Annotated in this window: 55 protein-coding genes (2 of these 55 running past the window's edge); 29 read left to right on the forward strand and 26 right to left on the reverse strand. The window is 54.3% G+C overall.

Annotated elements, in window-relative coordinates; genetic code table 11:
- Window positions 1-80 carry the 3' end of a hypothetical protein gene (locus RT197_RS05085; protein ID WP_312947981.1) on the forward strand. The gene continues 952 nt to the left of window position 1, outside the view, so only the last 80 of its 1,032 coding nucleotides appear in the window; its start codon lies off the left edge, out of view; its stop codon occupies window positions 78-80.
- A 7-nt stretch (window positions 81-87) separates the two neighbouring features.
- Here the strand turns inward: RT197_RS05085 and RT197_RS05090 are convergent, their stop codons facing one another.
- Together RT197_RS05090 and RT197_RS05095 are read right to left on the reverse strand one after the other, a co-directional pair.
- Window positions 88-477: a VOC family protein gene (locus RT197_RS05090; protein WP_312947982.1), complete on the reverse strand. Its 390-nt coding sequence runs from the start codon at window positions 475-477 to the stop codon at window positions 88-90.
- A 561-nt stretch (window positions 478-1,038) separates the two neighbouring features.
- On the reverse strand, window positions 1,039-1,818 hold the full coding sequence (locus RT197_RS05095; protein WP_312947984.1) for an NAD(P)H-dependent oxidoreductase: 780 nt from the start codon (window positions 1,816-1,818) through the stop codon (window positions 1,039-1,041).
- 87 nt (window positions 1,819-1,905) lie between these two features.
- Between RT197_RS05095 and RT197_RS05100 the strand changes: the two genes are divergently transcribed.
- From RT197_RS05100 to RT197_RS05110, 3 genes are all read left to right on the forward strand, one after another.
- Window positions 1,906-2,802, forward strand: coding sequence for a LysR family transcriptional regulator (locus RT197_RS05100; protein ID WP_312947985.1), 897 nt, complete (start codon window positions 1,906-1,908; stop codon window positions 2,800-2,802).
- Window positions 2,803-2,856: 54 nt separating this feature from the next.
- On the forward strand, window positions 2,857-4,080 hold the full coding sequence (locus tag RT197_RS05105; protein ID WP_312947986.1) for a TerD family protein: 1,224 nt from the start codon (window positions 2,857-2,859) through the stop codon (window positions 4,078-4,080).
- Between the two features lie 227 nt (window positions 4,081-4,307).
- On the forward strand, window positions 4,308-4,919 hold the full coding sequence (locus tag RT197_RS05110; RefSeq protein ID WP_312947988.1) for a methylthioribulose 1-phosphate dehydratase: 612 nt from the start codon (window positions 4,308-4,310) through the stop codon (window positions 4,917-4,919).
- Window positions 4,920-4,925: 6 nt separating this feature from the next.
- Here RT197_RS05110 and RT197_RS05115 read toward each other — a convergent pair whose 3' ends face one another.
- The 3 genes from RT197_RS05115 to RT197_RS05125 form a co-directional block, all read right to left on the reverse strand.
- Complete coding sequence (locus tag RT197_RS05115; protein ID WP_312947990.1) at window positions 4,926-5,753, reverse strand: ABC transporter permease subunit; 828 nt, start codon at window positions 5,751-5,753, stop codon at window positions 4,926-4,928.
- Window positions 5,754-5,765: 12 nt separating this feature from the next.
- The gene (locus RT197_RS05120; protein WP_312947992.1) at window positions 5,766-6,602 is read right to left on the reverse strand and encodes an ATP-binding cassette domain-containing protein; all 837 of its coding nucleotides are present in this window, start codon (window positions 6,600-6,602) and stop codon (window positions 5,766-5,768) included.
- A gap of 111 nt (window positions 6,603-6,713) precedes the next feature.
- On the reverse strand, window positions 6,714-7,637 hold the full coding sequence (locus tag RT197_RS05125; RefSeq protein ID WP_312947994.1) for a LysR substrate-binding domain-containing protein: 924 nt from the start codon (window positions 7,635-7,637) through the stop codon (window positions 6,714-6,716).
- Between the two features lie 105 nt (window positions 7,638-7,742).
- On the opposite strand from RT197_RS05125, the gene betC reads away from it, so the two are divergent.
- Window positions 7,743-9,287, forward strand: a complete 1,545-nt coding sequence (gene betC / locus RT197_RS05130) for a choline-sulfatase (protein ID WP_312947996.1) — start codon at window positions 7,743-7,745, stop codon at window positions 9,285-9,287.
- Window positions 9,284-10,234, forward strand: a complete 951-nt coding sequence (choX, locus tag RT197_RS05135; RefSeq protein WP_312947998.1) for a choline ABC transporter substrate-binding protein — start codon at window positions 9,284-9,286, stop codon at window positions 10,232-10,234. The genes betC and choX overlap by 4 nt, the downstream gene beginning before the upstream one ends.
- A gap of 122 nt (window positions 10,235-10,356) precedes the next feature.
- Here the strand turns inward: choX and RT197_RS05140 are convergent, their stop codons facing one another.
- The 3 genes from RT197_RS05140 to RT197_RS05150 all read right to left on the reverse strand — a co-directional run bounded on the left by RT197_RS05140 (window position 10,357) and on the right by RT197_RS05150 (window position 13,218).
- Window positions 10,357-11,322 (reverse strand): TerC family protein, encoded by a 966-nt coding sequence (locus RT197_RS05140; RefSeq protein ID WP_312948000.1) that lies wholly within the window; start codon window positions 11,320-11,322, stop codon window positions 10,357-10,359.
- Between the two features lie 278 nt (window positions 11,323-11,600).
- Window positions 11,601-12,599: a Gfo/Idh/MocA family oxidoreductase gene (locus tag RT197_RS05145; protein ID WP_312948002.1), complete on the reverse strand. Its 999-nt coding sequence runs from the start codon at window positions 12,597-12,599 to the stop codon at window positions 11,601-11,603.
- Window positions 12,600-12,705: 106 nt separating this feature from the next.
- Window positions 12,706-13,218, reverse strand: coding sequence for a M48 family metallopeptidase (locus tag RT197_RS05150; protein WP_312948004.1), 513 nt, complete (start codon window positions 13,216-13,218; stop codon window positions 12,706-12,708).
- Between the two features lie 84 nt (window positions 13,219-13,302).
- Between RT197_RS05150 and rlmG the strand changes: the two genes are divergently transcribed.
- Complete coding sequence (gene rlmG, locus RT197_RS05155) at window positions 13,303-14,439, forward strand: 23S rRNA (guanine(1835)-N(2))-methyltransferase RlmG (protein WP_312948005.1); 1,137 nt, start codon at window positions 13,303-13,305, stop codon at window positions 14,437-14,439.
- Here the strand turns inward: rlmG and RT197_RS05160 are convergent.
- The 4 genes from RT197_RS05160 to RT197_RS05175 form a co-directional block, all read right to left on the reverse strand.
- A complete protein-coding gene (locus RT197_RS05160; protein ID WP_312948007.1) occupies window positions 14,436-16,454 on the reverse strand; it encodes an NADPH-dependent 2,4-dienoyl-CoA reductase in 2,019 nt (672 codons plus the stop codon). The two genes, rlmG and RT197_RS05160, sit on opposite strands and share 4 nt — an antisense overlap.
- 148 nt (window positions 16,455-16,602) lie before the next feature.
- Complete coding sequence (locus RT197_RS05165) at window positions 16,603-17,667, reverse strand: sn-glycerol-3-phosphate ABC transporter ATP-binding protein UgpC (RefSeq protein WP_312948008.1); 1,065 nt, start codon at window positions 17,665-17,667, stop codon at window positions 16,603-16,605.
- Window positions 17,664-19,055 carry a phosphomannomutase CpsG gene (locus RT197_RS05170; protein ID WP_312948009.1) on the reverse strand — a complete coding sequence of 464 codons (1,392 nt, stop codon included), beginning with the start codon at window positions 19,053-19,055 and terminating at the stop codon, window positions 17,664-17,666. The genes RT197_RS05165 and RT197_RS05170 overlap by 4 nt, the downstream gene beginning before the upstream one ends.
- A 27-nt stretch (window positions 19,056-19,082) precedes the next feature.
- Complete coding sequence (locus RT197_RS05175) at window positions 19,083-20,138, reverse strand: LacI family DNA-binding transcriptional regulator (RefSeq protein ID WP_312948011.1); 1,056 nt, start codon at window positions 20,136-20,138, stop codon at window positions 19,083-19,085.
- 173 nt (window positions 20,139-20,311) lie between these two features.
- On the opposite strand from RT197_RS05175, the gene RT197_RS05180 reads away from it, so the two are divergent.
- From RT197_RS05180 to RT197_RS05205, 6 genes are read left to right on the forward strand one after another with little or no spacing between them, the layout of a single operon-like run.
- Entirely contained in the window at window positions 20,312-21,601 is a 1,290-nt protein-coding gene (locus RT197_RS05180) for an ABC transporter substrate-binding protein (RefSeq protein WP_312948013.1), read from the forward strand.
- Between the two features lie 9 nt (window positions 21,602-21,610).
- Entirely contained in the window at window positions 21,611-22,477 is an 867-nt protein-coding gene (locus RT197_RS05185) for a sugar ABC transporter permease (protein ID WP_312948015.1), read from the forward strand.
- Complete coding sequence (locus RT197_RS05190) at window positions 22,478-23,305, forward strand: carbohydrate ABC transporter permease (RefSeq protein ID WP_312948017.1); 828 nt, start codon at window positions 22,478-22,480, stop codon at window positions 23,303-23,305.
- Window positions 23,306-23,315: 10 nt separating this feature from the next.
- On the forward strand, window positions 23,316-24,902 hold the full coding sequence (locus RT197_RS05195; protein WP_312948019.1) for an alpha-glucosidase: 1,587 nt from the start codon (window positions 23,316-23,318) through the stop codon (window positions 24,900-24,902).
- Window positions 24,886-25,944 (forward strand): glycoside hydrolase family 130 protein, encoded by a 1,059-nt coding sequence (locus RT197_RS05200; protein ID WP_312948021.1) that lies wholly within the window; start codon window positions 24,886-24,888, stop codon window positions 25,942-25,944. Before RT197_RS05195 ends, RT197_RS05200 begins: the two co-directional genes overlap by 17 nt.
- Window positions 25,945-26,850 (forward strand): DUF1861 family protein, encoded by a 906-nt coding sequence (locus tag RT197_RS05205; protein WP_312948023.1) that lies wholly within the window; start codon window positions 25,945-25,947, stop codon window positions 26,848-26,850.
- Between the two features lie 465 nt (window positions 26,851-27,315).
- Here the strand turns inward: RT197_RS05205 and ygjG are convergent, their stop codons facing one another.
- Window positions 27,316-28,707, reverse strand: a complete 1,392-nt coding sequence (gene ygjG / locus RT197_RS05210) for a putrescine aminotransferase (protein WP_312948025.1) — start codon at window positions 28,705-28,707, stop codon at window positions 27,316-27,318.
- 420 nt (window positions 28,708-29,127) lie between these two features.
- On the opposite strand from ygjG, the gene RT197_RS05215 reads away from it, so the two are divergent.
- The gene (locus RT197_RS05215) at window positions 29,128-30,648 is read left to right on the forward strand and encodes a methyl-accepting chemotaxis protein (RefSeq protein ID WP_312948027.1); all 1,521 of its coding nucleotides are present in this window, start codon (window positions 29,128-29,130) and stop codon (window positions 30,646-30,648) included.
- On the opposite strand, the gene RT197_RS05220 is transcribed toward RT197_RS05215, so the two are convergent.
- Entirely contained in the window at window positions 30,645-31,190 is a 546-nt protein-coding gene (locus tag RT197_RS05220; RefSeq protein ID WP_312948029.1) for a PadR family transcriptional regulator, read from the reverse strand. The genes RT197_RS05215 and RT197_RS05220 overlap by 4 nt on opposite strands.
- Before the next feature lie 226 nt (window positions 31,191-31,416).
- Here RT197_RS05220 and RT197_RS05225 point away from each other — a divergent pair, with 226 nt between their 5' ends.
- Entirely contained in the window at window positions 31,417-32,187 is a 771-nt protein-coding gene (locus tag RT197_RS05225; RefSeq protein WP_312948032.1) for a siderophore-interacting protein, read from the forward strand.
- Between the two features lie 5 nt (window positions 32,188-32,192).
- On the opposite strand, the gene RT197_RS05230 is transcribed toward RT197_RS05225, so the two are convergent.
- Window positions 32,193-32,948, reverse strand: coding sequence for an IclR family transcriptional regulator (locus tag RT197_RS05230; RefSeq protein WP_312948035.1), 756 nt, complete (start codon window positions 32,946-32,948; stop codon window positions 32,193-32,195).
- A gap of 279 nt (window positions 32,949-33,227) precedes the next feature.
- Between RT197_RS05230 and RT197_RS05235 the strand changes: the two genes are divergently transcribed.
- Together RT197_RS05235 and RT197_RS05240 are read left to right on the forward strand one after the other, a co-directional pair.
- Entirely contained in the window at window positions 33,228-34,328 is a 1,101-nt protein-coding gene (locus RT197_RS05235; RefSeq protein ID WP_312948037.1) for a glycerol dehydrogenase, read from the forward strand.
- Between the two features lie 217 nt (window positions 34,329-34,545).
- Window positions 34,546-35,862, forward strand: coding sequence for a diguanylate cyclase (locus tag RT197_RS05240; RefSeq protein WP_312948039.1), 1,317 nt, complete (start codon window positions 34,546-34,548; stop codon window positions 35,860-35,862).
- Window positions 35,863-35,868: 6 nt separating this feature from the next.
- On the opposite strand, the gene RT197_RS05245 is transcribed toward RT197_RS05240, so the two are convergent.
- Window positions 35,869-36,078, reverse strand: coding sequence for a 4-oxalocrotonate tautomerase family protein (locus RT197_RS05245; RefSeq protein ID WP_312948042.1), 210 nt, complete (start codon window positions 36,076-36,078; stop codon window positions 35,869-35,871).
- A gap of 24 nt (window positions 36,079-36,102) precedes the next feature.
- Window positions 36,103-36,837: an SDR family oxidoreductase gene (locus RT197_RS05250; RefSeq protein WP_312948043.1), complete on the reverse strand. Its 735-nt coding sequence runs from the start codon at window positions 36,835-36,837 to the stop codon at window positions 36,103-36,105.
- A 132-nt stretch (window positions 36,838-36,969) separates the two neighbouring features.
- Between RT197_RS05250 and RT197_RS05255 the strand changes: the two genes are divergently transcribed.
- A complete protein-coding gene (locus tag RT197_RS05255; RefSeq protein ID WP_312948045.1) occupies window positions 36,970-37,860 on the forward strand; it encodes a LysR substrate-binding domain-containing protein in 891 nt (296 codons plus the stop codon).
- On the opposite strand, the gene RT197_RS05260 is transcribed toward RT197_RS05255, so the two are convergent.
- Window positions 37,861-38,286, reverse strand: a complete 426-nt coding sequence (locus RT197_RS05260) for a GFA family protein (RefSeq protein ID WP_312948047.1) — start codon at window positions 38,284-38,286, stop codon at window positions 37,861-37,863.
- 34 nt (window positions 38,287-38,320) lie between these two features.
- Window positions 38,321-39,067 (reverse strand): sulfite exporter TauE/SafE family protein, encoded by a 747-nt coding sequence (locus tag RT197_RS05265; protein ID WP_312948600.1) that lies wholly within the window; start codon window positions 39,065-39,067, stop codon window positions 38,321-38,323.
- Between the two features lie 113 nt (window positions 39,068-39,180).
- On the opposite strand from RT197_RS05265, the gene RT197_RS05270 reads away from it, so the two are divergent.
- Entirely contained in the window at window positions 39,181-40,098 is a 918-nt protein-coding gene (locus RT197_RS05270; RefSeq protein WP_312948049.1) for a LysR family transcriptional regulator, read from the forward strand.
- Here RT197_RS05270 and RT197_RS05275 read toward each other — a convergent pair.
- The 5 genes from RT197_RS05275 to RT197_RS05295 form a co-directional block, all read right to left on the reverse strand.
- Entirely contained in the window at window positions 40,073-40,987 is a 915-nt protein-coding gene (locus RT197_RS05275) for a hypothetical protein (protein ID WP_312948052.1), read from the reverse strand. The two genes, RT197_RS05270 and RT197_RS05275, sit on opposite strands and share 26 nt — an antisense overlap.
- A gap of 118 nt (window positions 40,988-41,105) precedes the next feature.
- Complete coding sequence (locus tag RT197_RS05280) at window positions 41,106-44,066, reverse strand: type III restriction-modification system endonuclease (protein ID WP_312948054.1); 2,961 nt, start codon at window positions 44,064-44,066, stop codon at window positions 41,106-41,108.
- Window positions 44,067-44,075: 9 nt separating this feature from the next.
- Window positions 44,076-45,992, reverse strand: a complete 1,917-nt coding sequence (locus RT197_RS05285; RefSeq protein ID WP_312948057.1) for a site-specific DNA-methyltransferase — start codon at window positions 45,990-45,992, stop codon at window positions 44,076-44,078.
- A gap of 440 nt (window positions 45,993-46,432) precedes the next feature.
- A complete protein-coding gene (locus RT197_RS05290) occupies window positions 46,433-47,467 on the reverse strand; it encodes a tyrosine-type recombinase/integrase (RefSeq protein ID WP_087760693.1) in 1,035 nt (344 codons plus the stop codon).
- On the reverse strand, window positions 47,467-48,045 hold the full coding sequence (locus RT197_RS05295) for a phage repressor protein CI (protein WP_312948063.1): 579 nt from the start codon (window positions 48,043-48,045) through the stop codon (window positions 47,467-47,469). The genes RT197_RS05290 and RT197_RS05295 overlap by 1 nt, the downstream gene beginning before the upstream one ends.
- A gap of 130 nt (window positions 48,046-48,175) precedes the next feature.
- On the opposite strand from RT197_RS05295, the gene RT197_RS05300 reads away from it, so the two are divergent.
- From RT197_RS05300 to RT197_RS05345, 10 genes are all read left to right on the forward strand, one after another.
- On the forward strand, window positions 48,176-48,439 hold the full coding sequence (locus RT197_RS05300) for a hypothetical protein (protein ID WP_061549577.1): 264 nt from the start codon (window positions 48,176-48,178) through the stop codon (window positions 48,437-48,439).
- 30 nt (window positions 48,440-48,469) lie between these two features.
- Window positions 48,470-48,979: a phage regulatory CII family protein gene (locus tag RT197_RS05305; protein ID WP_312948067.1), complete on the forward strand. Its 510-nt coding sequence runs from the start codon at window positions 48,470-48,472 to the stop codon at window positions 48,977-48,979.
- Between the two features lie 7 nt (window positions 48,980-48,986).
- Window positions 48,987-49,187: a phage filamentation protein Fil family protein gene (locus RT197_RS05310; RefSeq protein ID WP_312948070.1), complete on the forward strand. Its 201-nt coding sequence runs from the start codon at window positions 48,987-48,989 to the stop codon at window positions 49,185-49,187.
- Window positions 49,184-49,552: a hypothetical protein gene (locus tag RT197_RS05315; RefSeq protein ID WP_312948074.1), complete on the forward strand. Its 369-nt coding sequence runs from the start codon at window positions 49,184-49,186 to the stop codon at window positions 49,550-49,552. Before RT197_RS05310 ends, RT197_RS05315 begins: the two co-directional genes overlap by 4 nt.
- 65 nt (window positions 49,553-49,617) lie before the next feature.
- Window positions 49,618-49,851: a DUF2732 family protein gene (locus tag RT197_RS05320; RefSeq protein ID WP_312948077.1), complete on the forward strand. Its 234-nt coding sequence runs from the start codon at window positions 49,618-49,620 to the stop codon at window positions 49,849-49,851.
- Window positions 49,851-50,072 (forward strand): TraR/DksA family transcriptional regulator, encoded by a 222-nt coding sequence (locus RT197_RS05325; RefSeq protein WP_312948079.1) that lies wholly within the window; start codon window positions 49,851-49,853, stop codon window positions 50,070-50,072. Before RT197_RS05320 ends, RT197_RS05325 begins: the two co-directional genes overlap by 1 nt.
- A 1-nt stretch (window position 50,073) precedes the next feature.
- Window positions 50,074-52,332 carry a replication endonuclease gene (locus tag RT197_RS05330; RefSeq protein ID WP_312948082.1) on the forward strand — a complete coding sequence of 753 codons (2,259 nt, stop codon included), beginning with the start codon at window positions 50,074-50,076 and terminating at the stop codon, window positions 52,330-52,332.
- A gap of 89 nt (window positions 52,333-52,421) precedes the next feature.
- On the forward strand, window positions 52,422-52,610 hold the full coding sequence (locus tag RT197_RS05335; RefSeq protein ID WP_312948085.1) for a hypothetical protein: 189 nt from the start codon (window positions 52,422-52,424) through the stop codon (window positions 52,608-52,610).
- Window positions 52,611-52,978: 368 nt separating this feature from the next.
- Window positions 52,979-54,535 (forward strand): hypothetical protein, encoded by a 1,557-nt coding sequence (locus tag RT197_RS05340; RefSeq protein ID WP_312948087.1) that lies wholly within the window; start codon window positions 52,979-52,981, stop codon window positions 54,533-54,535.
- An 83-nt stretch (window positions 54,536-54,618) separates the two neighbouring features.
- Complete coding sequence (locus tag RT197_RS05345) at window positions 54,619-55,479, forward strand: DNA adenine methylase (RefSeq protein WP_312948088.1); 861 nt, start codon at window positions 54,619-54,621, stop codon at window positions 55,477-55,479.
- A gap of 330 nt (window positions 55,480-55,809) precedes the next feature.
- Here the strand turns inward: RT197_RS05345 and RT197_RS05350 are convergent, their stop codons facing one another.
- Window positions 55,810-56,826 (reverse strand): phage portal protein, encoded by a 1,017-nt coding sequence (locus RT197_RS05350; protein ID WP_312948090.1) that lies wholly within the window; start codon window positions 56,824-56,826, stop codon window positions 55,810-55,812.
- Between the two features lies 1 nt (window position 56,827).
- Window positions 56,828-57,671: the 3' end of a terminase ATPase subunit family protein gene (locus RT197_RS05355; protein WP_312948092.1), read on the reverse strand. It continues 926 nt past the right edge of the window; 844 of the gene's 1,770 nt are visible here — the last part of the coding sequence; its start codon lies beyond the right edge, outside the window — the gene reads right to left on this strand; its stop codon occupies window positions 56,828-56,830.

Below are 57,671 nucleotides of genomic sequence, written 5' to 3' on the forward strand. Positions count from 1 at the left end.
GGGCGCGGGAGGTGAGCGACTATCTCCGGCGGCACCAGCTTGAAGACTATCTGGAGAAGATCCAGAGCAGAGAGGAGTAAGCGGAGGTTACGCGTCCGCGACCAGTTCGATCAGGTTGCCATCGGGATCGGCAATCACCGCTTCATAAAATCCGTCACCGGTGGTGCGCGGTGCGCTGAGCAAAATGCCCTGCTGGCGCGCGCGTTCGGCCAGGGCATCCACATCCGCTTTGGGGCCCACGTTCAGGGCAATGTGCGCCCAGCCGGAAAACTCTTTATTGCCGGGAGCCTCGTCCAGCGCGGAGAGAGTCATTAGCTCAATCGTCGGGCCATCGTCGAGAGTAATGAAGTGCGACGCAAAGCCAGGGCGATTTTTGCTGATGTATTTATCGTTGCTGGTGCCGTTAAAAAACGAGCGCCAGAAGGCGACCTGCGCGTCCAGGTCACGCGTCCACAGCGCGATATGTGCCACTTTCATCTTTACCTCCTCAAGTAACGGCTGCCAGCGGTAATGCTGGATTGTGCTCGCTGTTGATTTATTGTGCTCGATTATGCTGCTTTTGGCGGAGGGCGGCAAGCGAGAGTCGTTAGCCGACGGGGCGGAGGATGATTTACCCGGGAACCACCAGCGAAACCCGTCCTACAAGATGAAACGCGGCCCGGCATGCTGGTCAGAATAAATTTCTTTTTTTAACCGGGTGAATAATTCAGTCAGCGTATCCAGCAGATATGATGTAAATCCTTCCTTCTCCAGGCTGGTGGCGTATACCGCAGCAGGAATAAATCGCTTCAAAGTGATGACTTGAGCGCACGTTCCACTTCATCATTAAACATGTTACGGATGTCGTTTAAATGAAAAACGTAGCGTCCCTGATTACTCCAACGATTAAATGTGGTCACGGCGTTTAGTTTATTCACAGCACTTCCCCAAAAATTGCACTACTCCATAGTATATTTTATCTCTACACCAAGGACCCTTTTAAGTGTCCTTGGTGTAGAGATGGCAAGAGGTAACACTCTGCCGTGCCACAGAATTCACTCACCCCATCAAATGCACCCCAAATCCCACCTCGCCATCCTTTACCCCGTCCCGCAGCGTCAGCTCCGGGATCTTATACTCCCCTGCATTCTGCTTGCGGAACGGCAGCGGGGCGGTGTGGAAAAGGTTGTCCAGCCGCTGGATGAGTTCCCGGCGGTGTGCGGCAAAACGTTGTTCATCAATGCGTCCGGTGCGGTAAATCACCAGCGGCGGCAGGACGTCGAAGCCGGGGTAGTGCAGCATCCCGTGCTGGATGGGGAACAGAATATCGTCGATGGGGCCGTTAATGCCGCGCGGGCCGTAATGTGATTCCCAGCCGCCGGTGGTAACGACGAGCATCGCACGTTTGCCCGCCATCCTGCCTTCGCCATAGCGGTCGCCCCAGTGGCGATCGTTATGTTCGCCGACGCCGTAGGCAAAGCCGTAAGCGTAGACGCGATCGATCCAGCCTTTGAGGATCGCTGGCATCGAAAACCACCACAGCGGGAACTGAAAAATCACCGCGTCAGCCTGGATTAATTTCTCCTGCTCGCGGGCAATGTCTTCGCTCTGCATACCATGCGCGAAGGCGTACTGCGAATCCAGCGAGGCGTCGAAATGTTCGCCGCGTAGCGGCGCAAGGGTGTCGGCGGCATCAATCTGCGCTTTCCACTGCATGGCGTAGAGATCGGAAACCTGAACACGGTGGCCCGCGCTTTCAAGGTGCGCGACGGCAATGTCTTTTAATGAACCGTTAAGCGAACGCGGTTCCGGGTGAGCGTAAATAATCAGGATATTCATAGTATCAGCCTGTGATGAGAAAGAGACTGCATGGTAAGGCGCGGGCAGATATAGTAGAAATTAATTGCTGTAATAACAGGTATAGCCATGATTAATTTAAGCCGTGTGGATCTCAACCTTCTGCTGACGCTGGACGTGCTGTTGACCGAGCATAATGTCACGCGCGCGGCACAGCGGCTGAATCTGTCGCAGCCTTCGGTGAGCATCCAGCTGGCGCGCCTGCGGGAAATTTTTGCCGATCCGCTGTTGCTGCCCGGTCCGCGCGGAATGCAGCCGACCGCCAGAGCCGAAGCGTTACGCGAGCCGCTGCGTCAGGCGCTGGATGCGCTGGAGCGCGCCGTCGCCCCGCCGGACGCCTTTGATCCGGCGCAGGCCAGCGTCACCTGGCGCATCGTTGCCACCGACTATATGGCAGCGGTCATTATTCTGCCCGCGCTGCGAAGGTTACGGGCCGTCTCCCCCGGCACCCGTCTGGCGGTGCTGGAACTTCGCCCGGAGCAGATCGTTCGCCAGGCCGGGCAGCAGGAGGTGGATCTGATTTTCCACACCCGCGACGGCGCGCCGCCGTCGCTGCATCAGCGGCATCTGTTTACCGAACGATACGTGCTGGCAGGACGTGCGGATCATCCGGGCCTGAAGCGGCGACCCACACTTGCGCAGTTCTGTGAAATGGAGCAGGTGATCGTCTCCCCGGATGGCGGCGGTTTTAGTGCCGCGACCGACGTCGCGCTGGCAAATAAAGGTCTGTCGCGGCGGGTGGTGCTGTCGGTGCCGCATTTTTTATTTATGCTGGAGACGCTGGCGAATACCGATCTGGTGGCGATGCTGCCGGAACGGCTGGTGAAACATGCCAGCGCGCTGAAAATCGTCGAGCCGCCGCTGGAGATAGCCGGGTTCGATATGATGATGCTGTGGCATGAACGCGTACATCGCGATCCCTCTCATATCTGGTTGCGCCAGCATATTATGGATTCCATCAGGTGACTGGCTGTGATAAACCAGAGGGGACTTTTTAAGCCAAAAGGGAAGGACGGAACCATGAATCAATCATTAAAACCGGGGGAGAATACCTCACTCTCCGGGGCCAGCGGACAGGTCCGCGTTACCCACCGTGCAGACAGCAACCTTGACGTTAATCTCACCGCTTTTCTGGTCACCGCCGCCGGTAAAGTCACCTCGGACGATGATATGGTGTTTTTCAATGCGCCGCGTCATGCCTCCGGCACCGCCGTCTTTATCGCCCCAGGCACCAGCGGCACCACCGTTACCCACGCGATTGATTTTGATCTCAGCCGCCTTCCCGCAGGCATTACCAAAATAGCCGTCACCCTGACCCAGGACGGGGGGGCGGGGGGATTTGCCAGCGTGCAGGATTTAAAAGCGCAAATCGTCACCGGCGACCATAGCCTGGAACTTACGCCCGGCCAGTTTAGCCAGGAAACCGGGATCGTCGTCCTCGATCTGTACGTGCGCAACGGCGAAAACAAAGCCCGCTCGGTCTGGCAGGGGTTCAACTCCGGGCTGGCAGGGTTGTGCAACTACTACGGCATCGAAGTGGAGGCGCCCGCGCCCGTCACCCCCGCCGTCAGCCTGAAGAAAGTCACCCTCACCAAACCCGACACCAGCCATAAAGTCTCGCTGATTAAAGGCGCGGCGGCCCCGGCGAGTATCCGGGTCAGCGCGACGTGGATCGACAACGGCGACGGTGAAGATAACGACGATCTTGATCTGCGTATCGGCATTTTACGGCCCGACGGGCAGATGTCGCTGGTCTGCGCCCCGGATCATCCCGGCTCGTTCAATGATTATCCGTGGATTTTCCACCGCGGCGATGTGGTGGCCGCCAGCGCCTCTGCGCCGGGCACCGAAACGGTAGAGATCAACCCGGCGATCTCACGGTTGATGGGCGGCAAAGTGGCGATCGTGTGCAGCGTCTACTCGGCGGTCGGCAACGGTGCCGTCTCCGTCGCGTCCCTCAGGCCGACCATGCGCATGGAATACGGCGAGCAGGTCGTCGAGTGTGCCTATGATTTTGCCAGCGGGCCGGACGATGACGAAGGCATCTATACCTATGTGATCGGCCTGATTGAAATTGACGAAGACAATATCACGCTAAGCCCGGCAGGCGTCACCTCGGAAGAAAGCAGCGAGGATACGCCGTGGCTGACCCGCAAGGGCGATAAGGTCATCCTGACGGTAGACGGTCCGCACGTCTTTAAAGGTAAACCGTTCGGGACGAAAAAAGGCAAACGCTATATCTGAGGCCGATTCCTGAAGGCAACTCGCAAAACGTCGCTCTGCCGGTTGCGCCAGCCCGCCGCCGGATTACACTTTTCTCCAGCCGCCGCGCTACTCCGAAGAGCACTGCGGTCAGCGGAATGAATGTGCTTCCGCATATTCATTCCGCGAATATCGAAGCATTGTCCTGCCCCGGGAGGGATGTTAGTATCGGCTAAATAGCCATACAGACGTCTAAAAAAGGAGCCGGTATGTGGCAACAAAGACTCACGCAGTTAGTCAGCACCTGTCACTGGATCGGCGCGAAAGGCTGGGCTCCGGCCACCGGCGGTAATATGTCGGTGCGGCAGGATGAAACCTGGTGCTGGCTGAGCGAGTCGGGGCGCGACAAAGGCACGCTCACCGCCGACGATTTTTTACAGGTGGAGATCGCCAGCAATACCGCGCCGTCCGGGCGTAAGCCCTCGGCAGAGACCGGCCTGCATACCCTGATTTATCGCCTGTTCCCTGACGCCAACGCGGTGCTGCATGTGCACACGGTGAATGCCACGGTGCTGTCGCGCATTGAAACCGGTGCGGCGCTGGTGCTGAGCGGGTATGAAATGCAGAAAACGCTGGGCGGGCAGCACAGTCATCTGGATAGCGTGCCGATCGCCATTTTCGACAACGATCAGGATATCGACGCGCTGGCGAGCCGCATTGCCGACTACGCCCGGACCCGGCCGCTGCGCTACGGGTTTCTGCTGCGCGGTCACGGCCTGACCTGCTGGGGAAAAGACGTCAGCGAGGCGCGTCGTCAGCTTGAAGGGCTGGAGTTCCTGTTTGAATGCGAGCTGCTGCGTCGTCGGTATCAGCAGCCCTGATAATCCTCAGTGATGGCGGCGGGCAAAGCTGGCGGAGAGCCGGTCGAGCAGGATCGCCATCAGCACCACCACAATCCCGCTTTGCAGGCCGGGGCCGATATCCAGTTGCTGAATGCTGCTGAGAATATCATTACCCAGCCCGCCCGCGCCGACCATTGAGGCGATGATCACCATCGACATTGCCATCATAATGGTCTGGTTGATGCCCGCCATAATCGCGGGCTGCGCGGCCGGAAGCTGAACTTTCCACAGCAGTTGCCACGGCGTACAGCCAAACGCCAGCCCCGCCTCAATGCGTGCGGCATTCACCTGACGAATACCGAGGTCGGTCAGCCGGACCACCGGCGGCATTGAGAACAGCACGGTAGCGAAAATGCCTGGCGGACGTCCCAGCCCGAACAGAATGGTCGCCGGGATCAGATACACGAAGGCGGGCATGGTCTGCATAAAGTCGAGCAGGGTACGCACGATGCTGCCGACCGCCGCGCGCCGCGCGCTCCAGATGCCGAGCGGAATGCCGAACAGCAGGCTAAAAAAGGTGGAGGACAGCGTGAGTGCCAGTGTCACCGCCGCGTGATCGCTGTAGCCGCTGTAAATGATGTACAGAGTGGCGAGGAGGGCGAACAGGGCAAAACCTTTGCCAATGCGCCACAGGCCCAGCGCCACCGTCAGCACCACCAGCCCCCACGGGTTGAGCCAGCTAATCATCGTCTCCAGCCCGCCCGCGAAGCCGTCAATTACCGCTGCGAGGCCGTCAAAAAAACCGCCCGCGTGGGTCAGCAGCGCGCGAATACCGCTGTCGATCTCGCGGCTAAAGTCTAAAGGATATGCCATATCATTCTCTGCTTAATGCGTGGGCCAGACGTCGGCGTAGTTCTCTGCCAGTTGCCAGCGTGAAACATCCACGCCGGAAAAAAAGTGGCGCACGTAGGGGGTGGCAGGGGCGTTAATCAGCGCTTCCGGTGCGCCGACCTGCACCAGCCTGCCTTTCTCCATAATGGCAATACGCGAGCCGAGGCGCAGCGCTTCTTCCATATCGTGCGTGACGAAGACCACCGTCCGCTGGTGTTCAGCCTGCAAACTCAGCAGCAGCGCCTGCATCTCGCGGCGGATAATCGGGTCCAGCGCGGAGAAGGCTTCGTCCATCAGCAGCACCGAAGGATTGACCACCAGCGCCCGTGCCAGCCCGACGCGTTGCTGCATCCCGCCGGAAAGCTGGCGCGGATACTGGCTGGCAACGGCGGCAAGGCCGACTTTCTCCAGCATCTCCCCGGCCCTGTGCTGGCGTTCGCCTTTTTCAACGCCCGCCACTTCCAGGCCAAAGGCGACGTTATCCAGCACGGTGCGCTCGTCAAACAGAGCAAAAGACTGAAAAACCATGCCGATATGCTGTCGGCGCAGGGCGATCAGCGCCGCCGCCGACAGCCCGGCCAGCGACTGCTGTTCAAACGTCACCTCGCCTTCTTCCGGCGGGATCAGGTGGTTAAGAGTGCGCAGCAGCGTCGATTTACCCGACCCGGACAGCCCGACGATGACGAAAATCTCACCGGGAAAAATTTGCAGGTTGATGTCGTTCAGGGCATGAACTGATGACGACGATCGCTGCCGGGAAAAAAAAGATTTTTGTGCGCCATCTGAATAGTATTTATTCACCTGGCGGAGTTCGATTATCGGTTTTGTCATAGCGCTATCACATATTTTACGGGAGCAAATACACCCTACCTTAAAATAAAGCCGGGCAGCGAGGTATTTTGCTTTATTTTAATAGTTAATTTATTACTTAGCTTATAACTATTATGGCAAAGCGATCCCTGAATGATGAAAATTCCAGGCTTCATCTAATAACCATGATTTTACTTTTTGCTGCTGCGGCGATAACGGTTTAGTGGCCGAAGAAATTAAAAAATAGCCGCGTTCAGTACGCATCTCCGGCCCGCAAACGGCCAGTTCACCGCTGGCCAGTAGCGGGGCGATCAGCGGCCGCCAGCCCAGCGCGATGCCCTGTCCTTCAAGCGTTGCCTGCACCACCAGCGAATAAGCGTTGAAGGTGCGCGAAGCGATGATATCACCGGGTTGCAGCCGCTGCTGACGAAACCAGTCCTCCCACGTCAGCCAGCGCTGGGGGCGGGTATCCGGCAGCTTCAGTAACGGAAAGCGCAGCAGCGCGGCCGGGTCAGGATTATCGCCCAGTTCGCGCTTAATATGTTGATTACATACGGGAACCACGTTCTCCGGGAACAGCCGCTGCGCCTGCGCGCCCGGCCAGTTGCCGCCGCCAAAACAGATGGTCAGCGGAGCGTTGCTGTCGCGAAAATTATAGTCATTGGGCGAGGTGGAAACCTGCACTTCAACGCCTGGGATCAGCGCCTGAATCGCGTTCATACGCGGCATCAGCCAGTAGCTGGCAAAGCCCATATCGGTATCAATACGCAGCACGCTGCGCTGGTGGCGCGTGCGCTCAAGCTGCTCGCTGATATCGTTCAGGCTGCTACGCACGATGTGATACAGGCTGTTGCCCGCTTCAGTAAGCTGCACCCCGCGATGGCGGCGCTCAAACAGCGGCGCGTCCAGCAGACTTTCCAGCAACTGAATGCGCTGGCTGACCGCAGGCTGCGACAGCCCCAGCTCACTTCCGGCAGCGGTAAAATTACCGTGGCGCGCGGCAGCTTCAAATACCACTAAAACCTGTAACGGAGGGAGCTGTAATTTTCCTGCCATAATTGCACCTTATGCCACGATAATAAAATAATGACTTCACAGCGTGAAATTCGCGTGCGATAAAAATATCACGGTTCCAGAATTAATTTTATCTTTGGCGGTATCATGCTTATAAATAAACCGAATATCGTTATTCTTATGGCGGATCAGTTAACGGCGAGCGCATTACGCACTTATGGAAATAATGTCAGCCTGACGCCGAATATCGATAAATTAGCCCGCGAAGGGGTCGTGTTTGAATCGGCGTACTGCAACAGCCCGCTGTGCGCACCGTCGCGAGCGTCATTAATGACCGGGCAGTATCTGTCGAAAAATGCGGTGTACGACAACGCCGCTGAATTTCATGCCGATTCGCCGACCTTCTGCCACTATCTGCGCGAGCAGGGCTACCGCACCTGGCTGTCCGGCAAAATGCACTTCTGCGGCCCGGATCAACTGCACGGTTTTGACGAGCGACTGACCACCGATATTTATCCCGCCGATTTTGGCTGGACCCCGGACTGGCAGAACCCGACCCGGCGGCTCGACTGGTATCACAATATGAGTTCGGTGCTGGAAGCGGGCGAATGCGTGCGCACCAATCAACTGGATTTTGACGACGAGGCGCTGTTTCTCGCACGCCAGCGGCTGTACGACGCAGCCCGTCGCCCGGACGAACAACCGTTCCTGCTGCATTTGTCGCTGACTCATCCGCACGATCCGTTTGCGATCCCGAAACGTTATCTGGATCGGATCAACGCCGCCGAGGTCGATCTGCCGCAGGTCAGCGCGTGGGAGATTGAGGACGATCCGCACTCGAAGCGGCTGCGTGAAATGTACCAGCTTGAGGACGGGTTGCTGACGGAAGAACACATCCGCCGGGCGCGTCATGCCTATTACGGCGCGCTGGCCTACGTCGATGACTGCTTTGGCGAAATCGTCAAAACGCTGGAGGAAACCGGGCTTGCGGAAAACACGGTGGTGATGGTGATTGCCGATCATGGTGAAATGCTCGGCGAGCGCGGCCTGTGGTACAAAATGTCGTTTTTTGAGAATGCGGTGCGCATTCCGTTCATCGTACATAACCCAACACGTTTTGCCGCACGCCGGGTGGCGGAGAGCGTGTCACTGGTGGATTTGCTGCCGACGCTGGTAGAGCTTGCCAGCGGCGAAGACCGCAGCGCTCACGCCGTGGCCCCGCTGGACGGGCGCAGCCTGGTGCCGCATCTGCGCGGTGAGGCAGGCCCGGACGGCGCGTGCGCCGAGTATCTGGCAGAGGGCGCGGTCGGTCCGCAGGTGATGATCCGTCGGGGACCGTGGAAATACATCTTCGTCTGGCACGAAGCGCCGCAGCTTTTTAACCTGGTGGACGATCCGCATGAGCGACATAACCTCGCCGCCGATCCGCGCTATCGCGACGTGGCGCAGGCTTTTGCCGATGAAGTGGCCGCGCGCTGGGATCTGGACGATCTGCATCAGAAGGTGCTGGCAAGCCAGCAAAAACGTCTCTTTTTAACCCGCGTTGCGGGCCGGGATGCGATCCCGCAGTGGGACTTTCAGCCCCATCAGCAGGCCTCGCAGCGCTTTATTCGTAACCACCAGACGCTGGATGAGCAGGAAGCATTCGCCCGCTATCCGCGTCCCCAAAAAAATAATGTCGGAGAGCAATGATGAAGGCAAAAAACATAACCACTTTCCTGCTGCTGGCAACGGCAGCGCTGGCCCCCGTCACCTCTTCGGCAGCCGAAGCGGACCGCTGCGCGGTGGTCAATCAGTCCGATCCGGGCTGGACCGATATCGCCGCCACCAACGCGCTGTCCGGCGTGGTGCTGAACGCGCTGGGCTATCAGCAAAAGGTGCAGAATCTGTCGGTGGCGCTGGCGTTTCAGGGGCTGAAATCCGGCCAGCTCGACGTGTTCCTCGGCAACTGGATGCCCGCGCAGGAGCCGGTGATCGCTAAGTTTAATCCGGGGCAGGATATTAAAGTGATCGGCGCGAATCTGCCTGCCGCGAAATTCACCCTCGCGGTGCCGAAATATGTCTCTGACGCGGGCGTGAAAGACTTCGCCGATCTGCAAAAATATGCCGATAAGTTCGGGCATAAGATTTATGGGATCGCGCCGGGCGCGCCTGCCAATCAGAACATCAAAAAGATGCTCGACCAGCATGATTTTGGCCTGGAAAAATGGAATATTGTCGAATCGAGTGAAAGCGGAATGCTGGCGCAGGTCAGCCGCGCGGTGAGCCGCAAAGAGTGGATTGTTTTCCTCGGCTGGGAGCCGCACGCCATGAACACCCGTTTCCCGCTGACCTATCTGAGCGGCGGCGATAAATGGTTCGGGCCGAACTACGGCAGCGCAACGGTAAACACCGTAACGCGTAAAGACTTCGCCAGCGACTGCCCTAATTTGAACCGCTTCTTCAGCCAGCTTAAGTTTGACGTCGCGATTGAGAATGCGGTCATTACCCGCGTGCTGGATGATAAGCAGGACGTTAACGCCGCCGCCCGCGCGGAACTGGCGAAGCGCCCGGAACTGGTGAGCCAGTGGCTGAACGGCGTGACCGGCCGCGATGGGCAACCGGCTGAACCGGTAGTGAAAAAGGCGCTGGGGCTGTAGGAGCGTATAGGGGGAGAGGGCGACTGCGTGCCTGTACTCTCCCCCTCACCCTAACCCTCTCCCTTAAGGAAGAGGGAATTGCGGGTATAACGCCTTTCTGACCAGGAGTCTCCCCACCTGAATCACCCTGGCTGCCTTTTATCATTCTGCCGGTTCACCCACGCGTTGATCAGCAGCGTCAGCGTCAGAATTCCAAACACCACGCCCAGCGAGACGGCAATCGGGATATGATAAAAATCAACGATCAGCATTTTGATACCGATAAACACCAGGATCACCGACAGGCCGTATTTCAGCATTGAGAAGCGTTCTGCCACGCCCGCCAGCAGGAAGTACATCGCGCGCAGACCGAGGATCGCAAACAGGTTAGAGGTCAGCACGATAAACGGATCGGTAGTCACTGCGAAAATCGCCGGAATGCTGTCCACCGCAAAAATGACGTCGCTCAGCTCAACCATAATCAGCACCAGCAGAAGCGGTGTCGCAAACAGCAGGCCGTTTTTACGCACGAAAAAGTGCTCGCTTTCGATGGTATCCGTCATCCGCAGGTGGCTTCGCAGCCAGCGCACCACCGGTTTTTCACCAATCCCGGTCTCGTCTTCCTTCGCCAGCGCCATCTTCACCCCGGTAAACAGCAGGAACGCGCCGAAGACGTACAGCAGCCAGTCAAACTGGGTGATAAGCCAGCTGCCCGCGAAAATCATGATCGTACGCAGGACAATCGCTCCCAGCACGCCGTAAATCAGCACCCGGCGCTGGAGCGCGGGCGGTACGGCAAAGTAGCTGAACAGCATCAGCCAGACGAAGACGTTATCCACCGCCAGCGCTTTTTCAATCAGATAGCCGGTGAGAAACGCCAGCGCCTGCGGATCGGCCACGGCGCGTCCTTCGGTTGAAGCGAGATACCACCAGAAAGCCGCATTAAACAGCAGAGAAAGGCTGACCCAGACCAGAGACCAGACGGCGGCCTGTTTCATCGACATCGTATGCGAGCCGCGCCGACCCTGTAACAGCAGATCGACCGCCAGCATAATAACCACCACCACAGCGAATCCGCCCCACAACAACGGTGTGCCGACTGTATTCATAAAAAAGCTCCTTCACAGGCATAAAAACAAAAACGGCTGATGTCAGAAGACGTCAGCCGTTGCGTGTTTCATGCACAGACCTCGCCTTCCGGCAAGGTCTCACTTACAACATCAGAGAAACGCACTGTATTTCTCTGATGTTGCCCGGCGACCGGATGCGCTGTGACACGCATCGTAATGACGATCCACCGGCGATGAAGTTACTCCCCTTTGCAGGTAACAAAGTATGACAGGACATTCAGGGGGTCAATGTCCTGCAACCTGCCTTTTACACAGTTTTACGCGGGGATTGGCGCATCTGCGTTATCCGCCGGGAACACGACGCCGGTCTGACGGCGGATCTCGGTTTGTAGCGCGGAAGTGATTCGGCTCACCGCCAGACCCGGATGATTAACTTCATTTTCTTCTATCAGCCGTGCAAATACGTCGGCCTCATACAGCATGGTGTTGATATGCTGCGGCTGGGTCAGATCCTGCGCTTTGCCGCCGCGCGGGACGAACGACACCGTCTGACATTCAGAGATTTTTTCAATCACCAGCGAACCGTTTTCGCCCTGGATTTCGCTCGCCAGCACCGAATCGCTCACTTTGGAATGGTGCAGCGTGACGTCGAAATCGCCGTAGTCCAGCACCACCGTACCGTGCGCGTCCACGCCGCTTTCCAGCAGGCTGGCCGACGCCTGAACGCGGTGCGGCTCGCCCCATAGCGCAACGGCGGAGGCCAGGCAATAAAAGCCGATATCCATAATCGAACCGTTAGAAAACGCCGGATTAAAGGTGTTCGGGTTTTCGCCGTCAAGATAGCGCTGGTAGCGCGAAGAATACTGGCAGTAGTTGATAAACGCTTTTCGCACTTTTCCGAGCTTCGGCAGGGACTGCTGCAACAGCAGGAAGTTGGGCAGGCTGGCGGTTTTGAACGCTTCAAACAGCACCACCTGATTTTCCCGCGCCACGGCAATGGCTTCTTCCACTTCGCGCAGGTTAGACGCCAGCGGCTTTTCGCAAATCACATGCTTCTTATGGCTGAGGAACAGCCGGGTCTGCGGAAAGTGCAGGGAATTCGGGCTGGCAATATACACCGCGTCGAACGCGTCGCTGGCCGCCATTTCTTCCAGCGAGGTAAACAGATGCTCAACCGGGTAATCGCTGGCGAAATGCTGCGCCTGCTCAAGACTGCGCGAATAGACGGCGGTGAGTTTATATTTGCCGGTTTCATGGGCGGCATCGACAAACTGGCGGGTGATCCAGTTCGTGCCAATGACTGCGAAACGTATCATAAATCAAAAGTCCTTTAGCCTGATCGTCAGCGAGCAGAGTAGCATACTGACGACGCTGAAAAAGCCTTCGCGCTCACGCCCGAACAATTTGCGGGCGTGCCTGTGATTAGCGGGTGGCGATGATGCCCTGCTGCTGCGCCAGATGCGTCAGCCATAACCGCGTATCAAACTCCAACTGGTGATACTGCGGCTCCATATAACAGCAAAGCTGGTAAAACGCTTTGTCATGCTCTTTCTCTTTCAGATGCGCCAGTTCATGCACCACGATCATGCGCAAAAACGGCTCCGGGGCGCTGCGAAACACGGTGGCGACGCGGATTTCTGCTTTTGCTTTAAGCTTGCCGCCCTGCACGCGGGAAACGGCGGTGTGCAGACCGAGCGCGTTTTTCAGCACGTGGATCTTATTGTCGTACATCACTTTATTGATCGGCGGGGCGTTGCGCAGAAACCGGCTTTTGAGATCCTGAGTATACTGCCAGAGGGCTTTATCGGTAGCGAACTCGTGGGTGCCGGGGTAGCGCTTTTCCAGCACCGCGCCCAGCCGCTGTTCGGCGATCAATGTGCGAACCTGGGTGAGCAGATGTTCGGGATAGCCGCTTAAATAGGTCAGTTCGCTCATGCTTATCTCAGATTAAATGAAAAAAGGGTATACTCGTCGCCCCCGCGCGGGGAACTACCGAAATTTTACCACTCAGGAGGGCCGATGAGCCACTTAGACAACGGTTTCCGTTCACTGGATTTAAAACGTTTCCCGGAAACGGACGACGTCAACCCGCTTCAGGCGTGGGAAGCGGCGGATGAGTATCTGCTGCAACAGTTGGACGATACCGACATCAGCGGCCCGGTCCTGATCTTTAACGATACGTTCGGTGCGTTAAGCTGCGCGCTGGCGGAGCATCAGCCGTTCAGCATTGGCGACTCGTATTTAAGCGAGCTGGGGACGCGGGAGAACCTGCGCCACAACGAGATTGCCGAAAACAGCGTCACCTTTCTCGACAGCACCGCCGCGTACCCGCAGGCACCGGGCGTCGTGCTGATTAAAATCCCGAAAACGCTGGCTCTGCTGGAACAGCAACTGCGCGCGCTGCGCCAGGTGGTGACCGCGCAAACGCGGATTATCGCCGGGGCAAAAGCGCGGGATATTCATAATTCGACGTTAGAATTGTTCGAAAAAATTCTGGGACCGACCACAACCACCCTGGCGTGGAAAAAAGCGCGTCTGATCAACTGTACGTTCAGCGAACCCGCCCTGAAAGACGCGCCACAGACCTTAAGCTGGGCGCTGGAAGGTACGCCGTGGACGATCCACAATCACGCCAACGTATTCTCACGCACCGGGCTGGATATCGGCGCGCGCTTCTTTATGCAGCACCTGCCGGACGATCTGGACGGGGAAATTGTCGATCTCGGCTGCGGCAATGGCGTGATTGGCCTGACGCTGCTGGAGAAAAACCTGCAGGCGACGGTGGTGTTTGTTGATGAGTCGCCGATGGCGGTGGCATCCAGCCGCCTGAACGTTGAAACCAACATGCCGGAAGCGCTGGATCGCTGCGAGTTTATGATCAACAACGCGCTCTCCGGCGTGGAGCCGTTCCGCTTTAACGCCGTGCTGTGCAACCCGCCATTCCACCAGCAGCACGCGCTGACCGATAACATCGCGTGGGAAATGTTCCACCACGCGCGCCGCTGCCTGAAAATCAACGGCGCACTGTATATTGTGGCGAATCGCCATCTCGATTACTTCCACAAGCTGAAAAAGATTTTCGGCAACTGCGAAACCCTCGCCACCAACAGCAAGTTTGTGGTGCTGAAGGCGGTGAAGCTGGGTCGTCGCCGCTAAATCTCCAGCGCCAGTCGGGTGCCCTGCGCAATCGCGCGTCGGGCATCCAGTTCCAGCGCCACATCACACCCGCCAATTAAATGCACCGTTTTGCCTGCTGCGCGCAGCGGATCGGCCAGATCGCGTCTCGGCTCCTGACCTGCGCAGATCACCACATGATCAACCTCTAATCGCTGCGGTTCGCCGCCGATCAGCACATGTAGCCCTTCATCGTCGATCTTCTGATAGCTGACGGCGGGGATCATCTTCACGCCGCGCGACAGTAGCGTGGCGCGGTGGATCCAGCCGGTGGTTTTGCCCAGTCCGTCACCCGGCTTGCTGGCTTTGCGCTGAAGCATGACGATCTGGCGCGGGCTTTTCGCCAGCTGCGGCCCTTCCGGGCGCAGGCCGCCGGGCTGGCTGAGGCTGGTGTCGATCCCCCATTCCACGCAAAATTCGGCGATATTCTGGCTGGTCGGATCGCCGGGCTGGCTTAGGTACATCGCGGTGTCAAAACCGATGCCGCCGCAGCCTATGATTGCCACGCGTGCGCCAACGGGCGTTTTATCGCGCAGCACGTCCAGATAAGTCAGGACTTTTGGGTGATCGATGCCCGCGATGGGCGGAATACGTGGTTCAATGCCGCTGGCGAGGATCACCTCATCAAACATGTTCAGATGCTCCGCCGTGACGACGTGACTGAGCTGTAGCGCAACGCCGGTGATGTCGATCATCCGTCGGTAATAGCGTAGCGTCTCGTAGAACTCTTCTTTGCCGGGGATCTGTTTGGCGATGTTAAATTGCCCGCCGACCTCCGCCTGCGCGTCAAACAGGGTGACGCTGTGACCGCGCGCGGCAGCGTTAATCGCAAACGCCAGTCCCGCCGGACCTGCGCCAATGACCGCAAGGTTTTTCTTTTTCAGCGCCGGTACGATTGGCATTCTGGTTTCGTGACAGGCGCGGGGGTTAACCAGGCAGGAAGTGACTTTGCCCGCGAAGATCTGATCCAGACAGGCCTGATTGCAGCCGATGCAGGTGTTGATCTCATCTGCCCGGCCCGCCTGTGCTTTGCTCAACAGCGCGGCGTCGGCCAGGAAAGGCCGCGCCATGGAGACCATATCGGCATCGCCGCGCGCAAGGATCTCTTCTGCCACCGCCGGATCGTTAATCCGGTTGGTGGTCACCAGCGGGATAGTGACTTTGCCTTTCAGCTTGCGTGTTACCCAGCTAAACGCGCCGCGCGGAACGGGGGTGGCGATGGTCGGGATACGCGCTTCGTGCCAGCCAATGCCGGTGTTGATAAGCGTTGCGCCCGCCGCTTCAATCGCCTGCGCAAGCTGGATGGTTTCGGTAAGCGTGCCGCCGTTTTCGACCAGGTCAATCATCGACAGCCGGTAAATGATAATAAAGTCATCGCCCACCCGTTTGCGCACGGCGCGGACGACCTCCACAGCAAAGCGCATTCGCCGGGCGTAGTCGCCGCCCCATTCATCGTCACGCTGATTGGTGCGCGCCGTCAGAAATTCGTTGATCAGATAGCCTTCGGACCCCATCACCTCCACGCCGTCATAGCCCGCTTCCCGCGCCAGCGCCGCGCAGCCAGCAAAGTCGTTGATCAGCGCGAGGATTTCACCGTGCGTCAGTTCACGCGGCGCAAAGCGGTTAATCGGTGCCTGAAGCGGAGAGGGAGCCACCGGCTTCGGCTGATAGCTGTAGCGCCCGGTATGCAGAATTTGCAGGGCGATTTTGCCGCCTTCATGATGCACCGCATCGGTTACCAGACGGTGGTGCGGCAACTGGCGGGCGTGATTCAGCACTGCGCCACCCTCCATGGTGACGCCGGAGGATGAGGGGGCCACGCCGCCGGTGACAATCAGCGCCACCCCGTGCCGGGCGCGTTCGGCGTAAAACGCCGCCAGCCTTTCCGCGCCGTCGGGACGCTCTTCCAGACCGGTATGCATTGAACCCATCAGTACCCGGTTTTTCAGAGTGGTGAAGCCCAAATCGAGCGGGGCGAACAGCGACGGATAGCTCATAATGGTGTCCAGTATGTAAAATTATTGTTATGTGGTCGGATGAGTTACTAATTTAGCGGGCGCAGCGGAAAAGGGAAAAGATCATTGCGGTGATTGTGATGGGATTCAAAGATCGGCGGGATGCCGGGCGTGTGCCCGGCATCCGCGATCAGGAAATGCGTTTTCCCAGACTGTCGAACAGGTGCAGATGCTGTGCGGCAATGGAGAGACGCAGTTCAGTGCCCTGCGGGAAGCTCAGCTGGCGGAAGGATTTCAGGCACACCGGATGACCATCCAGATCCAGCCACACCAGCGTGGAGTCGCCCTGAAGTTCGCACAGGCGGGTGCGCGCGGTCAGCGTAAATTCGCCGTCGCCTTCGTATTGCAGATGCTCCGGGCGCAGCGCGACGAACAGCTTGTCACCTTCACGCAGCCCCTGCGGTGTATAACTTAACGGTAACTGGAGCCTGTCGTTGATATGCAGCGCGCCGTTTTTCCATACCGCTGGCAGCACGTTGATTTTGGGCGTGCCGATAAACTCGGCGACAAACAGGTTTGCCGGGGTGTTGTACAGCTCCAGCGGCGTGCCGACCTGCTCAATTTTGCCCTTGTACAGCACTACAATCCGGTCGGCGAGCGTCATCGCTTCCACCTGATCGTGGGTGACGTAAATCATGGTGTTATGCAGGGTGTTATGCAGTTGCTGGATCTCCTGGCGCATCTCTACGCGCAGCGCCGCATCCAGGTTCGACAGCGGTTCGTCAAACAGAAACAGTTCCGGCTGCTGAACAATTGAGCGACCAATGGCCACGCGCTGACGCTGACCGCCGGAGAGGTTTTGCGGCAGTCGGTCGAGCATCTCGTCCAGCTTCAGCATCTTCGAGGCCTGCTGAATGCGCGTGTCGATCTCATCCGCCGGGGTTTTGATATTTTTCAGGCCGAACGCCAGGTTTTCCCGCACCGTCATGTGCGGGTAGAGGGCGTAAGACTGGAACACCATCGACAGGTTACGTTTTCCCGCCGCCAGCCGGGTGACATCTTCCGCGCCCATTTTTAGCGTGCCGCCGTCTGGCTCCTCCAGACCGGCAATAATACGCAGCAGGGTCGATTTACCGCAGCCGGACGGGCCAACCAGCACGATAAATTCACCGGAAGCGATTTCCAGCGACAGGTTTTCAATGATGGTCGATTTGTCATACTTTTTATGGATATTGTGGAGCGAGAGAGCCGTCATCGTGATTCCTTTCCTGTAGCGTGACTCTGTGTGATGAGCTGTTGTAATTGCTGGGTTTTTTCTGCAAGTAGTGCCGCATTACCGCGCGTTTCGACATTCAGGCGCAGCAGCGGCTCAGTGTTGGAAGCGCGCAGGTTAAAGCGCCAGTCGGCAAAATCGAGGCTCAGGCCGTCGAGATCGCTGCGCACGCCGCCCAGCGGGGCGTAGTGGTCGGCGATAAACGCCAGCGCCGCACCGGTTGAGCAAACCGTCATGTTGATTTCGCCGGACACCGGATAGCGCAACTGGGCTTCCTGTACGTAATGGGAAAGCGGCTGGTGGCTGGCACCGAGAATATCCAGCATCACCACCAGCGGGATCATGCCGCTGTCGCAGTAGCCAAAATCGCGGAAATAGTGGTGGCCGCTCATCTCGCCGCCGTAAATGGCGTTCTCTTCGCGCATCCGCGCTTTGATAAAGGCGTGACCGGTTTTGCTGATCACCGCGCGGCCGCCATGCCGGGCGATGGTGTCCAGCGTATTCCAGGTCAGGCGCGGATCGAGCAGGATAGTGCTGTCGGGTTTTTGCTGTAAAAAACCGCCTGCAAACAGGCCGGCCAGGTAATAGCTTTCAATAAATTCACCGCGCTCGTCGAAGAAGAAGCAGCGGTCAAAATCGCCGTCCCACGCCACGCCGAAATCAGCCTGATGCGCCAGCACCGCGTCGCGGGTGGCGCTGCGGTTTTCTTCCAGCATCGGGTTCGGCACGCCCGCCGGGAAATGCCCGTCCGGGCGGTGATACAGGCGAATGAAATCCACCTCGATGCCCCGCGAGCGCAGCGCGGCGTCCAGCGCATCCAGCGCCGGACCGGCGGTGCCGTGTCCGGCGTTAACCACCACCCGCAGGCGGCGTTGCGGTTTGTCGTTCAGATAATGCAGCAGATGCTTCGCCCAACTGGGGCGGTTGTCGAAGGTGTGGACACGACCACGGCGGAGGCTTTCCGTCCACTGATTGCGTTCGGCCAGCGCTTTGATCTCCAGCAGGCCGTTATCGTTGCTGATGGGCCGGGCGTCCTCGCGCACCAGCTTCATTCCGTTATACTGCGCGGGATTGTGGCTGGCGGTCACCTGAATTCCGCCGTCGGCTTTCAGTTCGCGGGTGGCGAAGTAAATCTCCTCCGTGCCGCTCTGCCCGATGTCAATGACGTCCGCGCCGCTCATCACCAGCCCTTCCGCCAGCGAGGCTTTGAGTTCGTCTGAACTCAGGCGGACGTCTGCGCCAACCACGACGCGCCGGGGCTGTAGCCAGGCTCCATAGGCGCGTCCAATACGAAAAGCGATATCCGGCGTCAGCGTTACCCCGACTTCGCCGCGAATGTCATAAGCTTTAAAACAGTTCAGTTCATCCATAATCTGCTCGTTAGTGGGTTTATCTATTCAGGCCGATTCACGAATAATGAGCTGGTGTTCCAGTTCATAGTGCGTAAGCGGCCCGTCCTGCAAAAGAAGTTCTACCGCGATTTCGCCTTTTTTCTCGGCGTTCTGTGCGATGGTGGTCAGCCCCGGCCCGCCGGTGTCAATCGCCAGGTTATCGAAACCGGTGATGGCGACCTGCTGCGGCACTGCAATATTGCGCCGCTGGCAGTGCTGAATAGCGCCGATGGCGAAGCGATCTGACAGGCAGATCAGTGCGGTAATTTCCGGGTGTGCCGCCAGCAGCGCATGGGCGGCCTCCGCGCCGTGCTCCTCGTCGTGGCGGGTTTCATACAGCCAGCACGTTTCGGGGGCGATGTGATGGGCGATGAAGGCGTCCCGGCAGGCGTTTACCCGCGTCACCATCACCAGATTATCTCCCGCTACCGGCGCGCTTAAATCACGCATTCCCTGGGAATTTTTGCTGGCGGCAAAGGAGATGATGCCGAAATAGCGGTGGCCTTTGCCGAGTAAATAGCGGGTCATTTCCTGCATCGCCCCGGCGTTGTCGATGGAGACGCTGCTGTACTGCGGCAGGCGAAAATCCAGCGTGACCAGCGGAATTTGTCGCGCCAGCGTTTGCTGGATCACCGCCTCGTTATTGTGCGTGGCGTTGAGGATATAGCCGTCAACCAGAGTGGTGAACGGCGCGATCTCCGTCTGCTGGTGTTTACGCATCGGGATCAGCACCAGGTTCTTGTTTTGTTTTTCGCACTGGGTGGCGATACCGCGCATCAGGTTGATGTCATGCGGATCGATAAACACATAGCTCATCGAGTCGTTGAAGATCACGCCGATGGTATCGGACCTGCCGGTGCGCAGCGCGCGGGCGAGTTTGTCCGGCCCCTTAAAGCCCACGACCTCCGCATATTGCAAAATGCGCTCCCGCAGTTCGCTGGAGAGCTTCTCCGGGTTATTCCACGCATTGGAAACGGTGGTGTGGGAAATTCCCAATGCCTGCGCCAGAGATTTGGTAGTAATTTTCTCTTTATTTTTCATTATATTAACATTATATGCCATTGTTATTAATCTACTGACTTTAGCGTCATTACGGTCGCTAAGTTTAACGTTAAACAAAAAGCAAAATGTGACGTGTTTAACGTTAAACATAAAAAGCAGGTGTTAGTTTACGCAACGTTCCAGGAGCAGGAAGTATCAGAGAACACCTCTTTTTAGAGTCAGGGAGATTAATCGTGAAAGTTGCAACAGTTGCTAAATGGACGGCTTCGGCACTTCTCAGTATTTGTATTGCTGGCTGTGGCCCGGATGAAAAAACCGAAGTGAAGGAAGGCGCTAAAACTCCGATCAAAATGTGGGTCGCGCCAAACGAGAACGAAGAAGCATTCTGGAATGCCATGGTCAAAGAGTGGAACCAGGACCCCTCCCATACCCCCGTTGAATTTACCGCTATCCCGGCCGCAAGCAGTTCTGAAGAAGCCATTATGAACGCACTGGCTTCCGGTACTGAACCCGATCTTTCCAGTAACATCTTTATTGGTTTCGCCAGCCAGCTGGCGGAAGTCAACCAGCTTGAAGACCTTTCTAAAATGCCGGGCTATGACGAGCTGGTGAAAAATCGCCATATGGAATCGCTGCTGCCCGCCTGGAAACTCAACGGCCAGCAGAACGTGCTACCGCTGTACGTTAACCCCATCGTCTGGTGGTGGCGCGGCGACCTGCTGCAACAGTACGGCGTGGATCGCGTTCCCACGACTTATGACGAGCTGTACGCGCTGGCAGAAAAACGCGCTGCCGATAACAAAGGCTACGCCATTCAGCTTACCGCCGGGAAAAACTGGTGGGAACGCTGGTTCGATCTGATCCCCCTGTACTATGCGCAGAGCGGCGGTAAAACCTATGCTGCCGACAACAAGGCGCAGTTTAACGATGACGCTGGCGTGAAAGTGCTGACCTTTATGGGCAAAGTGTTCAGCAACAACTGGAGCAGCTACGACTTTACCGCCGCTGACGATCCGCTGGCGACCGGTCAGGTCCTGGCCTCCGCGCGCGGTCCTTGGGATATCGCCCGCTATCGCAAGCAGTATCCTGAAGTGCTGAAAGATATCAAAATTGGTCCAATGCTGACCGAGCAGGGGGCGGCGCATCCGCACACCTTCGGCGACAGTAAAGGTCTGGTCATTTTCAGCACCAGTCAACATAAAACCGAAGCCTGGGCATTTATTCAGTGGGTGTACGGCAAGGCAGAACACGATCTGGCCTGGCTTGAAACCACCGGGATGCCGCCTGCGCGCTCTGACCTGCTGACCAACCCGATCTTCGTCGATTACTTCAGCAAAAACCCGCTGGAAAAAGAAATCGCCTCTTATGTCGACGTGGCGCTGCCGCCTGTCGCTACCACTCAGACCACGGAAATCCAGCGCAGCATGACGCAGATGGTTGAGCAGGTGATCTTCAAACACGAAGACCCGGCAAAAGCGCTTGAACAATCTGCGCAAGAAATCGACGACCTGCTGCGTAAATAAGAGGGATTTATGGCAGGATATGATTCACGTACCGGAGGCCTTCTGGCCTCCTCATGGATAGGTTATTCGTTGCTGTTCTGGTTCTACCCGCTGGCCTGGCTGGTGGTGCTGAGCGTAACGCAATGGCAGTTTATTGGTTCGCCTCAGTTCACCGGGCTTCAGAATATTATCGGCGTTATGCACGATAAGCTGTTCTGGAAATCGATGCTTAACGTGGGGCGTTTCCTGCTTTATTACCTGCCGATTGTTTTCATCTCGTCGCTGCTGTTTGCCGCCGGGCTGAAGCGTATTAAATACGGCAAAAGTTTTATTGCTCTTAGTTTTTTGCTCGCCAATATTTCGTCCGGCGTGGCGTACTCTATCGTCTTCTCTAAGCTGTTCAGTGAATTTGGTCCGGTAAACCAGTTCCTGCGCGAATGGCTGGGCGTCTCAGTACCGTGGTTTACTAACCCGGACTGCGCAATGCTCTCTATTGCGCTGATTGTGACCTGGAAATTCGTTGGCTATTACGGACTGATCCTCTATTCCGGGATGCAGGCGATACCGAACGATATTTACAGCGCGGCGCTGCTGGACAAAACCGGACGCTTCAAACAGGGCTGGGCCATTACGCTGCCGATGATGAATCCGCAAATCGTGATGGTCATGGTGCTGGCAATCACCGTCGCGTTCAGTATTTTCACCGAGCCTTATCTTATTACCGGCGGCGGGCCGCTGGACAGTACCACCAGCCCGATGGTGGTGATGTATGAGATGGCCTTCCAGAAAATGAAGCCTACGTGGGCGGCTACCATGTCGATTATTGTCGCGGCGTGCAGCTTCCTCATTATCTGGCTGTTCAGAAAACTGTTTGAAAAAAATATAGAGATCGTGTGAATGAAAAAACTCACGCCATTGAGCCTGGTCATTCACGCCGCGATGCTATTGCTGGCGCTGACCTGGCTGTATCCATTTATCTGGATGGTCATCGCGTCGCTAAAACCGACGGCGGAAATCTACACCACCGGGCTTTTTTCCGGGCATTTCTCGCTGGATAACTACCACTTCCTGTTTGATAACAGCAACCGGGCGGACAAACCGTTCCTGCGCACTCTGTGCAACTCGCTGTTTGTGTCGCTGACCATTACCGCCTGCGTGACGGTCACGTCAATGCTGGTGGGCTACGCGGTGGCGAAAACCGAATTTCGCGGCAGAAATGCCTTTAAAAACCTGCTGATCGTGCAGATGGTCTTTCCGGCATTCATGTTCATCATCCCGCAGTTTGTGCTGATGCGTGAGCTGGGGCTGATCAACAGCTACAGCGCGATGATCCTGCCTTACGCCATGAGCGCCTGGGGGATTTTTATGGTTTCGCAGAGCTTTAAAGGCACGCCGAACGATTACCTGTACGCCGCGCGCCTCGACCATGCCAGCCTGTGGGGGATTTTGCGCCACGTCATGATGCCGCTGAATAAAGCCATTCTGGCGATCGTCGCGCTGTTCACTTTTTCCAGCTCCTGGGACAACTTCCTGTGGCCGCTGATTGTGATGCGTGAGGCGGAGAAAATGCCGTTCTCGGTGCTGCTGGCGACCTTCAGTAAATCCTACGGGATTTACCTGGGGCCGGTGCTGGCGGGCGCGGTGGTGCAGATGCTGCCGGTGATCGTGCTGTTTATCCTGTTCAGGAAATATTTCCTTCAGGGTATGTCGCTGTCGCTGAAATAAGGAGATCCGCGTGAAAACTCTTCCCTGGTGGCAGGAAAGCGTCTGCTACCAAATTTATCTGCCGTCGTTTTGCGACGGCAACAACGACGGCCTCGGCGATTTTCGCGGGCTGCTGTCAAAGCTGGATTATCTGGCGGACCTCGGCGTGGGCGCTCTGTGGATCACGCCGTTTTACCCCTCGCCGTTGGTGGATAACGGCTACGACATCAGCGATTACTGTGCGGTCGACCCGCGCTTTGGCGACATGGGCGATTTCCGTCGGCTCATCGCGGGCTGCCATGCGCGCGGGCTGCGGGTGATTATCGATCTGGTGGTGAATCACGTCTCCTCAGAACACCCGTGGTTTAAGGATGCGTGGAACAATCCCGCCAGCCGCTACCGCGATTACTTTATCTTTGCCGACCAGCCGAACAACTGGCAGTCGTTTTTCTCCGGCAGCGCGTGGACGGCGGAGCCGGATACCGGCCAGTATTACTACCACAAGTTTGCGCCGCAGCAGGTGGATCTCAACTGGGCCAATCCGCAGGTAGAGCGGGAAATCCGCAAGGTGATCGACTTCTGGATCGCCCAGGGCGTTGACGGCTTCCGCTTCGATGTCATCAACTTTCTGACCACCGATGGCATTCTCGCCGATAACCCCGACGAAAACGGCGAGCAGCAGCACGAGCACGATATCAACCAGCCCGGCATCATCAACACGCTGCAACGTCTGTGCCGCTACGTGCGCCAGCGCGGGGATTTTTTCCTGATCGGCGAGATTGGCAGCGACGATCTCAGCGTGCTGCGTCGCTATCAAAGCCCGGAGCTGATGGATGTGGTGTTCAATTTTAACATCGGCAGCCAGAAGACTTTCGACGTGCCGCGCCTGTTTGCCGCGCTGACCGATACCCACGAGCAGCAGTCCGGCCTGCCAACGCTGTTTTTCTCCAGCCATGATATGCCGAGGATGATCAGCCGCTTTGGCGAAACCGAGCGCGATACCGCCCGCGCCGGTGCCGTGCTTGCGCTCCAGCTCACGGTTAGCGGCGTGCCGTTTATTTTCCAGGGCGAAGAGCTGGGGCTGACCGATTACCGTCCGCAAACCGTGGAGCAAATCTTTGACATCCAGGGCCGGACCCATTATCAGACCGCGCTCGACGCGGGGATGACGCCGGACGAGGCGCTGGCGGCCGCCATCGATCGCTCCCGCGACGGCTCCCGCGCGCCGCTGCCGTGGAACGAAGGCGCGTATGGCGGCTTTTCCGGCGTTGCGCCGTGGATGCCCGTCACCGCCGGGGCGCAAAGCGTCAATGCCTTCACCCAGATGCAGGACCCCGCATCGTTATGGAATCACTATTGCCAGCTTATTACGCTGCGCAACCACACCGCCGCACTGCGCAGCGGTACTTACAGCACGCCGCTGACGTTAACCGACGCCTGCATCTGGTTCTCCCGCGAAACGCCGGAAGAGCAGGTGTGGGTGGCCGTCAACTTCGGTGAACCTGTTCTCAACCCATGGCACAGCATCGCGGCTGAAACCCTTTGCGGCGAAGATGCCATGTGGCTGGCTAAAAATCAGTTTTTAATCAAAAGGAGTCGTCATGGAAAGGCACAGTAAAAATCCTCTGATCGTTCCGGCGGATGTGGTTCCCTCACAGCCGTATATGAAAGTGGAATGCGCGTTTAACACCGGTGTAACCGAATGCAACGGCGAAATTATTCTGCTGCTGCGCATTGCCGAAAGCGTGATCAACGACGATCCGCAGCAGATCGTCGTTCCGCTGCTGGAGAAGGGCGCGCAGGGATGGAGCGTCACCACCCGGACGTTCGATCGCCGCGACGATCGCTATGATTTCAGTGACCCGCGCGTGATCGTGCTGAAAAGCGATCGGGCGCAGGTCTGGTTAACGTCAATGTCGCACCTGCGGCTGGCAAGAAGCACCGACGGCGTGAATTTCCAGATCGACACCCAGCCGTTCATTACCGCCGACACCCAGTATGAAGAATTCGGCTGCGAAGATGCGCGCATTACGTACATCGACGGCATGTGGTACATCAACTATTCCGCCGTCTCGTCGCTGGGCATTTCCACCGCGCTGGCGGTGACCAAGGATTTCGTCACGGTCGAGAAAAAAGGGCTGATTTTCTGCCCGGATAACCGCGACGTCTGCTTCTTCCCGGAAAAAGTCGGCGGCAAATACCAGGCGCTGACCCGTCCGGCACCGTGCCACTTCGGGCACCCGGAGATCTGGATTTGTGAATCGCCGGACATGCTGCACTGGGGTAACCATCGCCATCTGCTGGGGCGTTCCGGTGATGCGTGGGACTGCCATAAATCAGGCGGCGGCGCGCCGGTTATCAAAACGGATCGCGGCTGGCTGGAGATCTATCACGGTGTGGATGCCGATCAGCGTTACTGCCTCGGCGCGCTGCTGCTGGATCACAACGACCCGACCAAAATCCTCGCCAAATCGCCGGTGCCGCTGCTGGAACCGACCGCGCCGTATGAACGCGAAGGCTTCTTCGGCAACGTGGTGTTTACCTGCGGTGCGCTGGTGATCAACGATACCCTGCACGTCTGGTATGGCGCAGCCGATGAGAAAGTGGCGCTGGCAACCATGACGCTGGACAAACTCTGGCAACACCTGGGTCTGGCCTGAATGCGTGCGCCAGTCGCCGCGTTATACCGCGCGTATCTGGCGTGCCGTCAGCCCTCGGCGTGCGGGAAAATCCGCTTTAGCGGTGTGAGCGGGTACGATGTCTATAACCCGACCGCGCCGTTTGCCGATAACGGGCGCTGGCTTATCGCCGCACGGGTCGAACCGCGCAACAGCGAGCGTTCGCAGGTCCATTTTTTCCACTGGCCGGGTGGGGAAGAGGCCCGGCTGCTGGCGGAGCTGCCGGTATTTGATCTTCAGGACCCGTTCGTCTGCCGGATAGCCGATCGCACGGTGCTGGGCGGCGTGGAGGTTGAATTCTCGCCCGACGACAGCGTATTACGCTGGCGTACCCGTTTTCTGGTTGGGCCGTCGGTGGCGGATCTTCAGCCGTTAAGCCAGGGTCCGTGGGGGATGAAAGATATTCGCCTGGTTGAACTGGCGGACCAGCGCATTCTGGTCTTCACCCGTCCGCAGGGACAGCCCGGCGGACGCGGCACCATTGGCTGGATGATTATTGACAGTCTGGCGGAATTGAATCCGCAGAATATCGTCCGTGCCACGCTGCTGGAGCAGGTGGACGAAAACGACTGGTGCGGCGTCAACGAAGCGCATCTGCTGGCCGACGGACGCATCGGCGTACTGGCTCATGTTGCGCGTTTTGACGCGCAGCAGAATCGCCATTACTATGCGGCGTCTTTCGTTTTCGATCCCGGCAGCGGGAGTTGTTCGCCGATAAAAATCATCACCTGCCGTGATGATTTTCTTCCCGGTGCAAGCAAGCGCGACGATCTGCACGACGTCGTTTTCCCCGGCGGCCTGTATGGTATGCCGGGCGCTGAAGTCCGGCTGTTTTGCGGCACCAGCGACTGCGAGGTGCAATGGCGAAGCCTCCCGGCTCCGTTCTGATCCTGAAAAGCCACCTGCCGTGAGGCGGTGGCTTTTTTACTGAGGGGGAGGCGAGGGAGGGCGGATAAACGTTCCCCCTCACCCCGGCCCTCTCCCTCAAGGGAGAGGGAGAAAACCGGGCGTTACCACGCACCCGGCCGGTTCCCTCTCCCTGGGGGAGAGGGTTAGGGAGAGGGCGTGTACGAGGATGAGGGCGGATAAACGTTCCCCTCACCCCGGCCCTCTCCCTCAAGGGAGAGGGAGAAAACCGGGCGTCACCACGAACTCGATCGGTTCCCTCTCCCGGGGGAGAGGGACAGGGAGAGGGAGAAAAACCGGGCGTCACCACGAACTCGATCGGTTCCCTCTCCCGGGGGAGAGGGTTAGGGAGAGGGAGAAAACCGGGCGTTACCACGCACCCGGCCGGTTCCCTCTCCCTGGGGGAGAGGGTTAGGGAGAGGGCGTAAACCCGCACCGGGCCTCCTCTCACTGCTCCGCTTCCGGCTCCTGCTGCGTCGTCCGTAGCGTCTCCAGCGCCTTTCCGGCCGCCTTAAGCACCAGTTCACATTGCTCAATGGTTAAGGTCAGCGGCGGTTCGATGCGAATGGTTTTTGAGTTGTTCAGCGTTCCGGCCACCAGAATATGCTGGCGGAACATCTGGCTGGCGAAGCGATAGCCTGCTTCTCCGTCCACGAACTCAATCGCCATCAGCATCCCTTTGCCGCGCGCATCCTGTACCAGATCCGGGTACTGACGCGCCAGCAGGCGGAAACCGTCCAGCAGCATATCGCCTTTTTGCTCCGCCTGAGCGGGCAGGTTTTCTTCCAGCAGCACGTTGATGGTAGCCAGCGCTGCGGCACAGGCCAGCGGGTTACCGCCAAACGTGGTGGTGTGCAGGAACGGGTTATCAAACAACACCGAGAAAACCTCCTCCGTGGCGATGGTGGCACCAATCGGCATCACGCCGCCGCCGAGCGCTTTGGCGAGGCACAAAATGTCCGGCTGCACGTTCTCGTGCTCGCAGGCGAACATCCTGCCGGTGCGGCCCATCCCGGTCTGCACTTCATCCAGAATTAACAGCGCGCCGAACTCGTCGCACAGCTTGCGGACCGCCGGTAAATAACCCGGCGGCGGCAGGATCACCCCGCCTTCACCCTGGATAGGTTCGAGGATCACCGCAGCCACGTCGTCACCGGTTTTGTGGCATTCGCTAAGCATCATGCGCATAGCGTCGATATCACCGAACGGAACGTGGCGGAAGCCGGGCAGTAGCGGCATGAAGGGCGTGCGGAAGGCCGATTTTGCCGTCGCTGACAATGCGCCAAGCGACTTGCCGTGGAACGCACCGCTGCTGGCGATAAAGGTGAATTTGCCGCGCGGCGACTGGTAGGCTTTGGCGAGCTTAAGCGCCGCTTCGACCGATTCAGTACCGCTGTTGCTGAAAAAGCTGTATTTCAGTTTGCCTGGCGCAAGTGCCGCCAGCGTTTTTGCCAGCATTGCCCGTAGCGGATCGAGCAGCTCCTGGCTGTGAAGAGGTTGTTTTGCGAGCTGATTCTGTACGGCGGAAACAACAACTGGATTACGGTGCCCCACGTTGAAAATGCCAAAACCGCCCAGGCAATCAACAAATTCCTGTCCCTGGGTGTCGACAAGCGTATTTAAACTTCCCGCCTGCCACTCTACGGCTCCGTAATCCCCGCCTGCGGTAACAGATTTTCGATACTCTAAAAATCCGGGATTCACATGTTCTTTAAAGTAGTCAATCACCTCTCGGTTAAGGGCTTTCATCTCCTCATGATCAAGCGTTCGCTTCTCAATGAGATTCAGTGCGTGCGCGGTGCAGGCTAATGCCGACGCGCTGGAAGGTAGTCTGTTCAAAATAGGCTCCAGGGGCGCGCGTATCACATGATACCGATTTAAGTATTGCAGGGATTGCGCCACTTCGGCGGACTTAGCACAAATCAGGATAAACACCAGGCAAAAGGGTAACAGGACGATATTTAATCGTCCTGTTCACAGAGGCGCAACAATTACCTCTGAAGAGGTAAAAAAACACTTCAGCACAATCAGTCGGTTGCGCCAAATCGGGGCGCGGGCTGCACCAAAAACAGGCATAACAATGAACTATTTCGTAGTGAAAATATTTAAAATCAATGGATTACCGTAACCCACTAAAAGTAAGGTTTAATCGCAAATTGCGATCTAAATCAAATTTAACAACTAAAGATAAAGTGATTATCGCCGAAATAACATTACACCAAATAATTAACATTCAAATAACTTGCAAAGGACGCAGCTATGTCTTCCTCTTCAAGCGTTACGCAACGTGAGCACCCTCTGGACGATAGCACCACCCTGATGTCTACCACCGATTTACGCAGCATTATCACTCATGCCAATGATACCTTTGTGCAGGTCAGCGGTTACTCCCAGCAGGAACTGGTCGGGCAGCCGCATAATCTGGTGCGCCACCCGGATATGCCGAAAGCCGCCTTTGCCGATATGTGGTACACCCTGAAGCAGGGCGAGCCGTGGACCGGCATCGTTAAAAATCGCTGTAAAAACGGCGATCATTACTGGGTCCGTGCCAACGTCGCGCCGATGGTGCGTGACGGTAAAGTCACGGGCTATATGTCGATTCGCACCAAAGCGCAGAAAGAGGAAATCGCCGCTGCCGTGCCGTTGTATCAGGCGCTGGCGGAAGGCCGCTGCCGTAAACGCGTCTATAAAGGGCGCGTGGTGGGCAAAGGCGTTGTCGGACGGCTGAACGCGCTGCCGTTACGCTGGCGCACGCGGGGGGTTATGGCGCTGCTGTTTGTGGCGCTGGCCGCCGCGTTGATGGCGCTTAGCGCGCCCGCGCTGTCGCTGCTGTGGTGCGCACTGGTCGTGCTGCTGGGCTGCGCCTGCTTTGAGTGGCAGATTGTGCGTCCGGTAGAGCAGGTGTCGCGTGAGGCGTTAAGCGTGGCGACCGGCGAGAAAAGCAGCGTCGGGCAGTTTAACCGTGGCGATGAACTGGGACTGACCCTGCGCGCCGTCGGTCAACTGGGGCTAATGAGCCGCTGGCTGATCAATGACGTAGCCTGTCAGGTGGCGAGCGTGCGCGACAGCAGCGTAACGCTGGCAAAAGGTAATGACGATTTGAACGCGCGTACCCGACAGACGGTGGTGAACGTTCAGCAGACGGTTGCCACCATGAGTCAGATGGCCGCCTCGGTGCAGCACAATTCGGCGACCGCCGCCGCTGCCGATAAACTCTCCAGCGCTGCCAGCAGCGCAGCGATCCACGGCGGCAGGGCGATGGAAACGGTGGTTAAAACGATGGATGAAATTGCCAGCAGTACCCAGCGCATCGGCTCCATTACCACCCTGATTAACGATATCGCCTTTCAGACTAATATTCTGGCGCTGAATGCCGCCGTTGAAGCCGCGCGGGCCGGAGAGCAGGGGAAAGGGTTTGCGGTGGTGGCGGGCGAAGTGCGCCATCTTGCCAGCCGCAGCGCCAGCGCCGCGAACGATATCCGCAAACTGATTGAGGCCAGCGCCAGCAAGGTGCAGTCCGGCTCCGATCAGGTTCACGCCGCCGGGCAAACGATGGAAGATATTGTGTCGCAGGTGCAGAACGTCACCCGGCTGATTGCCGAGATTAGCGGCTCGACCTCAGAGCAGGCGACGGGACTGGCGGATCTTACGCGGGCGGTGGCGGAACTGGATGCTATCACCCAGAAAAACGCCGGACTGGTAGAGCAAAACGCCGCCGTCTCTGCCATGGTCAGACACCGCGCCAGCCGTCTGGAGGACGCGGTGACCGTCCTGCATTAATCGAGCTGCGAGATTTCAAGCGACGCGCGGTCGATAACGCCAATAATCTGTTTTAGCTGCGCGGCGCTGATTTCGCCCTGATTCACTTTCAGATCCAGCACCGCTTTAAAGTTCTCCAGTGCGCGCTTCATTTGCGGATTTTTGCGCAGCTCAAAGCCCACGTTCCGCGCTTTGATCCGTTCCTGAATATGTTCCAGATGCTCGCTGTTCTCTTCCAGCCATTGCTCCCCGATGGCGGTAATGGCGATCTTTTTGCGCCCGCCGTCTTCTTCCGTGATGGTGATAAACTGCTGATCTTCCAGAAAGTCGAGCGTCGGATAGATCACGCCAGGGCTGGGGGTGTAGTTACCCTGGGTCAGGGTTTCGATCTCTTTGATAATCTCATAGCCGTGACTGGCATTGCGGCTGAGCAGATCGAGGATCACGACCCGTAGTTCGCCGTGACCAAAAAATCGCTGCCGCCGCCCGCCGCCGCCGTGATGATGCTCGCCGCCGCGTCCATGATGGTGATGTTCTCTGTCAAATTCATGATGATGTCGCATAGGGTTCTCCTCTTTTTTTGATATATCTAATTTATATCTAAAAATTCAGATAACGCAATGGGGTCAACGATATTTGTTTTAACAATATGATTTTAAACGTTATTTATTTTTGGGGGTATTTGTGCTCTCCGCTATCTAAAAATCGCTTGCATTTTACATGATTAGCAATCATTATCATTTGGAAAATTAATTCAGATATATCGAAAACTTCACGAAGGCGAAAATAATGACTGCAAAAACACGCTATCCACAACGTGTCCGCAACGAACTGCGCTTCCGCGAACTGGACGTTCTGCGTGTCGAGCGTATCAGCGCAGGCTTTCAGCGCATTGTGCTGGGCGGCCCGGCGCTGGAAGGGTTCTCCTCACAGGGATTTGACGATCATACTAAAATCTTTTTCCCGCAGGACGGCACGCGCCTGATCCCGCCCACGATGACGGACGAAGGCATCGTCTGGGCGGACGGCGTGCGTCCTGCCGCGCGTGACTACACGCCGCTGTACGATGCGGCGCGTCATGAACTGGCGCTGGATTTCTTTATTCACGACGGCGGGGTAGCCAGTCGCTGGGCGATGAATGCGCAGCCAGGCGACACGCTCACTATCGGCGGCCCGCGCGGTTCGCTGGTGGTGCCGGAGGATTATGCCTGGCAGCTTTATGTCTGTGATGAATCCGGGATGCCCGCGCTGCGTCGTCGGCTGGAAGGGCTGGCCGCATTACCTTCACGCCCGCAGGTGACGGCGATTGTCAGCGTTAACGACATCGCGCTACAGGATTACCTGGCGCATCTGGACGGGTTTACTATTGAATGGATCGTCGGTCATGACGAGCAGACTCTTGCCGCGCGGCTGGCGCAGCTCAACGTTCCGGCGCAGGATTACTTTATCTGGCTTACCGGCGAGGGTGAGACGGTAAAAAAACTCGCCACGGTTTTTGAGGACAAAGATCGCGATCCGCAGCTCCTGCGCACGGTTGCGTACTGGCATAAAAAAGGCTGAAAACCTTAAAGCATTCTGGCAGAGAGATCGCGGCAGGCGCTCATAATCAGCGCGGAAATTTCAGCGATTCTCTCTTCAGGAAGCTGGAGCTGAATGCCGCAAACGCTGATTGCCGCGATAGCGTGATGTTTGTGATCGAACACCGGCGCGGCAATACAAAATACGCCGGAGCAATTTTCTTCGTTATCGTAAGCCCAGCCTTTACTTCTGATCCGGGCAAAATCGGCCAGCAGCTCGCTTTTACGGGTGATAGTGGTGGCGGTAAAACGGGGAAGATTTTCATCCGGCAGCAGCGCGTCAATTTTTTCTTCCGGCAGCCACGCGCCCAGCGCTTTTCCCACCGCTGAACTGTGCAGCGGCAGCTTTTCCCCTTCCCAGCTGCGAATACCAATAGGATGATTGCTTTCCAGTTTCAGAATATAGACGGGCGACCGCTCATCCAGTACCCCTAAATGGCAGGTCAGGCCCGTTTCATTACGTACACGTTCGAGGATCGGCAGCGCAATATTACGGATATCGAACTGCTCCAGCGATTTATTTCCCCATTCGTACAGTTTCAGACCCAGATAAAATCGGCCTTTTTCCTGGCGCAGAATGTGATGGACGGTGAGCGCGTTGAGCAGAGAAGAAGTGCTGCTTTTGGGTAAAGAGAGATCTTGCTGGATCTGGCTGAATGTGGCACCCGGCGAGGAAAACAGATAGTTGCAGATCCTGATGGTCTTATCGATCGCCGGGACGGAGGTGGTTGAATCAGAGAGCATAATGAGGTTCGCCAGCCAGAAAAGTGAGGGGGATTATACGTGAATTGGAAATTATAAAAATCACCCTGTTTATTTCCCTCCTCCTTTATAAAATAGCCACTTTATCTATTAATAATAATTAAAGGTGATGTTTTTCATGTGTTTTATTTGCCGTGTGAATGAATTAAAAAAACAATACTTCGCACTGGTTGACGAAAAAATAATAAGGAGTAAATATAGACTCATTGTAAGAACTTGAGTTCCATATACGGAACTGATGCCGTTTATAAGGAGATATTTATGATTACTACCGCTATTTTTCCGGGTCGTTACGTACAAGGCGCTGGCGCAATTGCCCACTCTCTGGCGGAAGAGATTTTACGCCTCGGCAGTAAAGCGCTGGTGCTGGAAGACCCCGTAGTAAACCAGAAGCTGGGGGAAAAGCTCGACGGCGCGCTGAAAGGCAAAATCGATTATCAGGTCGAGATTTTTAACAGCGAATGCTCGGATGAAGAAATCGAGCGTATTTCCGCGCTGGCGAAAAGCTACGGCGCGGAAGTGATTGTCGGCGTGGGCGGGGGCAAAACGCTGGATACCGCCAAAGCCACCGGCGCATCGTTGAAGCGTCCTGTCGTCATTGTTCCAACGCTGGCATCAACCGACGCGCCGTGCAGCTCGCTGGTGGTGATTTATACCCCGCAGGGCCAGTTCAAACGCTATCTGATGATCCCGCGTAACCCGGATGTGGTGCTGGTGGATTCCGCCGTGATCGCCGAGGCTCCGGTGCGCTTCCTGCTCTCCGGGATTGGCGACGCGCTGGCGACCTGGTTTGAAGCGGAAGACTGCCGCATTAAACTTGCGGGGAATATGACCGGGCGTCCGGGGCCGATGACCGCTTTTGGCCTGGCGCGCTTATGTTTCGATACGCTGCTGAAATACGGCGTGCAGGCAAAAAATGCCTGCGAGCAGCAAAAGGTGACGCCTGCGCTTGAGCATGTCATTGAGGCAAATACGCTGCTTTCCGGGCTGGGCTTCGAAAGCGGCGGTCTGGCGGCGGCTCACGCTATCCACAATGGCCTGACGGTGCTGCCGCAAACCCACCGCTACTGGCACGGTGAAAAGGTCACCTTCGGCACCCTCGCAATGCTGATGCTGACCGATCGCGATCCTGAACTCATCAATACCGTTTATCGTTTCTGCCTGGATCTGGGCCTGCCGACCACGCTGGCGGATATTGGTTTAGAGAATGTCAGCGATGCAGAGCTGCTGAAAGCGGCCGAAGCGTCCTGTCAGCCGGGCGAGACGATGCATAACGAGCCGTATGAAGTCACGCCTGCCAGCGTCCTCGCTGCGATGCGGGCGGCGGATGCCGAAGGCCGTCGCCTGAAAGCGCTGCGCTAATCTCCTGTCGCAAACCCGGCGGTTTTTCGCCGCCGGGTCGTTGTTTCTTGCCCGCATGCCGTGTAGTGATCCCGCCCCGATTTGACGAATCAGCGCTCATAAAGAATATTTATATTCACAGTATCAATGTTTGCTACTCTCAAATTGCGCTTCCCTGTATCTTTATAGCTTCTGTTGCCCTGACCCGGTCATTATTAAACGCGATTCGAGCACGATCATGACGAATGAAAAAGCCCCCTCTTATTTTCATCAGGTTGATGAAAAGCATCTGTTTGATCTTCTCAATCATAATTCTGACTGGCTGTGGGAAGTCGATGCTCAGGGGCGTTATACCTGGGTTTCCGACGTGGTGAATGATTTGCTGGGCTATCCACCTGAAGAGGTGCTGGGCCGCACGCCGTTTGATTTTATGCCCCCGGAAGAAGCCGCCCGCGTCGGCCAGGCGTTCGGCGAAATTGTAGCGGCGCAGCGGGCCTTTTCCGGTCTGGTGAATCGCAACCGGCGCGCGGACGGCACCATTGTGGTGCTGGAAACCAGCGGTATTCCGCTGTTTGATGACGCGGGTAATCTTAGCGGCTATCGCGGGATTGACCGCAATATCTCCACGCTTGGCGAGCGGGTGCTGCAACTGGAAACGATTTATGACACCACTCCGGTTGCGCTGTGCATGATTGACGTCAACGGTCGGCTGGTGATGTCCAACAAGGCCATGAATCGGTTAATTGGCAATACGCCCGCCGACGAAGATTCCTTTGCCCGGTTAATGCCGGAGTGCTGGCAGCAGTTTTTACTGGATTTTGCGCTTGCGGGCAGCGGTGAAGAAATTCCCAGCCGGGAGGTGATGTACGCCGAGCGTTATTATTACACCCAGCCGGTGCCAGTGTATGACGCGATGAATAATGTCGTCGGCCTGTCTGTGACCTGGGTTGATATTACCGCTCGCCGTCTGGCGGAGCAGAAGCTGGCGAATGCCAATCAGGTATTACAGCAGTTTGCCCAGCTCGATCATCTTACCGGTCTCTATAATCGCCGCTATATGGATGAATTTCTGATTAAAGAGATTGCTTACGCGCTTGAGCAGGGGCTGCCGGTGTCGGTATGCCTGGCGGATATCGATTACTTTAAAAATTACAACGATAGTCAGGGGCATCAGTCCGGTGATGACTGCCTGCGCAAAGTGACTAACGCGCTGGTCTCCGCCAGCCTGCGCCCGGAAGATAATATCAGCCGCTACGGTGGTGAAGAGTTTCTGGTGATCCTGCCGCGCACAGATATGTCCGGGGCGCTGATTGTGGCTGAGCGCCTGCGCGAAAGTATTAACGCGCTGCGTATTCCCCATCTTTCCAGCCCAACCGGGTTTTTGACGATCAGTATCGGCGTAGCGACGCTGTACGATGAGAACGCGTTCCGGGAGGATCAGCCGCTGCACAGCGTTGCCAGCAAGCTGATCTATCAGGCGGATACGGCCCTGTATGCAGCAAAAAAACAGGGCCGCAACCGGGTGATCAGCGCGTCCAACAGCGGTATGGAATAGGGGCGATTAACGGGCCCGGTAGTCCGGCGGAATGCTGAACGGCTCATCGGCGCGGTAATAGCCGCCGTCCTTCACTTCTTCAATCAGCACCATCGTGTGCGGGCGCGCGTGCTCGCTAAAATATTCGACCAGCAGATCGGTAATGCGATGGCTAATTTCGGCTTTCTGCTGCGCGTTCAGCGCCGCTTCAGGGGTCTTGATATTGACGAAAGGCATATCTTCTCCAGTTTTTAATCGGGGCTAAACCACGCCGCCGTTAACACGAATCACCTGCCCGTTGATCCAGCGGCTTTCATCGCTGGCAAGGAAACGGACGACCTGCATAATGTCTTCCGGCTCGCCGAGCCGTCCCAGCGGATTCATGCCCTTAATACGTTCAATTAACGCTTCACTTTTCCCTGTCAGAAAAAGCTCCGTCGCTACCGGACCGGGGGCGATGGCGTTAACCGTAATCGCCCGCGCGCCCAGCTCTTTGGGCAGAATATGCGTCAGCGCTTCTATGGCGGCCTTGGTGGCGGCATAGACGCCGTACTGCGGCTGATACAGACCCACGACGCTTGAGGAGAAATTAATGATCCTGCCGCCGTCGTTCAGGCGCGTTGCCGCTTCCCGCATCAGGCGAAACGGGGCGGCCAGGTTAATGGCCATCTGCCGCTCGAAGCTGTTGTCGTCGGTATCGGCAAGCGAGGAGAGCGTCATAATCCCGGCATTATTGACCAGAATATCCACCCGCCCAAAAGCGGCCTCTGCCGCGTCAAATAATGTTTTTGCGGCAGCCGTTTCAGCGATATCCGCCTGCACGGCAACGGCGTTACCGCCCGCGTCGGTAATTTCTGCCACCAGTGCCTCAGCCTGTTCAGCGCTGCGGGCGTAGTTGAGCAGTACCGCTATGCCATCGGCGGCAAGACTGCGGGCAATCTCCGCGCCGATCCCTCTGGATGCGCCCGTTACGATCGCGACTTTAGTGTGCTGCATGATTGTGCTCCCGTTAATGGATAACCTTCATACGCACTATACCTGTCGTAAAATTAAAAATAATCGTCTGTAAATTGACATAATAATTCATTCTTCACTAATAATAAGAGCGGATGAGGGGAGGGACTGACGGTGGATAAACTTCAACAGCTCCAGCTATTTGTACGAATAGTGGAGGGCGGCAGCTTTTTACAGGCGGCACGGGATCTGGGCATTGCCCGCTCCACCGCGACCAATGCCATTAAGCAACTGGAACAGGAAACCGGCGTCCGGCTACTGGCGCGTACCACGCGGGAGGTGAAGTCCACCCCGGAAGGCGAGGAGTTTTACCGCCGGGCGCGGACGGTGCTGGGAGATATCGAAGAGACCTGGACGGTATTTCGCAAGGCGGCACCGGGTGGGCATTTGCGCATTAACGCGTCCGGCCTGCTGACCCGGACCTTCCTGGTACCGCGCCTGCCGGAGTTTCTGCGCCGCTACCCGGACATCATCATTACCTTTGGGCAAACCGATCGCTATGTGAATCTGGTGCGCGAGGGCATCGACTGCGTGATCCGGGTCGGCGTGCCGGAAGACAGCAGCCTGCGGCTGCGTCGGCTGGGCAGTCTGCCGGAGATCACCTGTGCCAGTCCGTCTTATCTCGCAGCCCACGGAACGCCACGCAGCATGGGCGATCTGGCAGGCCATAAGATGATCGGCTTTGTATCCTCGCAAACGGGCGAAGTGATGCCGCTGAAGTTTACAGGCGAGAGTGGCGTTGAAAGCCGCATTCTGCCGGTGCAGGTGATGACCGACAACTCTGACACCGCCGCCGCGCTTGCCGCCGAAGGGCTGGGGCTGATCCAGGCTCCGCGCTATCGCTTTGAAGAACAGCTTCGGCGCGGCGAACTGGTAGAGGTGATGACGGAGTACCCGCCGGGAGCGCTGCAAATCAACGCCATCTATGCGGGCGAGCGCCGGGCCTCGCGTCGTCTGGACGTCTTCCTTCAGTGGGTCAGCGCTATTTTCGCCGACGCGCTGTAACTACTCCGCAGGTTTAAAAATCAGCGTGCCTGCCAGCAGCGAGCGCCCGTTATTATCATTGGGATGATTTACGCCGTCATGCACCGGAACGGTAAGGAAATCGAACGGACTGACGCCCTCCAGGCAGGCGGCGTTGACGCCAAACTGATTAGGGTTCGAGCGGCGCTGATGATGAGTATAAATGCCGCATCGCGAGCAAAAGAAGTGCTGCGCCACGCCGGTATTAAAGCGGTAACTGGTCAGATGCTCTTCGCCCTGCAAAAACCTGATGCCGTCCGCTTCGGCGGAGACGACCACCGCGCCTCGCATCCGGCAGTAGGAGCAGGTACAGCGGCGGGCGCTGTTTAAGCCGTCGCTAAGCGTCACTTCAAATTTTACCGCGCCGCAGTGACACTGGGCGGCGTAATGCTGGGGAGACTGGGACATCGCGATATTCCTCATGGCAGGATAAAAATATCTCTTACGACAGGATCAGGGGTCGCAGAATTAATTCCGCGCCCAATAAAATTAAGAATAGCAGAAAGCATTTTCTGAACGTTTTCGCGCTGATACGTAAACGAATTTTCTGCCCCAGCCACATCCCGAATAGCGCCGGAAAAACAGTGAGTAACGAAAGGGAAAGCTGGCTGGCAGGGTAAGCGTGATGGGTGAGGAGGCCGAGAGCCAGCGCGAGCGTTGAGACGGTAAAAGACAACCCTAACGCCTGTACCAGCTCCTCTTTACTCAGCGACAGCGACTGCAAATACGGCACCGCAGGCATGACAAAGACCCCGGTCGCGCCCGTCACGATGCCGGTTATGGCACCGATCAACGGCGAAAGCCAGCGCTCTGCGCGTGGGGGTACGCTGATAGTGGGTGAAAACAGCGCGTAGCCCGCGTAAATCACCAGCGCTGCGCCCAGCCCAAATGCGGACCCGCGAGGATTAACCGCAATCAGCAATACCGAGCCTGCGACCGTACCCAACATAATCAACACCATCATTAACCACAGGCGGGAAAATAAAGCCAGAAACGCCGGGCCTGCCAGTAATTGCCAGATATTCGTCACCAGCGAAGGAATAATTAATAAACCCGCCGCTGCCGGTAAAGGCATAAACGATCCCAGCAGACCCATGGCTACCGTCGGCAGTCCCATGCCGGTCACGCCTTTAACCAACCCGGCGGCAATAAAAATCATCGTTAAAAGTAACCCGGTGGCGTCATGCATCATCATTGCCTGGTGGCTGAAATATGCGCCATTGAAACAGCCTGCAGGCTGTGGCACAATGCGGAATATCCATCGCAGGCTTCGGTTAATCCGAAGGCTCAAGAGGCGCGCGCATGAGACTGGATTTGGCGGATTTACAGCTTTTTATCTGTATCGTTGAGGCGGGCAGTATCACCGGAGGCGCAATAAAAGCTCACCTTGCGCTGGCGTCCGCCAGCGAGCGGCTGCGCCATATGGAAGAAGATGTCGGCGTGGCGCTGCTGGTGCGTCATGCCAGAGGCGTCACCCTCACCCAGGCCGGGGAGGCACTGGCCCGCCACGCGCGGCAAATCCTGCTTCAGCAGCAGTTGCTCAAAAGCGAATTACGTACCTTTTCCGCAGGCGTTCGCGGCACCCTGAAACTGTATGCGAATACTTCGGCGCTGACGCACTTTCTCCCCGGACGGATCGCGCCGTGGCTGGCACTGCATCCCGATCTGCATATTGAGCTGGAAGAGCGATCCAGCCGCGATATTATCAGCAGTCTGCTGGCGGGGCTGGGTGAGGCCGGGATTGTTTCCGATGCCGTTGACCGCCAGGGACTTACCTTTGAGCCGGTTGCTGATGACCGTTTAACGTTAATCATTCCCGCTGCTCATGCTCTTAATACGCAGCAGAGCGTATTTTTTCATGACATTCTTGAGGAGCCTTTTATCGGGCTTTATTCCGGGAGCGCGCTTCAGCAGCATATTGATTCGCACGCCAGCGCGCTGGGAAAAACGCTGAACGTCAGAATTCGCATGAATACCTTTGAAGGCGTGAGCGAAATGGTGGCGCAGGGCACGGGTCTGGGGATCGTCCCTGAAACGCTTGCAGAAAAATATCAGGGGCGATTTGGCTATAATAGCGTGGCGCTACGGGATAGCTGGGCGCAGCGCAAACTGTGTCTTTGCTTCCGCCACTGGCAGGACCTCACGCCAGCGATGAAGCATCTGTTTGCTCATCTGCGTGGGGCAACTGATGCGGTCAGCGGTGAAGCGCATTTACGTTAGTGATGTATTCCTGCACCTGCTGCGCATTATTTTTGTTGTCCGGTGACGGCAGGCATTTCGATCCCCAAATATTGAGTTCTGATTTGCCCTTATTATTCAGTTCAATTTTGGTTTCTTTGCGCTCATCGGTGGTGTAATACAGCGTCGAAAGTTTAGCGTCCAGGTAGTTGGCCAGAATATTCAGCCGGTCATATTTGCGCTTATCTCGTTTCGGATAGTAATTTCCCAGCCGTTGCTCGTTAATCGGCGTATTTAAATTATGCTTTTTGTACTCAAGGATAAACTTCGCCTGATAGTTTTCATCAATTATGATGGCATCAACGTCGCCGGGGTAAGGAGTATCGGTTCTCGATAAATAACATTCCAGCAAAGAGGTGCTGAACGTCAGCGGCTTGCCCATGTGAAATCGTTCGCCCGTTTTCTGCGCGATGATATTTCTGAACGCGCTGACGTTGATCTTATTAAACGAGAGCTGAAAATGTCCTGTGCTGGAATCGTAATAATCAATGCTTAGCATGATGAGAGGCTTATCTTCATGCCAGTCTGCATCGTTAAAAATCACAAAGTGCGCTTTCAGATCGTATTTCTGGCAGAACTGACAGAGAGTCTCCATGCCGTCGCGCGTTTCATATGCTATTAAGGTCGCGGCAATATCCTGAAGTTCCAGATTATCGACCGGAACAGAAAGAGTGCGTTTAAACCAGATATCACGATCTAACTGGTACGTTTTCCAGTTAACAAAAAAATCAAAGTGCAGGCGCTTGCGGTTAATTTGCGCGAGGTTGCTGGCCGAAAACCAGTCCTCGGGGGTGCCAGTGATGGCGTTAGATTTCGCGCGAATGGCCGGGTTGTCGCATCTTTTTAGTGTATCAGGTTCGGAGATAATCATACGTCCTGCCTTACCAGCGAAAATGTGATCCGGTAATAGTACCGCACTCGCGATCTGACAACATCTCCAAATATTCAGGGGGTTGCACCCGCGAACGCCATGCGCTCACGGGTGCTGTTTATTTCCCGGTCAGGCGTTCAATTTTATCGAATACCGCCTGAGCATTGGTTGCCACCTCAAACTCGACGTTAATCGCCTGCTCGCGCAACATCTCAAAAAACGTCCGCTGCGCGTCGGCAATAACCGCGTCACCAACCCGCATATTTTCCGCTTTGGTCTCAATGAGCAGGAAAACGCGGGTGGCGTCTTCGCGCTCAATCAGATACACGAAATCAGGCGTGGTCGTGCCGCCGGTGTATTTCGGCACCTGGATCGCTCGCCTGGGCAGCTTGCCAAATACCGCCACTTTTGGCGGATAGTGGTGCTGTAACAGCTTCAGTTCAGGATCGAGGCTGTCATACCGCAACGGCGGCAGTTCATACAGATAGCGTTTATCGTCAATGGCGGTTTCACTGGCCATTTTACCGAGAATTTCAGCGGAGATGTCATCCCGGAAGGTCTGCCGGGTGGCATCAAACACTGACGTTGAGGCCTGAAAATCGAGCGGCAAATACGCATAGCCCTGAGCAAAGTGCTCATCAAAACGCTGGCGGAACTCGCGTACCAGATTATCCAGCGTGCTGTGGCTTAAAAACTGCGACTCCCCGTGCAGGACATCGCGCAGGGTGGTCATCACCAGCGGATGGACCACTTTCACCGGCAGATTGGTGCGCTGCACCAATTGGCGGATAAACAGGCCATATTTCATGCCCGCAAGAGAGCCTTGCGACGCATAATCGCTGTCCTGTTGCAGCACGCTGTACTGACCTTCTTCATGGCTGACGGCAAGCGTCTGCCGGGTCTGGCTGGGCCTCTGGCGAACATAATGCGCTTTATTACCCATCACCTCTTCGGCAATTTGTTGCAGTACGGCGTCGGTACGGTCAAATTGCAGCATGTAGCGGCGTGAGAATTGCAGCCAGACTTCCTGAAGCCGATCCCAGTTCTCTTTACGCAGTTTCACGCGCAGTTTTGCCGACGGTTTATTATCAATAATTCGGTCGGCCCTGACGCGGGCGCTATCCAGTTCAGGATAATAATGCAGCAGCCATGCAAAACCACTTTTGCTGATCCCGTCGATCGTCACTGATGATAAAAAGTCGTTATTACGGGTGATGATCTTTTTGGCGTCGAGATCGTGCAGTAAATCTTCTTCGGTAAACGCCGGGACGGATTTCTGACGCGCGGTGACGATCAGTCTGATCATCGACTCATCCAGCGTATGCTCGTTGAGGGAGATCCTGCTGTCGCTGTTAATTTCGTTTACCAGCGTGCGGGCAAAATCTTTCTCGTCGTAGCCAATCAAAAACGCCAGTCGGGAAGGCCACTCTTCCTGCTGAACGCGATGGCCGTTTTCATCGACCGGCAGGCGCAGGCCACGGCCTACTTCCTGGATTTTGCTGGATTCGCTCCCGGAGGTGCGCAGTTTGGCGATAACAAAAACGTTGGGGTTGTCCCAGCCTTCGCGCAGCGTCCATTTTGAAAACAGAAAACGGCGGGTTTCCCAGTTGCCAGTGGCATCTTTAAAGCTCAGCAACTTCTGTTTATTTTTCAGAATATCATCAATTTCTGCCTGAATAGCCTCATCGCCGCTGCCCCGGTCTTCGCCAAAATATCCGGCGTGAACGTTCTGGTTAGCCGTGTTCAGGCTGGCAAGCGTGGAGCGCAGAAAATCCAGATATTCCACCTCGCGCGGCAGCCGCTTACGTTCGTAGTCGGCGATCAGCGCAATCAGCTTCTGACGCAGCAGGCGCTCAAAGGTCTGCTTTAACCAGCCGTCACGCTCGCGGTAGCTTTTAATATGATCGATAAAGAACAGACTTAACGATTTTATGCGCGGCGCGTTATTTTCCGGCAGATTGCCGCGCAGGAAATTATCCTGTTCAGCAATAAAATGTTTATCGAGGGCATCCTGGACGATCAGTTCCTGATAGCTGTTAACGAACGTGCCGGGCACCAGCGCCATGCCCGCTTCCAGCTCCAGATCGTTCGATAACATTTTGCTGCCTGCATATTCAATATTGCCTTCAAAGCTGGCATCGACATCGGCCAGATTCTCGCCCACGCCCACGTCAAATTTACGGCTGCCCTGCCGGAGGACCAGTTTTTTTGCCGTGACGCTCTCGACGATATAGCGATTTGTCGCCTGCGCTTCAGAGAGATTGGGATAATAAATATCAATGCCTTTTACCAGCCCGCCGTTAAAGGCATCGACCGCATTAAGATCGAACTGAGGTTGATGGCGGTAGTAATCTTTTCGCACGATCTTATTTTTGCCTTTGCCTTCCTCTATTTCCGGGAAGGTGGCACCAAAGCGGATAATAATTTGCGGCTGGATAGCTTCGATCGCTTTGTAATATTTGTTGTCGCGCGCAAAGCGGTGCGGTTCATCCATAATCACGATCGGGCGAGTATTTTTAAGACCTTCTACCGGTGAGGTTAGCCCGCCAATCAGCGTCTGATCGTAATCATCGCGGGTCATGCTGGCTGAATTCAGCATTTGCGCGTTAATCAGCAGCACCTGGATCATATGATCGTTACGACGCGTCGCATCGGTAAAACTGATGAGCTGCGCCGGAAAGTTCTTGCGCCCGGATTTCGTCTTAAAATCCCCGGCATTAATACTGCATAATTCAATACGCGCATTTTCATAAAACTGGGAAAAATGCTGGCGCGCGTAATCGCTGGTAATAAAGCTGCGTGCGCCTTCTTTAATGGCTGGCGTTGGCACCACAATCACGAATTTAAACAGCCCGTAGCGGCGGTGTAATTCGTAAATCAGCCGGGTATAAACGTAGGTTTTCCCCGTCCCGGTTTCCATTTTGACGTCAATATGACTGCGCTCGTCATAGCGGCCCACAATCGGCGGGTTCGCATAGATATTGTCGTCCGGCGTCTCGCGGTCAAGACCGGCAAAGTTTGCCAGGATCGCCGCCAGCGCGGCTTCCTGGTGGGGCAATTCTTCCAGTAAGATTTTCATTGCTGCCCCTTAATACCTTTTCACCAGATTAACTTTTTGATCGAGCTGCTTCAGACCGATTTCCAGTTCATGAAGGGAGGTAAGATCGAAGGAGTAGCCGTAGATCACCACCGTTTGCACCGGCAACTGATGGGTGCCGATCCGATTAAGCAGTTCGCGGGTCTGCGCGGTACTCCATCCCCCGGCAATCAGATAAACACGCGTGTCGTCGACCCGGCTTGCCGGATAGCCTGCAAAATCAAGCGGCTGCACGTTGATATCCATCTTGTAGCCATCGGCGACCAGCCAGGTGGTCAGAATGGTTTCTTCCCCGCTGGCGCTCCCGGCGATCCCCAGTCCACGGGCGGAAAAAGGCGAGATCATGTCGTCAAAACCCGATTCGCTGAACGCGGCGATCTGGCCGCTGGTATTAAGGAACTGGCCGCTTGCCATATCAAAACTGTCCAGATCGTCCAGCGTTTGCTGCTGCGGGGTGACAAACCGATAGTGCTTAAAGCCGAGATCCAGCGGGGTATCCGGCTGGCGGGCGCGGATTTCGTCAGCGGCGCGCTTAACGCGCTCGCGGCAGATAGCATCAATAGTCTGATAGCCGGAACGCCGGGCTTCGCCCCGTGGATTGGTTTGCTGATCCAGCGTACAGAGAATAAATTTACGGTTTCCCTGGTGCTGCGCGTTGAGGCGCATCACCGCCTGCGCGGTGGTGCCCGATCCGGCGAAGAAGTCCAGTACGATCTGCTGCTGGTTATTTTCAGTACACAGGGTGATGATGCGTTCCAGCAGGCGCACGGGCTTCGGGTTATCAAACAGCCCGCCCAGCCCCAGCGCTTTAAGGTCGTTATTGGCTTCGTGGTTGTGGCCCACTTCCTGATACGGCCACAGCGTGACCGGAACCACGGTGCTTTTAACTTCCGCCAAAAAGGATTTACGCTGCGGGATCTGCTCGCCGTTTTCGCCAAACCAAATCTCGTTGGCCTCATCCATCGCGCGCATGGATTCGTCATTAAAACGACGGTAGGTGCCGCGCGGCGGTTGCCAGGTCACGCCGTTTTTAAAGGTATAGGCGGAAGTATTGGTCCCACTTTTGGCATGGAGCGGCGTTGATTTCCACGGGCCTTTCGGATGGTTATCTTTATTCTGATAGGACTTAAGCTGCGCTTCATCGCGCTCCTGACCAAAGATTGCGAACGATTCTTTGTTTTTGGCGTAGACGTGAATGTACTCATGGTTGTCGGAGAACCAGCGGGCGTCGTTGGAGCGGGTGTATTTCTTTTGCCAAATCACCGACGCCACAAAACTGCTTTCACCGAACACATCGTCACACAGCAGCTTCAGGTTTGCGGATTCGTTGTCATCAATGGAGATGAAAATCGCGCCGCTCTCTTTTAACAGGCGTCTGGCTAACAGCAGACGCGGATACATAAACGTCAGCCACGCCGAGTGGGTCGCTTTCCCCTGAATCGATTTTAACCTTTCCAGTTCGCTGTCACTGAGGCCAAACATATCCCTGAGGTTTTTATCGCTATATTCAAACTTATCAGGATAAACAAAGCCATCCGAACCGGTATTATAGGGTGGGTCGATATAAATCATATCGACGGCATTAATATAGTTGTTCTGCAAATGGCGCAGAACGTCTAAATTATCTCCGGTCAGGAATAAATTATGGCTGTTCTGGTTTTCAGGCAGCTGATTGTGATCCACATCCGGCACAATGACCGTCGTCGACTTTTCGCCAGACTGCTTTTTAGCGTAGTCTTTACCAATGAAATCAAGCTGATATCCGCTGGACAGCTCATCAACGTTACGCGCTTTTAATGCCAGCCTGAATTTATCAAAATCAAACGTCCCTTTCTCAACCAGGGTGCCTTCTTCGTCATATTTATCGGCAGTGAAAAACTCAGGTAATTTATCTTTTAACTCATCCATGAACTGACTATTCGGAGTAACAAGCTCATTATACTGTTGAATATCTTTAATCATTCTAATGTTACTCCGGTCATCTTTTATTCACAGGTGCGTTCATTTTTACTCGTTGTGCCCCGTAATGATGTTTATACAAATCAAGACGTTAAACAGGAAACGAGCCATGCGTTGTCGCATACTCGTCACCGTTTCCAGTGGCGCATGATACTAACATCTCACCATTTCAATGTCTCTATTAGTGGCAGGGGGAGAGGGGAGGGGGCGTTTGGTTCTTTCGCAAAAAGCAAAAGGGCCGACGATTACTCGCCAGCCCTTGCTGTATCTGGTGGCCCCTGCTGGACTTGAACCAGCGACCAAGCGATTATGAGTTCCTACCGGAACAACCGAGAATCAATATTTTGCGTTATTTATCATTGATATAGATTGCCACTATTTGCCAATGATTACCCATTATTCGCCATTTCTACCGCCACTTTATCGCCACTCACCGCCAGTGGGTTGAGCTTAACAGCATCCTCTAAATGGTCAGGGGCAAAGTGCGCATATCGCATCGTCATTTTGATGTCGGTATGGCCGAGTACACGCTGCAAGACCAGAATATTACCACCATTCATCATAAAGTGGCTGGCGAAGGTATGGCGCAAAACGTGGGTAAGCTGTCCTGCCGGTAGCTCGATGCCTGTTCTTTCCAGAGCTGACCGGAACGCGCCATAACAATCACTAAACAACCGGCCTTTTTTATCATCAGGCAGAGACTCATAGAGCTCTTTGCTGATTGGGACGGTGCGGTTTTTTCTGCCTTTCGTGTTGGTGTATGTGATTTTGTATTTCGCGAGTTGGCTTTTTCTCAGACTCTCGGCCTCAGACCATCGTGCGCCAGTGGCGAGACAGATTCTTACCACGGTTTCTAAATCAGGGTGGTCATGCCGTTTACACTCTCCGAGCAGTTGCGAAATTTGGTCGTGAGTTAGCCAGGCCATTTCCATTTCTTCTGTGCGGAATGGGCGCATATTTTTCAGTGGGTTTTCACCCTTCCATTCTCCGAGGCGATTTAGCTCATTGAATACCGCCCGGAAGTAGGCCAGCTCAAGATTAAGCGTGCGAGGAGATACCTCTTTCACCCTGTTTGAACGGGCATACTCACCTTTTAACCTTTTTTCTCGATAGCGGGAAAACATCTGCGCATCGAAATCGCGTGCGAGTGGTTCGCCCATACAATCAAAAGCATGGTGCATGGCTAACTGACGTTTCAAGCCGTCTTTCAGCGTAATGCCATGAGCGCTATACCATGAATCAACCAGTTCTTTTAACGTGCGCCTGTCTTCCTTTTCTTCCTGCCACGGGTTTTGAACGGTGTACTGTTCAAACGCCAGAGCCTCGCCCTTAGTAGCGAATTTCTTTCTGATACGTTTGCCTTTTGCACCGTTTGGGTAGAGCTCACAAATCCAACCGCCAGCCGGATTTTTACGGACAGTCATCAATTAACCTCGCTGTATATACCCACCACACGGCCAATCAGTTTTATTTCATCAACCCCACACTCAAACGGCACTTTACCGCCTGTGACGTGTAGCTTTTTGCCGGGGAGTAGCGTCAATTCCCTGATGCTGATAACCCCCTCAATGTTAACCAGCCAAAGACCATCGGAAAGTGAAGCATCCTGCTCTATGAAATTCAGTTTTCCATCGACGAGAACAGTAATGCCGTTTGACATTGGTTTGCTAAAAAAATTGGCGTCAATACTCAAAGGTGTTTTTTCTTCAAGTTTTCCATCACTAAGAGTGAATGAATCTATCGTTTTCGTTTCTGTTGCCACCGGTTTGTCGTCGAATTGGGAACCCTGTCCAGTTAGCAACCATCTTAGGCTTGCTCCAGTTTCTAGCACACAGAGAGCCGCTAAATCATAAGAAGTAGTGCCACGTGTGAAGCGGTTTTGCAGTGAACTGGCAGACATATCAAAGTGATTTGCGAGCTGTATCTTTTGCGTAAAACCGTAAATGGTCATGATCCTATCAAGTATGTCGAATGGCTCAAAAGTGACTTTACGAGTACTCATTAGTTAATCCATTTATTGACCAATGCTAAAAAGTTAATTACATTGCTCATCAGTGAGGTGTATATGTTGGCAAACATTGGTGAATGAGAGGCCAACATAGTCTAAAACCGTAAATGAGGAATCATGCTACATGGCTTCTGAAATCGCAATCATCAAAGTGCCTGCACCTATCGTATCTCTGCAACAGTTTGCAGAGCTTGAAGGTGTCTCTGAGCGTACCGCCTATCGCTGGACAACCGGCGACAATCCTTGTGTACCCATTGAACCCCGCACCATCCGTAAAGGGTGCAAGAAAGCAGGTGGTCCGATTCGTATCTATTACGCACGCTGGAAAGAAGAGCAGTTGCGGAAGGCGTTGGGTCATTCTCGCTTTCAGCTTGTTATCGGCGCTTAATTCACTTTATGTGAATTATAAGGATGCAACATGTTTGATTTTCAGATTTCCAAACATCCCCACTATGACGAAGCGTGCCGCGCTTTCGCGCAGCGTCATAACATGGCGAAACTGGCCGAGCGTGCGGGTATGAACGTTCAAACGTTACGTAACAAGCTCAACCCGGAACAGCCTCACCAGTTTACGCCGCCTGAATTGTGGCTGCTGACTGACCTGACCGAAGACTCAACCCTTGTTGATGGTTTTCTGGCGCAGATTCATTGTCTGCCATGCGTACCGGTTAATGAACTGGCAAAAGACAAACTGCAAATCTATGTCATGCGCGCTATGAGCGAACTCGGCGATCTGGCGAGCGGTGCTGTGTCAACAGAACGTCTTACCCCGTCTCGTAAGAGCAACATGATTGAAAGCGTTAATGCTGGTATTCGCATGCTGTCGCTTACCGCCCTCGCGTTACAGGCTCGCCTCCAGGCTAATCCGGCGATGTCGAGCGCAGTAGATACCATGAGCGGTATCGGTGCGTCATTTGGCATGATGTGAGGTGCATATGTTGAAAAATGAACCGTCTTTCGCCTCGCTTCTTATTAAGCAAAACCCGTCCATGCACTATGGGCATGGCTGGATAATCGGGAAGAACGGCGCACGCTGGCATCCGAGCCGCAATCAGTTTGTATTATTAAATGGCCTGCGTACCGGAGCTAAGAAATCTTTTATCAGCCGCATTAAAGTTTTTCTGGGGTCTTTATGAATCGTATGTATACATCTGTTAATTCAGTTGCAAGACCATTTAATAATTCTGACTGTGCTGAAGCCCTGCCGGAAAAAATGACCGGTGAGGAATGTTTTGCCCGGTTTCATCAGAAATTAAAGTCTACGGAAAACCGTGCGCTGCGTAATTTCAATAAACTTGATGAAAGTTTTAAATTCGTAGTGATGACACTGGCGAATCGTACTACCCCCGGCGCTTTCCGCGCTGACGAGGTAGGCCAGCCGTTCGAGTATTTTGATATTGAACGTCGCAGGCTGATTATTCAGGCAATGAATGAGATAACCCGCTGGGGTAGCATTCTGCCCCGACGTTTTTCAGTACACGAATGCATCATATCTAAATAAATAACTTTTTATTAATGGCGTAAACCCGCCGGGGTTCTTATTGCCCGAAATCAGGAGAATCAATTATGTGTAATACCGTAACTCGTGCCACTAAAACCACAGTAGATAAATCTGGCCTTAGCCAGTTGCTGACGGACGCGCGGATGCAGGAGCGCCGCGCGCGTGCGGAAGTGATGGCAAGCCGCATGGTTAACCTGGCTAACCACATTAAAACCAACCAACTCGACATTAACGAGGCGCTGGAGCTTTTGTTACAGGAAAGCGAAATTTACCGCCATCAGGCTATGGAGATCCACTAATGGCCGACGTAATGGATATCGCTCAACAGCGCGAGCAGGAAGACCGCGAGCGTCACATCAGCCATGCGCGCAGCCGTATCGCTGCACCTTCCCGCTTTCTCTGTGAAGAATGTAACGCTCCTATTCCCGAGGCGCGCCGTATTGCGATTCAGGGGGTGGCTTTTTGCGTGACCTGTCAGCAAATCGAAGAACTCAGAAACAAACATTACCGGGGCGTATAAGTTGGCTTTTTCATTCGCTTATCCGTGGAATGCTCCACGGTCGGCAATAGTCAGCCCTTACCTCACTTATGAGCAACAGTATCGCCGCGATCGGATGTTCGCGGCTTTGCTGCGTGCACGGAAAGCGCTTTCTCTCCAGCCTGAGTGTGTACGTTTTGAGGTGTACCGCACTGCTACAGTGCTGGAACAAAATCACGGCAGTCAGCGGGCCAATGCTTTTTTAATAAGTTTCTGTAAAAAAGCATTGCCGCGCCTTGAACTGGTCGCAAAGAAATACGAGCGCGCAGGCATAAACAATGACGTATCAACGGCTGTTTTCGAAGGTCATTTCGACACGCAGATAATGCAATATCTGGCCTCGAGGATGGTCAATATGGTTGCGCGTTACAATCGTCTCCCGGATATGTCACGAGCCGATATTGACCTGCTGGCCTCTGATATCGCTAATTTCATAAGGGCCGAACTGGCTAACAACGACGATGCCAGCGCTGACAAAGGCGAACTGGCGACGTTACATGACTGGTATATGCACGCCGGTTTGTTGTCCCTGCAATTTGGCGTCACTCCGCCGCATTGGGCGGGAACAACCACAAAATATTTTGACCAGGATAAAGTTGCTCCGGCAATTATGCGCATGTTTACAGATACGTGGTGGCGCGGGCGTCTTCGCCGTGTCGCGGCTGCATGGCGTGAACACCTGCAAATTGCTGTCGGCAATGTCAGCAAAATTAAACATGTCTATGCAAGTAAGAATTGCGTAACTGACTGGCGCGAGCAGAAGCGCCGCACGCGTGAATTTCTTAAAGGGCTGGATCTTGAGGATGAAGAAGGAAACCGCATTAGTCTGATTGAAAAATACGATGGCTCTGTGGCTAACCCGGCAAAACGACGCTGTGAACTGATGACCCGCATTCGTGGGTTTGAAAATATCTGCAATGAGCTCGGCTATGTCGGAGAGTTTTACACGCTGACTGCACCCTCCAAATATCACGCCACAACCAAAGCAGGATACCGTAACAGCAAATGGAACGGTGCCAGCCCCTCAGATACTCAGGGCTATCTTACGGGCCTGTGGGCGCGTATCCGTGCCAAGCTGCACAGGGAAGACATCCGCATTTTCGGCATACGTGTTGCTGAACCTCATCACGACGCAACCCCACACTGGCACATGCTTATATTTATGTTGCCGGAAAACGTCGAACGCGTGCGCCAGATTATTCAGGATTATGCGCGAGAGGAGGATAGCTACGAGCTGAAAAGCGATAAAGCCAGAAAGGCGCGTTTCCACGCCGAAGCTATTGACCCGGAAAAAGGCAGCGCAACCGGCTATGTGGCTAAATACATTTCGAAAAATATTGATGGTTATGCCCTTGATGGCGAAACCGATGATGAAAGCGGCGAGCTGCTGAAAGAGTCAGCACCCGCCGTTTCAGCATGGGCGGCACGCTGGCATATTCGTCAGTTTCAGTTTATCGGTGGTGCGCCGGTAACGGTTTACCGCGAACTGCGGCGAATGGCAGATCCCGAAACTGCCCGTGCACTCAGTGTAGAGTTTGCGGCAGTCCATGACGCGGCACACTATGGACATTGGGATGAGTATGTCAATGCACAAGGTGGACCGTTTGTCCGTCGTGATGATTTGCAAGTACGTACACTGAGCGAACCCCGCACCGATCTCAACCAATATGGTGAGGAAGTTCTCTGTATTCGTGGTGTATATGATTCTGTAATTGGTGCCGGTTCTCCAATTCTAACCCGGTTAACACAATGGAAAATTGTACCGAAGCGTGCCGTTGATTTGGCCGTTGACCTTAAGGGCGCTCCTGCGCCCTCTCGGAGTTCTGTCAATAACTGTACGGGAAGCGAAAGCGATCCACCGGTAATGGATTTAACAAAACCCCTCAGTCGGCGCGAAAAGCGGGAGCTGACGAAGCGGCTCAGAAAGCGCGAGCCAGCAATGCGGAGAAAATTCACCCACGGAACGGATGAGCAAAACGCAGCTATAGCGAAAACTATCGACGAGATAGATTTAACAACCGGCATAACCATAAGCCGGGGTGAGGCGCTGCACCTGATTTTAGGTGGGCGTGCTAATTACGGGCAAGGATGGATTAAAGGATCAGCGAATGGTGATCTGTTCTGTGCCGCAGCGCTTAAGAATGAGGAGTATGGTAAGCGTGCGAAGGGGATTATGGGTAGGTTTAAAAATATGCAAAGGGCAAGTGTACAGCACATGCATCCCATTGAAACGCAAAAATAGTTTACAACTATTTTAGGGTGCTATACTGTATGCATAAACAGTATTTGTGTGTGCAGTCTTTTGGCATTCATGTAGTGGTAGGAGGATAGATGCAGGATTACTTTTTGGAGTCGTTGAAGCTCCAGCGCATTGATTTTTTTTTAAAGCTTGTAGCTGAGAGTGATTGCAGCGAGGAAGAAAAAGGACTCGCCATCCAGTGGGTTTCTGAGCTTACCGATGAGCTGATGGCTAAAATCCGCAGCCATGAGTATGGGCGGAATATGGATGTTATGAACTAACAGACCATAGCTTGTTACATTGAGTTAATCGTGGCGGCGCTGAAACTTGCTTTCAGCGGTGCCGTGGTTGAGCAACAAGCTGCGCGAGGTATTAGTGATGGGTAGAAAAGACCAAAGTTCTAGGTTGTTTACAGGGGGCTTGGATCTTGAACGGTGGGTTCCAGATGGGCAGGTATTTTTACAGTGTCCAAAAACCTGCGGCGGTATTGGAGTTAAAACAATATTCTTTAGCGGTACCTATGGTACTCATGATTGAGTTTTTAGTAATCCTCCAGAAATGAATAGCTAGCTGCCTTGTGTTACAAAATCAACATTGGTAGTTGTTACTGCTAAGATTTTGCGTAAACTGGTGTAATGGCGCTATTTTTATGTTTGATGGTAATATAGTTTTTACTTTAGCTTTTCATCGCATTGAGGATGCTGAAATGTATCAGTACAAGAATATCAAAATAAGTGATCTAATGCTGGATGTACAAAACTCTCGATTTAGTGAGAACGCAGATGGACAGCGTGAAGCTATTAAAGTTATGGTCGAGAATCAAGGTCAAAAGTTAATTAAGCTAGCAAGAGATATCGCTGAGAAAGGAGTAGATCCCTCTGAGCGTATGATAGTCATTGAAAATGATGATCTTGAAAAAGGCTTTGTTGTAAAAGAGGGTAATCGCAGGGTTACTGCATTGAAATTAATAGAAAATCCTTCTCTGGCTCAAAATAAAACCTTTGAATCAACTTTTGATAGAATAAAGAAATCTAGAAAAATCAAGGTCATGGACGTTGATTGTGTCGTTTTTGATAATGAAGAATACAACCATTGGATAAATTTGAAGCATACCGGTCAGAATGATGGCGCGGGAAGGGTTGGCTGGACAACTCCGGAACAGCTAAGATTTATGGCAAGAAATGGTAAAGAGTCTTTTGCTAATCAACTTTATTCTTTTATTGATTTGTTTCCAGAGCATTTCGAGAAGATAATTAAAGAAAAGAATAGGATTAAAATAACCAACCTTGACCGACTGATCGGAGATCCAAGCTTTAGAAAAAGTTTGAATATTAATGGAGTAGATGGCGTTCTTTTTTGCTCACAACCTTTAATTCGCTTTATTAGTGAGTTGAGGAAAGTTTTAAATGTAATGATTTTAACTGATGATAGTGGTAAAACAGAATTTACAGTTAATAGGATTAGATTTAAAGAAGATCGTGCAAATCTGATATCTGAGCTTCAACTTACATCTTATTCACCTCAACTTGAAAAAGAATGGCGCCTATTGGAACCGCCTAAATTATCTGACGTTGATAACTCTGATGAACAAAAAAATAATAATGGGTCCGAAGGTTCAAAAGATGGTAAGGACTCCGGAGATAACGAATCTGGTGGTAAAGATAGTGATAACCATACTAATGGTTCAGATAGTTCAGATAGTTCAGGGAAAGAAAAAGGGAAGGATAATAAAAAATTCAATCCTGTAGGTATTAATCGTAATCATATGATCCCAATGGGGGTATCACTGAAGTTTGGCACCGAACATAAAAGGTGTCATCGAATTTTTACGGAGTTAAAAAAAATGACTCATAGTGAGCATCAGAACTCACTTGCTGTAATGTTGAGAGTTTTTATTGAACTATCTCTAAATACTTACTTTGACACTCATAAATTGGTTTTTTTAGATAGTAAAAATCCAAAAAGAACACCAGGACTACATGATAAGGTTGTATTGGTTTCAAATGATTTATTTGAAAAGAAAAAAATGAGTGGTGCACAGAAAACTGCTATTTTGAGTTATTCTAAGCAAATGACAAATGCAGGTTCTTCGTTACAACAGTATGTTCATAATCCTAATTTGATACCTTCAAAAGAGTTTGTGAATACTGAATGGGATAACTTTCAGCCATTAATTGAATCAATATGGAAAGTTGTTTCTTTGTAACTTATTGTTATTAAATGGAAAAATCACATGGATTGTGCTAGAATGCTTTCAACTTATTCTTTATTATTAAAGGGTTGTAAATTATGAGGTTTTATACACCGCTCAGATATCCAGGAGGTAAGGGAAAGCTATCTTACTATGTGAAATCTTTGCTTGATGAAAATTCAATCACAGATGGTTATTATGTCGAGCCATATGCTGGCGGTGCTGCAATAGCTATTGATTTAGTTATGAATGAATATGTTCGAAATGTTATCATTAATGATGCAGATCCAGCTGTGTATAGTTTTTGGTATTCGGTTATTAATGATACAGATGCTCTTTGTTCAATGATTGAAACTTGCTCGGTTACAATGGATACATGGTACCATCAGAAGGATATCATTAATTCCTCTGATACTAAATCACCATTGGAATTAGGGTTTGCTGCTTTCTTTTTAAATAGAACTAATCGTTCCGGTATTCTCAAGGCTGGTGTGATTGGCGGAAAGGAGCAGTTAGGTGATTGGAAGATGGATGTTCGGTTTAATAAGGCTGATTTAACATCTAGAATAAGGGCAATATCTAATTACAGAAATAGAATTAAAACCACCAATTTAGATGCGGCGAAATTACTATCCAATATCAAGGATGTTACGTCTGGAAGCGATAATCTACTAGTCTATTTAGATCCCCCTTATTATGTTAAAGGGCAGGATTTATATAGGAACTATTACGAACATGAGGATCACGTTAACGTGAAAAATGCCTTATGTAAGTCCGGTATAAAAAATTGGCTTGTATCATATGATAACGCTGAAGAAATAAAGAAAATCTATGAGGCTTTCAGGCAATCAGAATATTCGTTGAGTTATACAGCACAAAGCAAGAGAGTCGGTGAGGAAGTGATGATTTTTTCTGACTCATTAATAATTCCTAGTGTTAATTTGGGTAAGGCTGCTTAGTTTTTTCTCCTTGCTGTGTGTGCCTGCATTACCTGCATGTATTCGCATACACTTCTGAACTATTTCTGCGGCTATCCGCGCCAGCGATGCCGCGCCTCCGGCCTGTTCATGCAGTTGCATGAAAACCGATCCATAAAGCGGGCAGGCGTGGCGGGGAGAGCATTGCGCGCTGACGGTGTATTTTATTTTTATTTTTTTCAGTCTGAGTAAGCCGTAGCGATGATTTTTTCACTGACATGGATGTATGGGGCAGGGCGTAAAATGCGTGGCCTGCTACGCGTCTGGTTGCGCGCGTGACGATGCCGCCCGGAGGCGGCATTTCAGGCGGGTTTAATCAGCATCGATGGTGTACTCCTTAAAGCGGATCACCTCCATTCCGAGCCAGTCATTAATCTCTTTAAATCGTTCCTGCAACGGCGTCAGCTCATTGCGCACAAACACTTTTGCCACCTTCTCAATGTCACCCACTGAACCGATATTTTCGGGCTTACATCCCATCAACTGAAAAGGCACGCGATGCGCATCAAGCAGGTCGGCGGCGCTGACTTTTTTAATATTGAAAAAATCATCTTTCGTGGCGACCTCGCTAAGCGGCACAATCTTGATGCCGTCCGGCTTTCCGTTGGGAGCATAGAAAAACAGGTTTTTAAAATTACCGAGCCCTTTCGAGTCACGCATCGCGGAGCGCAGCGCATCAACGTCAGTGCTGCTTTGCGCCGCATCCGTCACATACATGATGTACCCGGCGTGCGCCCCGTTCTGGTAATACTTGCGGCGAAAAAGCGTGGCCGACTCATTAAGCCAGGCTGAATTGAGCGCGCTCAGATATTCCGGCATCCCGTAGAGCTCCTGATTGATATCAGGCTCAAGCAGATGACAGACTGAACCGGGTGCGAACTCGTGAGGAGCGTTGAAGCTTGGCACATACCAGTACACATCCTCTTCCACACCACGGCGGGTATATTTGGCCGGTGAGGTTTCAAGCTTCATGAGCTTGTTAGTGACGCTTACACGCTTTTCAAGATAGCCGTTAGCAAACACCAGATAATCCAGCACAAGGCGGCTGAAATCCTGACGCGATAACAGCGGGTGCGGGATGTAGGTACTGACAATGATATTTCGCTTAACGTAAATCGGGGAACTGTGATGCACGGCGGCACGCAGGCTCTTTGCCAGCCCGGAGAAATTGACCGGCGGCTCATACCATCTGCCGTTATGCACGCACTCGACATAATCCAGAATATCGCGGCGATCCAGAACCGGCGAAGGCTCACCGAAGGTAAATGCCTCCATTTTTTGCGGCGTGCTGGCGGTAGTTTCTTTCACTGTCTTTTGTTCTTTTGCCATTTTAATTTATGTCCAGAATTGAGGTTGAGTGCATCCCGCTACCGGCGGAAAGCGGTTCGTTTAACAGGGCGTGCATGGTTGCCCAGGCGATGTCCGCATGGCTGGCCTCTTCGCTGCGGCTGGCCTCATAGGTGGCGCTGCGTCCGCTGCTGGTCATGGTTTTACGGATTGCCATGAATGAGTGTGTGATGTCGGTTGCGCCTGCGTCATATTCCAGACAGCCGCGCCTGATGGTGTCTTTTGCCTTGAGGACCATCGCGGTTTTCATTTCAGGCGTGTAACGGATGGCGCGCGCTGCCGGGAAAAATGAGCGCACAAGCTGGAAAACACCCTGACCAATGCCGGTTGCATCAATACCGATATAGTCGACGGTGTATTTCTCGGTTAATGCGCGGATAGCTTCGGCCTGTGCTGCAAAGTCCATTCCTTTCCACTGGTGACGCTCAAGAATGCGGAACTTACCCCCGGCCACAACAGGCGGAGCCAGTACCGCACAGCCTGCACTGTCACCGGTGTGTGACGGGTCGTAGCCAATCCAGACCGGTCGCCAGTTAAACGGACGGTCGGCAAAGGGCGCAAAGTCTTCCCATTCTTCCATCGCATCAACCATGCAGCGTTGCAGCTCCTCAAACGGAAACACCGATGCTTTATCGTCGACGAACTCACACATAAACAGGTTTCGGAAATCATCCGCACTGTTTTCACGCCGGAGCTGGTCGAGGTCAAACAGGGTGCAGCCTCCCGCGAGCGCATCCTCAATGGTTACTATCTGTCGCCACTGACCATCCGGGCATAACACCCCGCGTGCCAGTGCCTTGTGACTGATATCGATATCAACGCGCTCG

Source organism: Superficieibacter sp., assembly GCF_032071645.1.
Classification (GTDB): Bacteria; Pseudomonadota; Gammaproteobacteria; order Enterobacterales; family Enterobacteriaceae; genus Superficieibacter.

Bases quoted from the DNA above. Each gene is read 5' to 3' on its own strand.
- RT197_RS05090 (WP_312947982.1), bottom strand. From the start codon at position 477: ATGAAAGTGGCACATATCGCGCTGTGGACGCGTGACCTGGACGCGCAG.
- RT197_RS05095 (WP_312947984.1), bottom strand. From the start codon at position 1,818: ATGAATATCCTGATTATTTACGCTCACCCGGAACCGCGTTCGCTTAAC.
- RT197_RS05100 (WP_312947985.1), top strand. From the start codon at position 1,906: ATGATTAATTTAAGCCGTGTGGATCTCAACCTTCTGCTGACGCTGGAC.
- RT197_RS05105 (WP_312947986.1), top strand. From the start codon at position 2,857: ATGAATCAATCATTAAAACCGGGGGAGAATACCTCACTCTCCGGGGCC.
- RT197_RS05110 (WP_312947988.1), top strand. From the start codon at position 4,308: ATGTGGCAACAAAGACTCACGCAGTTAGTCAGCACCTGTCACTGGATC.
- RT197_RS05115 (WP_312947990.1), bottom strand. From the start codon at position 5,753: ATGGCATATCCTTTAGACTTTAGCCGCGAGATCGACAGCGGTATTCGC.
- RT197_RS05120 (WP_312947992.1), bottom strand. From the start codon at position 6,602: ATGACAAAACCGATAATCGAACTCCGCCAGGTGAATAAATACTATTCA.
- RT197_RS05125 (WP_312947994.1), bottom strand. From the start codon at position 7,637: ATGGCAGGAAAATTACAGCTCCCTCCGTTACAGGTTTTAGTGGTATTT.
- betC (WP_312947996.1), top strand. From the start codon at position 7,743: ATGCTTATAAATAAACCGAATATCGTTATTCTTATGGCGGATCAGTTA.
- choX (WP_312947998.1), top strand. From the start codon at position 9,284: ATGATGAAGGCAAAAAACATAACCACTTTCCTGCTGCTGGCAACGGCA.
- RT197_RS05140 (WP_312948000.1), bottom strand. From the start codon at position 11,322: ATGAATACAGTCGGCACACCGTTGTTGTGGGGCGGATTCGCTGTGGTG.
- RT197_RS05145 (WP_312948002.1), bottom strand. From the start codon at position 12,599: ATGATACGTTTCGCAGTCATTGGCACGAACTGGATCACCCGCCAGTTT.
- RT197_RS05150 (WP_312948004.1), bottom strand. From the start codon at position 13,218: ATGAGCGAACTGACCTATTTAAGCGGCTATCCCGAACATCTGCTCACC.
- rlmG (WP_312948005.1), top strand. From the start codon at position 13,303: ATGAGCCACTTAGACAACGGTTTCCGTTCACTGGATTTAAAACGTTTC.
- RT197_RS05160 (WP_312948007.1), bottom strand. From the start codon at position 16,454: ATGAGCTATCCGTCGCTGTTCGCCCCGCTCGATTTGGGCTTCACCACT.
- RT197_RS05165 (WP_312948008.1), bottom strand. From the start codon at position 17,667: ATGACGGCTCTCTCGCTCCACAATATCCATAAAAAGTATGACAAATCG.
- RT197_RS05170 (WP_312948009.1), bottom strand. From the start codon at position 19,055: ATGGATGAACTGAACTGTTTTAAAGCTTATGACATTCGCGGCGAAGTC.
- RT197_RS05175 (WP_312948011.1), bottom strand. From the start codon at position 20,138: ATGGCATATAATGTTAATATAATGAAAAATAAAGAGAAAATTACTACC.
- RT197_RS05185 (WP_312948015.1), top strand. From the start codon at position 21,611: ATGGCAGGATATGATTCACGTACCGGAGGCCTTCTGGCCTCCTCATGG.
- RT197_RS05190 (WP_312948017.1), top strand. From the start codon at position 22,478: ATGAAAAAACTCACGCCATTGAGCCTGGTCATTCACGCCGCGATGCTA.
- RT197_RS05200 (WP_312948021.1), top strand. From the start codon at position 24,886: ATGGAAAGGCACAGTAAAAATCCTCTGATCGTTCCGGCGGATGTGGTT.
- RT197_RS05205 (WP_312948023.1), top strand. From the start codon at position 25,945: ATGCGTGCGCCAGTCGCCGCGTTATACCGCGCGTATCTGGCGTGCCGT.
- RT197_RS05215 (WP_312948027.1), top strand. From the start codon at position 29,128: ATGTCTTCCTCTTCAAGCGTTACGCAACGTGAGCACCCTCTGGACGAT.
- RT197_RS05220 (WP_312948029.1), bottom strand. From the start codon at position 31,190: ATGCGACATCATCATGAATTTGACAGAGAACATCACCATCATGGACGC.
- RT197_RS05225 (WP_312948032.1), top strand. From the start codon at position 31,417: ATGACTGCAAAAACACGCTATCCACAACGTGTCCGCAACGAACTGCGC.
- RT197_RS05230 (WP_312948035.1), bottom strand. From the start codon at position 32,948: ATGCTCTCTGATTCAACCACCTCCGTCCCGGCGATCGATAAGACCATC.
- RT197_RS05235 (WP_312948037.1), top strand. From the start codon at position 33,228: ATGATTACTACCGCTATTTTTCCGGGTCGTTACGTACAAGGCGCTGGC.
- RT197_RS05240 (WP_312948039.1), top strand. From the start codon at position 34,546: ATGACGAATGAAAAAGCCCCCTCTTATTTTCATCAGGTTGATGAAAAG.
- RT197_RS05245 (WP_312948042.1), bottom strand. From the start codon at position 36,078: ATGCCTTTCGTCAATATCAAGACCCCTGAAGCGGCGCTGAACGCGCAG.
- RT197_RS05250 (WP_312948043.1), bottom strand. From the start codon at position 36,837: ATGCAGCACACTAAAGTCGCGATCGTAACGGGCGCATCCAGAGGGATC.
- RT197_RS05260 (WP_312948047.1), bottom strand. From the start codon at position 38,286: ATGTCCCAGTCTCCCCAGCATTACGCCGCCCAGTGTCACTGCGGCGCG.
- RT197_RS05265 (WP_312948600.1), bottom strand. From the start codon at position 39,067: ATGCATGACGCCACCGGGTTACTTTTAACGATGATTTTTATTGCCGCC.
- RT197_RS05270 (WP_312948049.1), top strand. From the start codon at position 39,181: ATGAGACTGGATTTGGCGGATTTACAGCTTTTTATCTGTATCGTTGAG.
- RT197_RS05275 (WP_312948052.1), bottom strand. From the start codon at position 40,987: ATGATTATCTCCGAACCTGATACACTAAAAAGATGCGACAACCCGGCC.
- RT197_RS05280 (WP_312948054.1), bottom strand. From the start codon at position 44,066: ATGAAAATCTTACTGGAAGAATTGCCCCACCAGGAAGCCGCGCTGGCG.
- RT197_RS05285 (WP_312948057.1), bottom strand. From the start codon at position 45,992: ATGGATGAGTTAAAAGATAAATTACCTGAGTTTTTCACTGCCGATAAA.
- RT197_RS05290 (WP_087760693.1), bottom strand. From the start codon at position 47,467: ATGACTGTCCGTAAAAATCCGGCTGGCGGTTGGATTTGTGAGCTCTAC.
- RT197_RS05295 (WP_312948063.1), bottom strand. From the start codon at position 48,045: ATGAGTACTCGTAAAGTCACTTTTGAGCCATTCGACATACTTGATAGG.
- RT197_RS05300 (WP_061549577.1), top strand. From the start codon at position 48,176: ATGGCTTCTGAAATCGCAATCATCAAAGTGCCTGCACCTATCGTATCT.
- RT197_RS05305 (WP_312948067.1), top strand. From the start codon at position 48,470: ATGTTTGATTTTCAGATTTCCAAACATCCCCACTATGACGAAGCGTGC.
- RT197_RS05310 (WP_312948070.1), top strand. From the start codon at position 48,987: ATGTTGAAAAATGAACCGTCTTTCGCCTCGCTTCTTATTAAGCAAAAC.
- RT197_RS05315 (WP_312948074.1), top strand. From the start codon at position 49,184: ATGAATCGTATGTATACATCTGTTAATTCAGTTGCAAGACCATTTAAT.
- RT197_RS05320 (WP_312948077.1), top strand. From the start codon at position 49,618: ATGTGTAATACCGTAACTCGTGCCACTAAAACCACAGTAGATAAATCT.
- RT197_RS05325 (WP_312948079.1), top strand. From the start codon at position 49,851: ATGGCCGACGTAATGGATATCGCTCAACAGCGCGAGCAGGAAGACCGC.
- RT197_RS05335 (WP_312948085.1), top strand. From the start codon at position 52,422: ATGCAGGATTACTTTTTGGAGTCGTTGAAGCTCCAGCGCATTGATTTT.
- RT197_RS05340 (WP_312948087.1), top strand. From the start codon at position 52,979: ATGTTTGATGGTAATATAGTTTTTACTTTAGCTTTTCATCGCATTGAG.
- RT197_RS05345 (WP_312948088.1), top strand. From the start codon at position 54,619: ATGAGGTTTTATACACCGCTCAGATATCCAGGAGGTAAGGGAAAGCTA.
- RT197_RS05350 (WP_312948090.1), bottom strand. From the start codon at position 56,826: ATGGCAAAAGAACAAAAGACAGTGAAAGAAACTACCGCCAGCACGCCG.